A 48,926-nucleotide genomic window follows, 5' to 3' on the forward strand; every position below is an offset into this window, starting at 1 on the left:
GCCTGGGATGCCCGAAGGGCACGGCGAAGCCGCGAAGTCCCAGGGGTGGGCCTGCCGCAGGGCCTGCAGGCCACCCCCTGTCAAGGGGCGCGGGGCCCCACACACCACGGACGGCCCCCGCCGCTTGCCGCTGCGCGGAGCCACCCCCACCCCGCCCCTTCCCGAAACCGTGGGCGCTGCCCCCGGACCCCCCGCGCCTCAAACGCCGGCGAGGCTGGAAGGGGGGGGGACAGCCGGGCTCCGCCCCGAACCCCACACCGCCGCTCCGCGACGGTCGCCTCAAACGCCGGCGGGGCTGGTAAGGGGGACGGCGGGGCTCCGCCCCGAACCCCACACCGCCGCTGCCGCGACGGTCGCCTCAAACGCCGGCGAGGCTGGGTAAGGAAACAGCGGGGCTCCGCCCCGGACCCCGCGCCTCAAACTCCCCCAGCTACCGCTGGGAGGTGCCCCCAGCGGGGCTGGTACGGAGAACAGCAAGGCTGGTACGGGAGCGCCCAGGGGCCATGGCCCCCTCAGGCCTGGCCCGTTGCGAAGTGGCTGATCAGGCCGTCATCGGTGATCGTGAAGCGCCAGGCCGTGCGCATCTCGCCCCAGGTGTCGTTGCGGAAGCCGGCCACCAGGGCCCGGCCGCCGTCCGATTCGGTCTCGACCTCCATGTGGCCGCCGGCGTCGAAGATCTCGCGGTCGATCCACTCCTGGAGGTTCCGCTCCGAACCGTCGTCCGACATGGTCGCGTCGGGGGTGAGCAGGCCGGTGAAGGCCGCCCTGTCGTTGGCGTTGATCGCGGCGACGAGGCGGGCCACGGTCGGGTCGCTGAGCTGGCCGGGGGCGATGGTCATGCGGGGAGCTCCCTGGGAGGGTGCGCGGGCCGGGACGGGCGGCTGCACCGCCCGGTGACCCCAGGGAACACCGGCCCGGCCGCCGCCGGTCCGACCCTCACCCGACTGCCGGACGCGGGCGTGTTGGGCTCAGGCCGCCGGCCGGCCGCGGTGCCGGAACCAGTCCGGGGCCAGCACCGCCATGACCGTGGCGTCCACCCACTCGCCCTCCCAGCGCAGCGCGTCCCGCAGGACGCCCTCGGCGACGAAGCCGGCCTTCTCGTAGGCCCGGCGGGCCCGCGGGTTGAAGGCGTAGACCTCCAGGGAGATCCGGTGCAGTCCGATCCGCTCGAAGCCGTGGCCGACGATCAGCCGGGTGGCCTCGGTCCCCAGTCCCCGGCCGTACGTGCCGGGCACGAAGAGGATCCGGAAGCTGCAACTGGCGTTGTCCGGGTCCCATTCGTTGAGCACCGCCTCGCCGATGACCCGCCCGGTGGCCTTGTCCACCACGGCGAGGTCGAGCCGGTCGGGCCGGTCGCCGCGGCTGCCGTACCACTCGCGCAGCCGCGCCTCGTCGAAACCGTCGTCGTGGCTGCCGGTCAGCCGCAGCACCTCGGGATCGGCGAACGCCGGCAGCAGCGCGGGCACGTCGTCCGCGGTGACCGGGCGCAGCAGGACCCGCTCGCCGTCCAGGGTGGGCTTGTCCAGGAACCCGGCAGCCGGACCGGGCACCCCGCCCGCCCCCGCATCGGGCACGACGCCGGGCAAATCGTCGGTCATGGCATCGCGCGCGGCGTCGGGCGCGGCATCACACACAGCGCCGGGCACGGCATCCGGCATCGTGTCCGGGAGTCGATCATCAGGCATGGCCGCAGTCTCCCCCGGCCCCCGGCCGGGCGGCCAATGCTTTAGCCGCGTGCGCTAGTTCTTGACGGGGAAGCTGGTCGGGCGGCCCTTCTCCTTGAGCCAGGGCAGGATGTCGTTCAGGGCGGCGACGGTCTGGGCGCGGTTGCCGCCGCCGTCGTGGAACAGAATCGTTCCGCCCGAGGTGGGGAGTTCTCCCCGCACGGTGGCGAGGATCGCCCGGGTGCCGGGCCGCTTGTAGTCCTCGGAGTCGACGTTCCAGCCCAGCGGCCGCATCCCGGCCTCGGCGGCGATCCGGCGGCTGTCGGGGGTGAAGGCCCCGCCGGGCGCGCGGTAGTACTCGACCTTCGCGGTCCCGCCGGCGGCCTGCTCGATCAGCCGCTTGGCGTCCAGGATCTCCTTGCGCTGGTACGGCACCGGCTTCTTGTCCATCCCGGTGTCGTGGGACATGGTGTGGTCGCACAGCCGGTGCCCCTCGGCCACGACCTTGCGGACGAGGTCGGGGTGGGCGGCGGCCTGCGGGCCGATCATGCAGAAGACGGCCTTGACGCCGTTCTCCCGCAGCACGTCGAGCACCTTCGGGGTCCAGACCGGGTCCGGCCCGTCGTCGATGGTGACGTTGACCGCGTCGTCCCCGCTCTCGGGGGCGTGGGCGATCTCCTGCGAGACCGCGGCCACCGGCGCCCGGGGCGGGGCCGCGGCGGGCGGCTGGTCCTTGGGCCGGGCCACCGGCGCGGTGGGCTCGTGCCGTTCCGAGGCGACCAGTTCGGCCGCTCCCCACACCACTCCGCTCAGCGCGAGCGCCGATGCCACCACCACGGCCTGGGCCCCGTACTTCAGCTTCATCGGCAACTCCGCATCCTCATCGTCCTCATCGGTCCGCGCCTCCCGCTAGCCATGACGACGGCGCCGGGGCCGAGGTTGCGGGTCATCATCGAATTGTCATGACAATTGGCCGTAATCGCGGCCAATCCACTGGCCGCCGGGACCAAAGTCCTGCGTTCCGGAACCCGTCGGGGGCCGAAGGTCTCACGGGCGGCCGTACGCGGCGGCGCCCGGGCGGGGCAGCACCGCCCAGGTGCGGGTACCGCCGCCGGGCTCGCGGGCCGCCCCGGAGCCCCACCGCCCGCCGCACTCCCGGACCACCGCGTCCAGTACCCGCAGCAGGGACCGGCGGCGGGGGTCGCCCGGGGGGCCGCCGTCGCGCACCACCAGGTCCAGCTCCCCGTCCCGGCAGCGCAGCGCGAGGTGCACCTCCCGGCCGGGGCCCAGGTGGCAGGCGGCGGCGAGCAGTTCACCGGTGACCTGGACGGCCGCGGGGACGAGCGGGTCGAGCGCCTGCGCGCAGAGCGCGGCCCGTACGGCGGCGCGGGCCGGCCGGCCGCTGCGCGGCTCTCCCGGCAAGGTCACGCTGCAGGCCGCGCGCGGCTGCGGCGCGGGCGCCGGCCCGGTACGGGCGGGCGGCGGCCCGGCCCACCCGGCGACCCGGGGTGCGGGCAGGAAGGGGCTGAGCATCGCGGACTCCCTGTCGGTAGGGCATGGGCATACCCATCCGGTGCGCTTCGACTCCCGCGCACCGGCCCCCGCCCTTGCCCCGGAGGGTGATCCCGCGCCCCCCGCGGTGACCGGGGCCGCCGGCGGTCGTTGACCGGGCGTCACGACCGCCGGGCGTGCGGCGGCCGGACGAGGAACGGGCCCGGGCCCGTGCGAGGGGGAGGGCCGGCGGTGTCGCTCTGGCTGCTGAATCATTTCGGCACGTTCGTGCTGAGCGTGCTGATGGTCGGGGTGATCGTCGGTGCGGCCGTGGCGGGCAGCATCGCCGCACGGCGGCGGTACCCGCACCTCGCGCAGGGCGAGCACAACGAGATGGTCGGGGTGGTCCTCGGCATGTTCGGCGCGATCTACGGGATCATCCTGGCCTTCGTGGTCGTCACCCTGTGGACCCAGCTCGACCACACCCAGTCGGTGGTCGCGGCGGAGGCCACCGACCTGGCCGTGGTGGTCCGCAGCAGCCGGGCCTTCCCGCCGGCCGAACAGGCCGCGGTCGACCGGGCCGTGGGGACGTACGTCCACTCGGTGGTGGAGGTGCAGTGGCCGCTGATGCGGGACGGCTCCCCGGACTACTCGGCCACCAGCCGCAACGTCGAGGCGATCTACGACGCCCTGCAGTCCTACGAGCCGGTCACCGAACGCCAGCAGGCCTTCTACGAGGAGGCCGTCTCGCACCTCAACGACGCGGTGGGACAGCGCCGCGAGCGGATCAACCTGGCGACCACCCGGCTGCCCACCCTGCTCGAGCTGCTGGTCTTCGGCGGGGCGCTGGTCATCGTCGCGCTGACCTTCCTCTTCGGCCTGCGCAGCCTGCGGATGCAGTTGTTGTTCGTGGGCTCGGTGGCCACCCTGATCGGCTTCAGCCTCCTCCTGGTCCTGGTCCTGGACCGCCCCTTCGCGGGCGAACTGAGCGTCACCCCGGGGGTGTACAAGGAGGCGGCGCTGGCCAAGTTCTGGCCGGACGGGGACGGGGCCGTCGCGAACGGCCGCTGACGCCGGCCGGTTCGGGGCCCGGCGGTTCAGCGGTGCAGGGCGAGTTCCAGTATCCGGTCGGCCAGGCCGGCGTCGGGGCGGCAGACCAGGCCGCCGTCGTCGTGCCGGTCCGCCTGTCGTCCGAACTCGGCTTCCAGCACGCCGGTGGGCACCTCCGGCTGGCCGGCCCGGGCGGTGTAGCGGGCGAAGGTCTCCAGCCCCTGGAAGAAGGCGTCGGGGGACGGTGAGCGGTCCAGCAGGCCGGCCGCCTCCCGGCGCCAGAAGTCGGCGTCCCGGCTCTCCCCGGTGCTGACGTGGTGCAGGTGCAGGCAGTAGGCGGCGCCGCTGTGCCCGGCACCGGCGGCCAGCTGCCACCAGAAGCGTGCGCTCTCGGGGTGGTTGGCGAGGTAGAGGGCGCAGGCGAAGACGTTGACCCCGTCGATGTCCACGTCCAGCCAGCCCTCGAAGTGCCGCGGCGGCGCGTCCGGGCCGTCGTCCCCTATCAGACCGGCCAGGTCGGCGACGTGGGTGGCGGCCCCGGTCTGGGTGAGCGCCCAGCGGGCTATCTCGTAGAGCCGGTGCCGGGCCACTGCGACCTGCGGCTCCCCCGCGGCCGGCCGGACGTACCCGGCGTCCTGGGCGAGCCGTCTGAGGCCGGCCCCGACGTCGAAGGCGCGGCGCGGCGGGCAGCCGGCCGAGGCGGCCGCCGCCAGGTGTTCTATCCAGCTGCTGGTGCTCATTTGCTCTCCTCCGGCTTCTTCTTCTGCAGGGCGCGGCGGTGGGCCGGGGCCAGCCGCTCGCGGGCCTTGCGGCAGTGGTAGTCGACGGTGCTGGGGGTGATGCCCATGATCCAGGCGATGCGCCTGGTGTCGACCTTGGCGATGTACCGCAGGACGACCACGTCGAACTGGCGCTGCGGCAGCTTCCCGAGGGCCCGGTACAGCCCGCTCCCGCTGTCCATCCCGGCCAGTACGTCCCGGAAGTCCAGCAGCAGTTCGTCGATGACGGTGCGCCGCATGATCGCCCAGACGTGGTGGTGCAGGTTGCTCTCGAGGAGCAGGCTGTCCCAGTGCCGCAGGATCTCCAGGAAGCCGCGGTGCACGGCCGCCTCCGCGGCGTCGTCGGTGCGGAGCACGAACCGGGCGTACTCGTGGAACGCCTCCTGGTTGGCGAGGTACAGCGCCTCGAACTCCAGGGGCAGCGGGAGCGGGGCGTGGGCCACGGGACTGCGGCCGTCCTCACCCTGCGCTTTTTCGATCATGGATCCTCTTCACAGGGGGGTGAGCGGGTGCGGGCACCGGCTCGCGCCGGTGTGAGCCCACTCTCCCGGCGCGCGGACCCGAACACGCATGGCGTCCCTCGCGAATCTGATCGAACGTCACCGGGTGATCTACGGGGCGTCCCGGGCGAGCGCCCGGGGGTGGCGGCGACCTGGACATACGGCCCGGCGGCGGCCCGGACCCCCACTCGGGGAGTGGCGCACGTCACATCTACGCCCTGCGGCGGCGGGGGCGGATTCCGGCCACCAACGGACAGAATCCGCCAGGGGAGTTGCCGGAACGAGCCGGTTCCACCGGCGGCTCGGACAGGAGCGGGGCCGGGCCGGTCAGGTGCGGTCGGGCACGGGGGCGGGACGGCGCTACGGGCGCAGCTCACGGGGGGCCGCTCCGGTGCGGCGGCGCAGCAGGGTGCGCAGGGCGCCCGGGGTCTCGTACCCGACCCGGCGGGCCACGGTCGCGAACGGCAGGCCGGTGGTGCGCAGCAGGTGCTCGGCCTGCTCCACCCGCAGGTCCTGGACCAGCCGGATGGGCGGGCAGCCCAGGGTGCGGGCGACCGTGCGCTGGAGGGTGCGCTCGCTGACCCCGAGGTCCCGGGCCGCCTCGGCGATCGACAGCGGCTCCGCGATCCGGGCCCGTACCCACTCCTCGAAGGCGGCCACCAGCGGGTCGTGCCGGGCCAGTGCGCTGGGGATCGCGTACGCGGCCTGGGAGGCGCGGTCGTCCACCACCAGGTAGCGGCGCACCAGGTCGGCCAGGGCGGGGCTGCGCATCCGGACGACCGCCAGCGCCAGGTCGAGATGGCCGAAGGCGGCCCCGGCCGTGGTGACCCCGTCCGAGGTGGTGACCATCCGGGTCTCGTCCAGGGTCACCTCGCGGTACCGCTCCCGGAAGGCCGGCGCCAGCCACCAACTGGTGGTCGCCCGGCGGCCGTCCAGCACCCCGGACTCGGCCAGCAGGAAGGTGCCGGTGCAGGAGGACGCGAGCGGGGTGCCGCGCTCCCGGGCCTCGGCGAGCAGCCGGCGGGCCGGGCGGTGCGCGGCGTCGGCCACCGTCGCCAGCAGCGCCTCCGGGCGGCGCTCCGTCAGCGCGGGCACCACCAGCAGCTCCGCGTCCGCGGCGGTCGCGGCGGGCTCGGTGTCGATGCGGTGGCCGAGGCCGGTGCGGACGGTGCGGCGGATCCCGACCGTGTGGATGTCGAAGGCCGGCGGGCGGGCCCCGGGCAGCGCCTCGCGCAGGGCATTGGCGGTGTGCAGGACGTCCAGCACGGCCGAGACGCCGGAGTCGAAGACCCCGTCGAGGACGAGGACGGCGGTTTTCACCGGGCCACGGTAACGCGGGGCGGGCCGTTGCGGGCAGGGCGGGCGGCTGTCGGAATCGGCGCGGAAGGTGCCGGATCCGCCACTCCCCCGGGCGGGCCCGGCGGGCCTAGGGTCGGTGCCATGACCACGCACCAGAACGCGTACGACGCAGCCGCCGGCGACCGCTCCCGCACCCACACCTGGCACAGCCGCCCCGAACTCACCCCGGAGATCCTGGGGATGAGCGGGCTGGAGATCCTGCAGGCGTACCTGAAGGGCGCGCTGCCCGCGGCCTCGATGATGAGCACGCTGGGCTTCCGGCTGACCGAGGCCGAGGAGGGCCGGGTGGTCTTCGAGGGGGACCCCGGCGACCACCTGCTCAACCCGATGGGGACCGTGCACGGCGGCTTCCTGGCCACGCTGCTCGACTCGGCGCTGGGCTCGGCCGTGATGACCCGGCTGCCCGCCGGGACCTCGTACACGACCGTGCAGCTGGGCGTGAACATGATCCGCCCGGTGCTGGCCGGGACGCCGACGCTGCGCTGCGAGGGGATCGCGCTGCACGTGGGGCGGACCACCGCGACCGCCGAGGCGCGGGTGGTCGGCGCGGCGGACGGCAAGCTGTACGCGCACGGCACGACCACCTGCGTGGTGCTGCGGCCCTGACCCCTCGTGGGAGGGGTCAGAGCCGGCGGTCGGCCTCCTCGATGGGGACGTCGTTGATGCTGGCCTCGCGGCGGCGCATCAGGCCGTCGTCGGCGAACTCCCACTGTTCGTTGCCGTGGCTGCGGTACCACTGGCCGGCCGCGTCGTGCCACTCGTACTCGAAGCGGACCGAGATCCGGTTGCCGGTGAAGGCCCAGAGCTCCTTGCGGAGCCGGTAGTCCAGCTCGCGCCGCCACTTCTCGCGCAGGAAGGCGCGGATCTCGGCGCGGCCGGTCAGGAAGCGGTCGCGGTTGCGCCAGGCCGAGTCCTCCGAGTAGGCGAGGGCGACGCGCTCGGGGTCGCGGGAGTTCCAGGCGTCCTCGGCGGCCTGGACCTTGGCGCGGGCACTCTCTTCGGTGAACGGCGGGAGGATCGGCTGCGGGGCCATGGGCGCGGGTCTCCTCTTGGACGGTCCGGCGGGCGGTCCGGTGGACGGCTCACCGGGCGGTTCCGGCGATCGGGAGAACGGTCGTTCTCCCGCCTGCCCCCGACACTAGAGAACGCGCGTTCTCCGCGCAAGCGATACTGGGTGCATGGAACGGACGAGGACGACGGCCGGGCGGGCACCGGCATCCGGGGTGGCGGCCCCCAAGACGCCCGGGCGGGCCCCGGCCACGGACGCGGAGGTCCGGACGCTGCTGCTGGACGCCGCGGAGGAGCTTTTCTACGCCCACGGCGTGCAGGCCGTGGGCATGGACCGGATCCGGGAGCGCTCACAGGTCCCGCTGAAGCGGCTGTACCGGGTCTTCCCCGCGAAGGAGGCCCTGGTCGCGGCCTATCTGGAGCGGCGGGACGACCGCTGGATCGGGGAGCTGACGACCCGAGCGGCGGGCGGCGCGACGCCGCGGGAGCGGGTGCTCGCGGTCTTCGACTGGCTGGCCGACTGGTTCGGCGAGCCGGGCTTCCGCGGCTGCGCCTTCCTGAACGCCTTCGGGGAGCTGGGCGAGGCCGCCGAGCCGGTGGCCGCGGTGGTCCGGGCCCACAAGGCGCGGCTGCGCGCCCTCCTGGCCGGCCTGGCCCGGGACGCGACCGCCTCCCCCGCCGCGGCCGCCACCCTCACCGACCAGCTCCTCCTCCTGGTCGAAGGCGCCACCACCCTCGCCGCCCTCACCCCCTCCCCCACCCCCGCCCACCAGGCCCGCACGATGGCGGAGACCTTGCTGGACGGCGCGGCCACCAGCTGAGGCGGTACCGGCACCGGAGTGGTCACGGGGCCGGCCGGGCCTTCCGGGGGAGTTCCGGAAGGCCTGGTCAGGACCGGCTGCGGGTTGAGCGGACCGGGCGGTGGCCGTCGGGGTCTGCGACGACCACGCCGTACCGGTCCGGGGTGATCGGACGGGTCACTTGGCGGCGGCTTCGAGGGCGGCGCGCCAGACCGGGCTGTCGCAGTAGTGGTTGTCGTAGCGCTCGCCCGACTCGGCGATCTCCTTCGGGTCGGCCTCGCCGCGCATCACGCGGTTCAGCAGCCGGAGGTAGTCGAAGCGGCCCATGCCCGGGGTGAAGAGGAAGAGCACGTCCGCCTCGGCGCCGGGCGCGGCGGCGAAGGCGTGCGGGGTGTGCGGCGGGACGGCCAGGAAGTCGCCGGCCTCCAGGACCTTCACCTCCTCGCCCAGCAGCACCTGGAGGGAGCCGCTGATCACGTAGAAGATCTCGGTCGCCTTGGTGTGGAAGTGCGCCGGCGCCCCGACGGCCCCCGCGGCGAAGGTCGAGCGGTAGCTGGTGAAGCCGGCGGTGTCGGCGAGCAGCGTCATCACGCTGCTCGGGTCGGCGCAGACCTCGGCCTCGGCGGCCCGCGTCAGCACGGGGGCGAGGGCGGTGACGGTCTGGGCGGTGGTGGCGGTGGTGTTCTCGTTCGTCGCCATGATCATGATCCTATGAGCCAAATGGCCCGCGTTGCAGGTCATTTAGAGGGCAGTTCCATGGGTCAATTCGCCCCGCCGGCCTGCGGTCCGCCCGCCGCCGAAAGATCTTCGGAAAAAAGTTCGGCCGCCGTGTCACATCCGCGGCGGGGGATCCGTCAGTGAGGCAGAACCACAAAAACTGCTGAACCAGATGGAACCGACGGAGACTCCCGGAAACCCCTACGAGCCCGGGCAAGCCTTCCGAACGCTGACGAAACGGAGAAGACCATGACCACCACCGGACCCATCCTCGTCACCGGCGGCACGGGCCGGCTGGGCCGCCACGTCGTCCCCATGCTGCGCGCCGCCGGCCGCGAGGTCCGGATCCTGGCCCGCACGCAGCGGGAGTCCTCGGACGGGATCCAGTACTTCGCCGTCGACCTCTTCACCGGCGAGGGCATCGACCGCGCCTTCAAGGGCGTCGACACGGTCCTGCACCTGGCGGGCGCCAACAAGGGTGACGACAAGGTGGCCCGGACCCTGGTGGACGCGGCCAAGCGGGCCGGGGTCAAGCACATCGTCTACATCTCCGTCATCGGCACCGACACGATGCCGCTCGGCTGGTTCAAGACCCAGCTCGACGCCGAGAAGATCATCACCGGCTCCGGGATCCCCTGGTCGATGCTGCGCGCGGCCCAGTTCCACGACATCGTCCTGGACATGGCCGAGAAGATGGTCAAGATGCCGGTCGTGCCCTGCCCGGGCGGCCTGCAGTTCCAGCCGGTGGACTCCCGCGAGGTCGCGGCCCGCCTCGCGGAACTGACCCTGAGCGCCCCGGCGGGCAAGGTGAAGGACCTGGCGGGCCCGAAGGTCTACCCGATGCGGGACCTGCTCACCAGCTACATGGAGGCCCGCGGCAAGCGCCGGCCGCTGCTGCCGCTGCGGATGCCCGGAAAGGCCGGCAAGGCGTACCGGGCGGGCGACAACCTGGCCCTGAAGAACAACGACCAGGGGCGTCGGACCTGGGAGGACTTCCTGGTGGAGCGCGTCAGCCCCTGAGTCCGGCGGCGGACGCGGGACGGCCCCGGGGCCGCCGGGCGGAGTCGATCTCGTCGACTCCGCCCGGCGGGTCCGGGGCCGTTCGCGGTCCTTGGCGGTCGGCGGTCCTCGGCCGGGGCCGGTCGCGGGCCGGGCCCGCGGGTCCTACTGCCCGCTCTCGCCGCGCGGGAAGGTGATCTCGACGCGGCGGTTCTTGCGGCGGCCCTCCTCGGTGGCGTTGTCGGCGATCGGGTAGTCCTCGCTGTAGCCCCGGATGTCGAAGGAGATCCCCGGGTCCACGCTCTTGGCCAGCTCCCGCTGCACGGCGTCGGCCCGCTGCTTGGAGAGCACCTTGCCGTGGTCGTACGTACCGAGGTTGTCGGTGAAGCCGAAGACCCGGACCTTGGTGGCGTGCTGCTTGTTGATCTCGTCGGCGATGGCCCTGATGCGGTCGCTGGCCTGGGCGTTGAGGACCGCGCTGTTCTTGGGGAACAGCACCTCGGCCTGGAGCGCCATCATCACCGACTCGTTGGTGTCCTGCCGCCGCTGCTCGCCGCCGAGGTCCTCGACGACCTGGGCGATGTCCAGCACCTTGGCCGGCGCGAGGGTGGCGCCGGGGGGCAGCTTGAGCCCGGGCGAGTTCGAGTCGATCGCCACGGGAGCGGTCGAGTTGGCCTCGGTGCCCGGCGGCACGGACGGCTTGTCGTCGTCGGCCCGCGCGACCGTGGCCCCGAGGACGTTCGCCCCGGCGATCACGAGCACCGCGGCGACGGCCGTGACGGCAAGACGTGGGGGTGTCGTGGCCCGACTCGGACCGCGGCGGCTGGTCGTCATGAGGTCACCCGGAGATCTGGATGGTGGCGGTGGCGAAGGTGGGGAGGGAGAAGCCGACCTGCGTTGTGCTGTCGGGGGGTGCGGGGAACTGGGCGAAGGCAGGGACGACCTCCCCGGGCTTCAAGCTGTTCAAGCCCGTGGTGCACAGGCACCTGCCGTCCGTGTCCCGCAGGACGTAGTACCGCTTCTTGCCGACCGTGTCGACCAGAGTGGCGCCCGCAATTGACAGGCCACTCGCTGTGAGTTCGTTGCCTCGCCAACGGACGGTTCCGGTGTACGTCTTGCTGCCCGTGTTCTTGATCTGGCCGCTGATCGTGAGAAACCCCCCAGCGTCACGAGCCGCCTCGTTGATGGTGAAGACCACACCGTCTGCGCCTTGCAGGGTCGCGATCACTTTGTCCGGCTCCGCCGACGTCGCCTCTGATGGCTCTTGAGACGCCTTGGTGGTTTGCGACTTCGCGGAAGGAGCGGCAGTTTTCTGCTTTCCACCGTCATCGCTTCCACAGCCGGTCAACGAGAGGGCAAGAACCGTCACGGCAGCCGCTGCCAACCCTCTGTGGGCGTTCGCCGTGTACCGAATGCTCATGTGCGCAGCTTCCTTGTCGTGTCGTTCGCCATCAGTCGACCAGTCGTACGGTGAAGAGGGCTCTCGCGAGCCGCTTCCACGGATCGGGGTCCAGCGGATCGAAGACAACGGCACTCCCGTCGTCACACGTGATGTCGATCGGCTGGGGGTCGGCATCATCGCCACCACCGGGGGGCGGGTCATCCCCGGGGTCCAGGGGGTCCAGGTGACATCGCGGCTTGATCACAGCGGAAGCGTTGGCCGTCGCGTGCCGGTCAGAGGTCCCAGGCACTACCGACTCGCCGACCGTCCCGTTGGTCTGAACAGTCAGATCGAACGTCAGGAGAGCGCGCTCACAACTCTCCACATGAGACGCATTGCGCGCAGCGAACCGGTCGCCGGCGTCACAGGAGCCCTGGTCGTCGAACAGCTCGCCATCGAGCAGGCGCTCCCAGTCGGGCCGCTCAAGATGGATCAGGTCGACACCGGGCAGTAGGTGGTCTCTCATGTCACCGGCCGCGGCGAGGGCCGCCGCGTCCGCGGCACCTTGGGCTTTGCTGCGAGTCGCAGAGGCCAGCCCGAATGCGAAGAAGGCCAGGCCCGCGAGGAGCAGGATCCCCACCATGCCGATGTAGATGGGGAAAGCCTGCCCTCGATCTCGAGCGAGTCCGGCGGCTACTCGCCGGCCGTAACCGCCTGGACAGCGTCCGAGATCCGCTGCGTGATGTCCTGGCCGATACCCGTGCCCACGATCGCTCCGATGATCACCACGACCACCAGGATGATCCCCAGGTATTCGAACGCGGTTTGGCCTCGGTCGGTCGGGGTGTAGCGGCGGCGGAGGCGTGAGATGGCGGTGTTCGTCCAGCCCTGTACGCGGACCGTGGTCTTGAGCATCGGAATCCCCTCCCGGGCGGGTGGTGCTGTCGACCCGCGCACGATAGGGGCCGGGGCCGTCCGCCGGGGAGGGTCCAGGGGCCCAGAGGCGGGCCCAGCGGCTAGACATGGCCCACCCCCGGGCGGGCCGTGCCCAGCCAGAGGGCGATGGCCTCGCCGCGGCTGGCGGTGTGGAGTTTGGCGAAGATGCGGTTGATGTGGTTCTTCACCGTCTTCTCGCTGATGAAGCACGCGGCGGCGATCTGCTGGTTGCTCATTCCGGTCGTGATGAGTTGCATGATCTCCACCTCCCGTGAACTCAGCCCGTACGAGGGGAGGTTGCCCCCTCCGGTAGAAGACTGTGCCACAAGTCGTTGCGCTTGCGAAGACCCTTGGCGAGGAATTCCGGAGAGTGGGACGGGGCCCGGGAGGATCCGGCCCAGGCCGTCCGGGAGCGGGCCGGGGTCCGCGGGGTCCCGGCGGGCTTGCGCCAGCAATGCGTTGGCGGCGGTGGCGGTGAAGCGGGGCCGCCCCTCGGTGACGTCCCGTACCGCGCTCACCAGTTCCTCGACGGTGAACTCGCCGTGCACGAGGTAGCCGTCCGCGCCGAGCCGCAGCGCCGTGTGGACGACCTCGCTCTCCCGGCTGTACGTCAGCATCATCACCGGCGCGATCCGCACCAGGTGCGGGAGGGCCGCGATGCCGTCCAGCTCCGGCATCCGGACGTCCAACAGCACCACGTCCGGGCGGTGTTCGGCGGCCAGCCGGACCGCCTCCCGGCCGTCCGCGGCCTCGCCGACCACCTCGATGTCCGGCCGGCCGCCGAGCAGGTAGGCCAGCCCGGCCCGCACCACCGGGTTGTCGTCGGCCACCAGGACCCGCAGCGGCCGGAGCCCCTGGCCGGTCCGGGCCGGGGCGGTGGTCGGGCGCGTCTGGTCCGGGTCCGTGTCCGTGGCGTGGGTCATGGGCTCGGCCTCCTCTCGGGGGGTACGGGCAGCGGCAGGTCCAGGCGGATCTCGGTGCCGGGGGCGGTGCGGGGGCCGCCGATGTGCAGGCGGGCGCCGATGCCGGCGGCCCGTTCCACCATGCCGACCAGGCCGAACCGGCCCGCCCGGCGCAGGTCTTCCAGGCCGGCGCCGCCGGGCAGCCCCCGCCCGTCGTCCCGCACCGCGATGCGCAGCACGGCCTCCGCGCGGGCCCCGTCCGCCCCCAGCACTCCGTCCGCCCGCAGCACCCCGTCCGTTCCCAGCACCTCGTCCGCCGCCAGCACCTCGGCCGTGACCGCGACGTGGCGGGCGGCGGCGTGCCGGCGGGCGTTCTCCAGGGCCTCCGCGACCACCGCGCGGATCTGGCGGACGGCCGGGTACGGCAGGTCGGGCAGCGGCGCCCCGACGGCCGTGAAGGTGGCCGGGGTGCCGGTCTCGCGGACGAACTCCTCGACCTGGGCGCCCAGCCGGGAGGCCAGGTCCCACGGATCGGCCGCCCGGCCGACCGGTTCCGAGGCGCCCGGCTCCGGGCCCGCCCGCCCCGGCTCCGGGCCCGCCCGCCCCGCGTCCGGGCCCGCGTGGGCCGGGACGAGGTCCGCCTGGGCCGGGACGAGGTCCGCCTGCCCCGGGTCCAAGCCCGTCCGCCCCGGCTCCGAGCCCGCCCGCCCCGGGTCGAGGTCCGGCCCCACGCCCACCTCCGCCCCCGTCTCCCGCAACCCCGCCAGGAGTTCCCGGGATTCGGTGATCGCGCGGCGGGCCGAGCGGGCGACCAGGTCGGCGCCTTCGCGGACCGTCGCCGGGTCGGCGCGGCCGGCCTCGGCGGCCATCCGGTCGGCGGCCAGGGCCAGGCCGTGGAGGGTCTTGGCGACCGAGTCGTGCAGGTCCCGGGCGAGCCGGGCGCGTTCCTCGGCCACCGCCTCAGTGACGGCCAGCCGGGCCCGGGTCTCGGTCAGTGCCCGGCCCGCCGCGCCGAACCGGAACATCAGCTGCCGCAGGGACACCCCGGCCGCCCCCGCGAGCAGGCACAGCCCCGGCAGCAGGGCCACGGTCTGGGGGGCGTCGGCGAGCCGGTGCTCCGCGCCGTAGACGCCGGTCACAATGGCGGCCTGGAGGGCGGCGAAGACCGCCGAGCCGCGCCAGCCGTAGACCAGCCCGGCCAGCAGCGGGGTGCAGACGGAGACCAGCCCGAGCGGGGAGTCGGGGGTGGCGGTGACCAGCAGGAGGGTGCTCAGGGCCATGTCCACGGCGAGCAGCCAGCGGTGCCGCAGCAGCAGCGGGCCGAAGCGCTCCCAGTCCCGGAAGCAGACGTACGAGCCCATGAAGGTGGCCAGCACCGCGCCGCCGACCAGCCAGGCGGCGGCCCCGGGCGCGGTGTGCCCGAGGGCCAGCGGGGTGCCGAGCGCGATCATCGCCAGCCGGAAGCCGAAGACCTGCCGGCACAGCGCCTGGAGGGCGTTGGCCTGGAGCGACAGCTCGGACAGCGCCGGCGGCCCGCCGCCCCGGCCGCCACCCGCCGCCGAGCCGGTGCCGGCCCCGGTCGCGGTCGCGCCGACCGCCGCCGAGCCTGCCCCGGTCCCGGCCCCGTCGCCCGCTGCAGCCCCGACCCCGGCCCCGGCACGGCCCGCCGTCCGGCCCGCCCCGCCCGGCCGTCGTCGTGTCCCCGTCCGCCCGCCGCCGTACCCCACGATCGGGCCGTACCCCGTCGCCACCGCGCTCACCCGCCCCCGAAGAGGTCGCCGAAGTCGACGTTCGCCCCGTACACGAAGCCGCAGACCAGCAGGATCATCGTGCCGGGGAGCATGAACATCGTGACGGCGAAGGTGGCCTTGGGGACCGCGCGGGCGGCCCGGCGGCGGGCGTTCTGGGCGTCCGTGCGGCGCATGTCCTCGGCGATCTGGATCAGCGTCTCCACGATCGGGGAGCCCAGCTCCTCGCCTTGCTGGAGGGCGGTGACGAACTGCGCCACCGCCTCGGAGTCGTTGCGCCGCCGCAGCTCGTCGAAGGCCTGCCGGCGGCTGACGCCCATGTCCATCTGCTGGAGGGTGATGCGCAGTTCGTCCGACCAGGGGCCCTCGTACTTCTCCGCCACCCGGCCCAGCGCCTGGCGGAAGCCCAGGCCCGCGCTGACCACCACCGCGAGCACGTCGAGGAAGTCCGGCAGGGTGCGCTCGATGTGGTCCTTGCGGATCCGGATCGCGGACCACAGGCCCACCTCGATCCAGAAGAACCCGAAGGCCACCATCAGCAGCGCCGCCACCAGCTGGCCGTTGACCAGCATGGCGAAGGCGCCGGCCGCGCCCAGCGCCCCGTAGACCGCGCGCCGGGCGGCGTACCGGTCGATGGTCAGGCCGGCCGGGTTGCCGGCCATGTCGATCTGGCGGCGCTTGCGGCTGACCCGGGCCGGTCCCATCAGCCGCAGCACCGCCGGCGCCCAGCGGATGCCCATCCGGTCGACCACCGAGCCGACCGCGGTGGTGCGGGTGGCGCCGACCTCCAGGGCCAGGGCGAGGTCCGTGGGCAGTTTGACGTCCGCGCGGAACAGCCGCAGTCCGTGCAGGACGCCGAACACGCACAGGCCCATGGCCAGGGCGAGGAGCACTGCGATCATCTGCCGTCCCCCCTCAGACGTCGATCTTCGAGAGCCGGCGGATCAGCGCGAAGCCGACCACGAACATCCCCAGGGCCACCAGCACCGCCGCCTGCCCGACGAACGACCCGGTCATCCGGTCCAGCGCCCCGGGCATGACCTTGTCCACCAGCAGCAGCGAGCCCACCCCGATCACCGGGATCACGTACGCCGTCATGGTCACCTGGGAGAGTTGCGTGCGGACCTCGCGCCGGGTCTCCTTGCGCTGCTCCAGGGTGACCGTCAGGTTGCGCAGCGAGCCGACGATCGCGCCGCCCGCGCGGCTGGACAGCACCAGCGTGGTCACCAGCACGACCAGTTCCCGGGAGGGCAGCCGCTCGGCCATCTCGCCGAGGGCGTCGTCCAGCGAGTCGCCGACCGCGAGCCGGTGGGTGACCCGGGACAGCTCCTCGCCCGCGGGCGCCTCCAGTTCCTCCGCCGCCAGCCCTATGGCGGTACGCAGCGCCAGGCCCGCCTGGGTGGCGTTGGCGAGGATGCGGGCCAGCTCGGGGAGCTGGTTGATGAACTTCTCGGTGCGCTTGGCGCGTTGCCAGTTGAGGAAGGCGTTGGCCCCCCAGAGCCCGATCACGGCGGCCACCGGGCCGAAGAAGTCGGCGAGCAGGGAGGCGGCGATCAGCCAGAGGGCCGCCACCCCGCCGAGCATGGAGACGAAGAACTCGCCCGGGGTGAGGTCGAGTCCGGTGGTGGCCAGCTTCACCTCCAGGCGGCGGCCGAGGGCGGTCCCGCGCAGTCGGCGGTCCACACCGGAGAAGCGGCGCCGGCGGGCCAGCCCCTCGACCGGTCCGGTGGCCGAGAGCCGGTCGATCAAGGCCGCGCGCTGCGCCCTGCCGCTGGTGTAGGCGTGCACGCCCATGACCACGAGGACGCACCCCAGCAGGGTCGCGCCCAACGTGAGCAGTGCGATGTGGGACATGGCGGTGGTCGGCTTCCTCTTCGGCTCCGTGTACCCGGCTCCCGGCGTACCCGGCGGTGCGGCGGACGGGCGGTGCGGCGGACGGGGTTACGTGGCGGTGCGGGTGGTCAGCTGGGCGTCGGACAGGGCGACCCCGAAGGCCTGCGGGACCGGCTGGTTGTTCATGTAGAGCCGGTCGGCGATCCGGCGCGGCAGCGGGTAGTACTCGAACCGCCCGTGCACCAGCCCGTCCGCGGACATCGGCTGGGCCTGGAAGCGGCAGACGGTGCTGATCCGGAAGGACTCCCGGCCGTGCGACTCGAGGAAGGCGATCTCGGTGACCCGGCGGGAGCCGTCGGCGTGCCGGGTCAGCTGGACGATGACGTCCACGGCGCTGTTGATCTGGTCCTGGAGGGCGGCGAAGGGCACCTCGACCTCCGACATGGAGGCCAGGGTCTGCAGGCGCATCAGCGCGTCCTCGGCGCTGTTGGCGTGCACGGTGGCGAGCGAGCCGTCGTGGCCGGTGGACATGGCCTGGAGCATGTCCAGGGTCTCGCCGCCGCGGACCTCACCGACGATGATGCGGTCGGGGCGCATGCGCAGGGAGTTGCGGACCAGGTCGCGGATGCTGATGTGGCCCTTGCCCTCCACGTTCGCCGGCCGGGACTCCAGCCGGATCACATGGGCCTGCTGGAGCTGGAGTTCGGCCGAGTCCTCGATGGTGATGATCCGCTCGGCCTCCGGGATCAGCCCGGAGAGGGCGTTGAGCAGGGTGGTCTTGCCGGTGCCGGTGGCGCCGGAGACGATGACGTTGAGCCGGGCCTGCACCAGGCCGGCCAGCAGGAGCAGCATCTGCTCGTCGAGCGACCCGAGGCCGATCAGCTCACGCAGGGTGTAGGCGCGGGGGAAGCGGCGGATGGTGAGGGTGGCGCCGGTCAGCGAGAGCGGCGGGATGATGACGTTGACGCGCTCGCCACTGGGCAGCCGGGCGTCGACCATCGGATTGGCCTCGTCCACCCGGCGGTTGACGGTGGAGACGATCCGCTCGATGGTCTGCATCAGCTGCTCGTGGGAGGCGAAGCGGATCGGCAGCTGCTCGACCCGGCCGGAGCGCTCGACGTAGATGTGGTCGGGTCCGTTGACCATGATCTCGGAGATCGAGGCGTCCTGGAGGAGCGGTTCGAGGACGCCGAGCCCCAGGGCCTCGTCGACCACCCGGCGGATCAGCTGCGCGCGCTCGACGGTGGAGAGCACCGGGCCCTCGCGGCTGATGATGTGGCCCAGCACCCGCTCGAGCCGGCCCCGGCGCTCGGGGGCGGGCAGCGCGGACATCTCCGCGAGGTCGATCTCCTCGAGGAGCTTGGTGCGGTACGAGGCGACCAGGTGCCCGTCGTCACGGGCGTCGTGGTGGTCATCGGGGCGGGTGATACGGGCGCGCAGGCTCATGGTCCGCTCACCTCCGGGTCGTCGTTGGGCATGGTGGCGCTGCGGGTGGCGGGGTCCGGGGAGAACAGCGGGAGGATCACCGGGATGGTGATGGTGGCGGTGAAGCCCACCGCGTCCGAGCCCCCTCCCCCGCTCGGGGACAGCGTCAGCCGCCCCGACATGAAGTCGCTGACCGCCGCGTGGCCCGCCGCGTCCCCGCCGTGGCCGAGCCGGGCCTCGGTACGGGCCGCGGCCCGGGCGGCGGTGCCGGCCTGTTCGTACGCGTAGGCCACGTAGCCGAGTTGGATCCCCGCGAGGCCGACGAAGAGCAGGATGGGGACGAAGCCGATGTACTCGATGGCCACCTGGCCCCGGTCGCGTTTCCCGATCCTGCGCATGTCAGTCCTCCCGCTTCTCGACGGCGGCTCCGCCGGTGGCCCGCAGGTGCATGTCGAAATTGAGCAGGCCGGGGTAGAAGAGCGGCACCTTGACGTCGACGGTGGCCTTGTAGACGTCGCCCACGGCCCCGCACTCCACGCTCATGTCCCAGGCCCCGGAGATGTGCTTGCCGGCAGCGGCGGCGCAGGCGCCCGCGTCGGAGTCGTGGACCGCGCCGGCCCGGGCCGCCTCGTCCGCGGCGTTCCCGGCCAGCGAGATGCCGTAGCCGATCACCACGCACTCCCAGACGGCCATGATCAGCAGCAGGACGATCGGGAACATCCCGACGAACTCGACGGCGGTCTGGCCCCGGTCGCCGCGCGGCCGGCGGTCCGGCCCGCGCCGGGCCCCCGCGGCCGGCCCGCGCCGGGTCCCGATCCCTGCGGCCGGCCCGCGCCGGCCCCGCCTCCCACGGGAGAAGCCCACGCCTCAGCCCTCCCCCTCCGCGGTGCCGCCCGCGCCGCCGCGCCGCTTGAAGAGGCCGATCGCGCCCCGGTCCGCGCGCAGCGCCAGCTCCGCGCTCCGGGTGCCGCGGCCGCCGCCCTTGCCGCGGCCGGCCCGGGCGCCCCGGCCGGCCGGGACCGGCAGGTTGTCGGCGGCGGCCTCCTCCGGGCGGCGGGTCAGCCCCAGTTCGCCGGCCACGCCCCACAGGGCCTGCTTGACGGTGGAGCGGTTGTCCAGGTCCTGGAGGCGGCCGGCGTCGACCACCGGCTGGAGCTCCTTGAAGGCCGCCGGGACCGCGGTCCGGGCCACCTTCGTCCTGGTGATCTTCTCGATCAGGGCCGGCTGGATCTCGGTGTGCTTGGTGTACCGGTTGACGACCACGGTCGTCTCCTCCGCCTTGCGGACCTGGAGGCGGTCCCACATCCGTACCGTCCGCTTGGCCGCCCGGACCGCCACCACGTCCGGGGTGACCACCAGGACCGCGGTGTCGGCCATCTCGATCGCCGCGGCGCCGGCGCCGGTGAGCTGGCTGCCGCAGTCGACCACCACCAGCTCGTAGCGGTTGCGCAGGGCGCTGACCACCTGCCGGGCGGCCCGGTCGGTGACCTCCTCGCCGCGCTCGCCCTCGGCCGGGGCCAGCAGCAGGGCCAGCCCGGTGCGGTCGTCGTAGACCGCGTCCTGGAGGACCCGCGGGGAGATGTCCTGGATGCCGGCCAGGTCCACCACCGAGCGGCGGAACTGCACGTCCAGGTACGAGGCGACGTCCCCGGCCTGCAGGTCGAGGTCGAGCAGGGCGGTACGCCGGCCGGAGGCGGCCGCGGCCAGCGCCAGCTGGACGGCCGTCACGGTGGTGCCGACCCCGCCCTTGGCCCCGCTGACGGTCACCACCGTGCCGCCGGGGCCGGTGAAGACGTCCCCGCCGCGCCCCAGGTGCCGCCGGACGCCCACGGACCACTGGGCGGCGGCCTGCACGCGCGCGGCCAGCTCCTCGTACGACAGCGGCAGGCCGACCAGGCCCCGGGCGCCGGAGTCCATGGCCGCGGCGAACAGGCCCGGGCTGGTGTCGGCGGTCACCAGCACCACGCCGACCGCGGGGAAGCGCAGGGCCACCTCGCGGATCAGCTCCAGGGCCGGGACCGGGCCGATCCGCTCGTGGACCAGGACCACTTCGGGCAGCTCGTCCAGGGACTCGCCGGCCAGCCGGGCCAGCTGGTCGAGCAGCGAGGTGGAGTCGGCCACCGGCGGCAGCGGCTCGGCGCCGGCCAGCTGGCCGAGGACGGCGGTGACGGAGCGGGCGGCGTCCGGGTCACCGACCGCCGGGAGGATACGGGTGCTCATCCGGGCCTCACTTGTCCCCTTCGAGGGTGTACGTGCGGTCGCTCGGGGGCAGCTGCGTCTCAGTGCCCGGGGCCAGCAGGGTCAGGCGGACGTGCACGGCGAAGGACTCGGCGAAGGCGACCCGCTCGGCGTCCTTGATGCCCAGGGCGAAGGTGATGGGAACCCCGTCCCGGTCCCGCTGGCGGCTGTCGTCCTTGGGGTCGAGGGGGGTGAGCTTGCCGACGTTGAGCACCCGCGCGTTGGTGACCATCACCCGGGCGATGTCCGGGTCGGTCTGCCGCTTCGCCTTGTAGGTGCCGATGATGTTGACCTTGTCGCCGGGGCGGATCTTGCCGGCGACCCCGGTGGAGGCGTCGATCATGATGGCGATCTCCTGCTCCCCCGCCTTCAGCGCCGGCCGGTCCACGATCGCGTCGCGCTGGAGGAGGGAGCCGCCCTGGAGGGTGCTCAGCACGGTCTTGCCGCGCACCTCGGCGAGGTCGGTGACGGCGGTGTCCGGCAGCCAGCGCTTGGGGATCTTGACCCGCTGGAACTGGCCCGGTTCCAGCTCGGTGTAGGGCGCTATGTCACCGCGCACCCGGTAGGCCACCACCTCCGGGCCGACCTTGGAGTTGACGTCGCCGATCACGGTGAGGACCCCGGCGAAGGCGGCGAGCGCGCACAGGACGGAGAGCACGAGCAGGATGACACCGCGTCGCTGGCGTGAGTTCATGGGCCGGACTACCTCGTCGTCGTGGGTCGGTCGGTCGTCGTCGGTCGGTCGTCGGTCGGTCGTCGGTCTGTCGTCGGGGCGTGATCGGGGGCGGGTCGGTCGCGGTGGCGGCCGCGGGCGATGGTGGCGGGCGGTCGGGTCCGGCCGGGGCCGTGCGGCCGCCGCTACGGGACGGCGGCCACCGGTGGGGCCACCGGGGCGGCGCAGAATCCGCAGCGGTCGCCGATGAGTTCGAGCCCGCACCAGTGGCACCGGGCCCGGCGCACCGAGGCCACCAGCTGGTAGAGGACCGAGACGTCCGGGATGGCGGCGGCGAACTCCACCAGCCGGGAGGTGGCCCACCAGGCGGCCGAGTCGGCCGGCAGCGGGGCCTCCAGCACCCCCTGGACCTGCCAGGCGGGGGCCAGTTCGGCGGCCACCCACTCGGAGGTGAGCTGGCCGCGGGCGAAGGTGAGCTGGGTGGTGAACTCCGGCCCGGGCGGCATCCCGGCCCCGCCCGGCCCCAGCTTGGCGAGGTGGGGGCGCGGGTTGGCGAGGACGGCGAACTGCGTGCCGCGCAGGAAGGACCGGGCGTGCGCCTTGAGGCCGACCGGGATCCGGTCCAGCCGGGCGACCGAGCCGAGCAGGGCGCCCGCGTGGATGTAGTGGGTGAGCAGCCGGGCGGCGGCGGCGAGCACCCCCGGGCTGAAGTCGCAGACGGACAGCTGGCGCAGTTGACGGACCAGCAGGGCCAGTCCCAGCGGCGGGAGTTCGACCTCCAGTAGTGCGATCCGGTCGCTCTCCAGAATGGCGCGGACGGTGTGCAGCCGGCGGGTGACGGCGGCCGGCAGGGCGCTGGAGACGGCGACGACCACGTAGCCGTGCCGTTCGATCAGGCCCGTCATCTCGGCGAGCGAACCCTCCAGCGGGGTCTCCTCGGGGGACTGCAGCACCACGGCCGGCGGCGTGTGCCGGTCGGCGGCGGGCAGCACCAGATCCGGGCTGGTGACTGCGATGGCGGTCGGCATGTGAATCCCCCGTTCACCCCGGTCACCACGGGCGCGCGGGTATTGCGCGACCGCAAATGATCACTGCTCGGCCCTCCTGCCCCAGCACCATATCCGCGTCCTACCTGCCAAGGCAGTGCCTTGCCGTTTCCCGTGGCCGCCACCCCGGGGGCAGTTGACCGGAAACCGGGACAAGAAGGGGTGGAGCACCGCTCCACCGTCACCCCAACCGGGGCGGAAAGAAAGCCCACGGAACCGGAGACATTCGGTCACTGGCTGATTTACGTCCGCCAACGTTCGGCCACCGGACGGCCATTGGCTGATCAGCGACGGAGCAATGCCCGGCCAGGTCGCGATCGGAAAAGGACAGCGGAATTCGGGCCCCGGGCGCCGTGCGCGAGGGGTTGACACGGAGATTGGTCTGGACCAACTTGGGGGCGGGCGCCCCCACTTCAGCCCACGGCCCCACCGGACCTCACGGCACCGCCACGCCCCACGGCACCGCCACGCCCCACAGGCACCACCTCCCCAAGCCATCACTCCCCCCACGGAGTCTTCGTGAACCGCATACGCTCCCTTTCCCTGCTCGCCGCCGCCTCCCTCACCGCCGCCGGCCTGACCGCCTTCGCCGCCGGGCAGGCCCAGGCCGCCGACGTGAACGTCGCCCGCAACGCGGGCTTCGAGAGCGGGCTGGCCAACTGGACCTGTTCGGCGGGCAGCGGCGCCGCCGTCTCCTCCCCCGTCCACACCGGCGCCGGCGCCCTCAAGGCCACCCCCTCCGGCCAGGACAACGCCAAGTGCTCGCAGGTCGTGACGGTCAAGCCCAACTCGACCTACACGCTGAGCACCTGGGTGCAGGGCAGCTACGTCTACCTCGGCGCCACCGGCACCGGCACCTCGGACGCCTCCACCTGGACCCCGGGCGGCAGCGGCGCCTGGGAGAAGCTGTCCACCACCTTCACCACCGGCGCGAACACCACCCAGGTGACCGTCTACACGCACGGCTGGTACGGCCAGCCCGCCTACCTGGCCGACGACGTCAGCGTCTTCGGACCGGACGGCGGCGGGGGCACCGACCCCGGCCCGACCGTCCCGGGCGCCCCGGCCGGGCTCGCAGCGGGCGGCGCGACCGCCTCCTCCGTGAACCTGAGCTGGAACGCGGTGAGCGGCGCCGCGGGCTACTACGTCTACCAGGGCGGCACCCGCGTCCAGACGGTCACCGGCACCAGCGCCGCCGTCACCGGCCTGGCCGCCTCGACCACGTACTCCTTCAGCGTGAGCGCCTTCAACGCGGCCGGCGAGGGCCCGAAGTCCGCGCCGGTGAGCGCGACCACCACCACCGGCGGCACCGACCCGAACCCGAACCCGTCGGTGCCCAAGCACGCCCTGACGGGCTACTGGCAGAACTTCAACAACGGCGCCACCGTCCAGAAGCTCTCCGACGTGCAGGCGCAGTACGACATCATCGCGGTCGCCTTCGCCGACGCCACCACCACGCCCGGCGCCATCGCCTTCAACCTCGACTCGGCCGGGCTGGGCGGCTACACCGTGGCGCAGTTCAAGGCCGACATCGCCGCGAAGAAGGCGGCCGGCAAGTCGGTGGTGCTCTCCATCGGCGGCGAGAAGGGGACCATCTCGGTCAACGACTCCGCCTCCGCGAACAACCTCGCCAACTCGGCGTACGCGCTGATGCAGGAGTACGGCTTCAGCGGCATCGACATCGACCTGGAGAACGGCCTCAACGCCACCTACATGACCCAGGCGCTGCGCTCGCTGGCGCAGAAGGCCGGGTCCGGCTTCGTGCTCACCATGGCGCCGCAGACCATCGACATGCAGTCCCCGTCCAACGCCTATTTCAAGACGGCGCTGAACGTGAAGGACATCCTGACCGTGGTCAACATGCAGTACTACAACAGCGGCGCGATGAACGGCTGCGACGGCAAGGTCTACTCGCAGGGCTCGGTGGACTTCCTGACCGCCCTGGCCTGCATCCAGCTCGAGGGCGGTCTCGACCCCTCGCAGGTGGGCCTGGGCCTGCCGGCCTCCACCAGCGGTGCGGGCAGCGGCTACGTCTCCCCGTCCGTGGTGAACAACGCCCTGGACTGCCTGGCCCGCGGTACCGGCTGCGGCTCCTTCAAGCCCTCCAAGACGTACCCGGGGCTGCGCGGTGCGATGACCTGGTCGACGAACTGGGATGCGAAGGCCGGGAACGCCTGGTCCGGATCGGTGGGTCCGAAGGTCCACGGCCTGCCGTAACCCGGGGAAGGCGGGGTGGGGGTGTACGACTTGCGGACGGGCCCGGACGTGGCCGAACTCGGCCTCTTGACCGGTCCATGTCATAAGCGCACGCTGTGCGCGTCCGCACGGAGCCACCCCCACACCTCCGACCCCAGGAGATTTCATGCGGCTACGCCCACGGAAGGCCGCCACCCTCGCGGCCCTTCTCACGCTCGCCCTCGGCGCACCCGCCGTCGGCGTCAGCGCCAGCGCGTCCCCGTCCCCCGCCCCCTCCACGGCGACCCAGGACGAGGCGATCGTCCAGTACGAGATCCAGGGCGTCTCCACCCTGGCCGACCGGGCCAGGCTCACCGGGGTGGGCGTCTCCATCGACGAGGTGGACGCCCACCGCGTGGTGGTCAGCGCCGACACCATGCAGGCCAGGAAGCTCCGCGCCATGGGGCTCCGGCTCAAGGCCCTGCCCGGCCCGGGCACCCGGTCGCTGCCGGGGGTCGCGCCCACCCCCATGGACTTCCCGACCAGCGACTCCAAGTACCACAACTACGCCGAGATGAACGCGGAGATCGACTCCCGGCTGGCCGCGTACCCGTCCATCATGAGCAAGCGGGTGATCGGGAAGTCGTACCAGGGCCGGGACATCGTCGCCATCAAGATCAGCGACAACGTCGGCACCGACGAGAACGAGCCCGAGGTGCTGTTCACGCACCACCAGCACGCCCGTGAGCACCTGACCGTCGAGATGGCGCTCTACCTGATGCGGGAGTTCGGCGCCGGCTACGGCAGCGACCCGCGGATCACCAAGATGGTCAACGAGCGCGAGATCTGGATCGTCCCGGACCTCAACCCGGACGGCGGCGAGTACGACATCGCCACCGGCTCCTACCGCTCCTGGCGCAAGAACCGGCAGCCCAACTCCGGTTCCTCGTACGTCGGCACCGACCTGAACCGCAACTGGAACTACAAGTGGGGCTGCTGCGGCGGCTCCAGCAGCAGCAAGTCCTCGGAGACCTACCGCGGCTCCGCCCCCGAGTCGGCTCCCGAGGTCAAGGTGGTCGCGGACTTCGCCAAGAGCCGGGTGGTCGGCGGCAAGCAGCAGATCACGGCCGCCATCGACTTCCACACCTACAGCGAACTGGTGCTGTGGCCCTACGGCTGGACCACCGCGGACACCGCGGCCGGCCTGACCGCCGACGACCAGAAGGCCTTCTCCACCATCGGCAAGCGGATGGCGGCCAGCAACGGCTACACCCCCGAGCAGTCCAGCGACCTCTACATCACGGACGGGTCGATCGACGACTACCTCTGGGGCACCCAGAAGATCTTCGCCTACACCTTCGAGATGTACCCCACGGACTCCTGGGACGGCGGCTTCTACCCGCCCGACGAGGTGATCGAGCGGGAGACCGCCCGCAACCGGGACGCGGTGCTCCAGCTGCTGGAGAACGCCGACTGCATGTACCGGTCCATCGGCAAGGAGTCGACGTACTGCACCACCTAGACGTACTGCACCCCCTAGCCGCGGTGCGCCGGGCCCGGTGAGCTGAACCGGGCCGGTGCACCCACCGTGGTACCGGGAGGGGCGCCCCACCGCCAGGGGGGCGCCCCTTCGCCGCGTCCGCTACCGGTCCAGCACGGCCAGCGCGTCGATCTCGACCAGCAGCCCGGCGGGCAGCCCGACGTACACGGTGGTGCGGGCGGCCGGCGCCTCCTTGAGGCCCTGCTCGTCGAAGTAGGCGTTGTAGATCTCGTTCATCTCGGCGAAGTGCCCGGTGTCGGTGAGGTAGACCCGGATCATCATCGCGTCGTCCCAGCTCGCGCCGCCGGCCTCGAGCACGGAGCGGACGTTCTCCAGCGTCTGGAGGGTCTGCTCGCGCAGGGTCGGCCCGGCCGGGGTGGGCGGCTGCCCCGCCACCGCGGGCAGGAAGCCGACCTGACCGGCCACCTGGAGGATGTTGCCCTTGCGGACGCCGTGCGAGAAGCGGGCCGGCGGGGCCGTGTGGGTGGCGGGGGTGACGGCGGTCTTGCGGCTCAAGTCCTGCTCCTGGTGCGCGTGCTCGGTCACTAGCTGTCCGTTCCGGAGTAGTCGTGGCTGATGGCCCGGGCGGTGCGGCGCACCTCGGGCAGCAGGGCGAGCAGTCCCTCGGCGCCGACCACCACGTTGGGCGCGGAGAGCGACAGCGCGGCGACGACCCGCCCCTCGTGGTCGCGCACCGGCGCGGCCACGCAGTTGATGGACTCCTCGTGGCCGCCCAGGTCGGTGGCCCAGCCCTGGGCCCGCACGGTCGCCAGCTCGGCCAGGAAGGCGGCGGCGTCCGGGGTGGAACGGGACGTGTACGCCGGGTACTCCAGCCGCGCGGCCACCGCCGCGAGCCGGTCCGGCGGCAGGTCGGCCAGGAGCAGCTTGGCGACCGCGGCCACGGTGATGGCGACCGGCTTGCCGATGCGGCTGTACATCCGCACCGGGTACCGGCTGTCGATCTTGTCGATGTAGAGGACCTCGTCGTCCTGGTGGACGGCGAGGTGCACGGTGTGCCCGGTGAGCTCGCCGAGCGCGGCCAGGTGCGGGTGCGCGATCTCGCGCACGTCCAGGTTCTCCACGGCCTGCGCGGCCAGGGCGAAGAGCCGGCTGCCGAGCCGGTAGCGGCCGTCCTCCTGCCGGTAGACGAAGCGGTGCTCGTGCAGGGTCCGCAGCAGCCGCAGCGCGGTGGACTTGTGCACGTCCAGCTCGGCCGCCACCGTCCCGAGGTCCGCGGGGCCCTTGGCGAGCACCGGCAGGATCCGCAGCGCCCGGTCCACGGTCTGGCTCATGGGTGGTCCTCCGTCGTTGCCTTCCGGCGGCCGAGGCTACTGGCTCCCGGGCCGGGCAGGTCACCGGGGGCGGCGAGGGCCGCCGCGGCGAAGGCGTGCCCGCCGCGCAGCCGCTCCCGGGGCGGCAGCCCGCGCAGCAGCCCGTCCAGGTACCCGGCGGCGAAGCCGTCCCCCGCGCCGGTGGCGGCCACGATCCGGGCGGGCGGCGCGGGCTCGGCGAGGACCGCGTCCCGGGTGAAGAGGGTGGCGCCGGCCGGACCCTGCTTGACGACGAGCTGGGCCGGTTCCGGCAGCAGCGCGCGGACGTCCTCGGGGGTGGCGCACCCCCACAGGGCCGCGGCCTCGTCGAGGCCGGTGAAGACCAGCTCGGCCCGGCGGGCGAGGGCGAGCAGCAGGCCGGGGTCCTGGGCCAGCGCCGGGCGGTGGTTGACGTCGAAGGAGACCGGGGGCCGGTCCCCGTCCGCGAGCAGCCCGGTGACCAGCGCGGCGCAGGAGGGCGAGAGCCCGGCCGTGATGCCCGTCAGGTGCAGGATCCGGGCGCTGCGCAGGAGGGCGGGCGGGAAGCTCGCCGGGGACATCGCGGAGGCGGCCGAGCCGTGCCGGTAGTAGGCGGTCTCGGCCGGTCCCGCGGCGCGGTCGGCGGCGGTGCGGAAGTAGACGCCGGTGGGCCGGTCCGGGTCGCGCTGGACGTGCGCCACGTCCACGCCGTACCCGGCGACCGAGGAGAGGACGTACGAGCCGAAGGCGTCGGCGCCCAGCCGGCTGAGCCAGCGCACCCGGTGCCCGGCCGCCGCCAGCGCACAGGCGACATTGGACTCGGCGCCGCCGGCGCCGCGGGCGAAGAGCTCCGCCCCCGCCAGCCCGCCGGGGCCGGCCGGCCGCAGCACCGCCATCGACTCGCCGAGCGCGACCACGTCCATCCCGCCGCCCCTTAGGGTCGTTGACCACTCCTCCTCGCGGATGCTAGACAGCGAGGAGCGAGGCTTGCAACGAACGTTGCATCCTGTGCAACGGGATGCGGCAACCGGAAGGATGGGCATGGACACCGCGCGACGACTGGCCGAACTCGCAGAGGAAACCGTCGACCACCGCTTCAAGGGCCTGCCGCCCGCGGCGGCCGGCCTGACCGTCGGCGAACTGGCAGCGGAGCGCCGGGACCTGTACACCGGCGGCTTCACCACCCCCGTGCTGACGCTCTCCGCCGCCGCCCTCGAGCACAACCTCGCCGCCCTGGAGGAGTACGCCGAGCGGCACGGGCTCGCCTTCGCCCCGCACGGCAAGACCTGCATGGCCCCGCAGCTCTTCCGCCGCCAACTCGACCGCGGTGCCTGGGGCATCACCGCGGCCGTGCCCCACCAGGCCCGGGTCTACCGGGCGTTCGGCATCGAGCGGATCTTCCTCGCCAACGAGCTGGTCGACCCGGCCGCCCTCGCCTGGGTCGCCGCCGAGCTGGCCGCCGACCCGGAGTTCCGGTTCGTCTGCTACGTGGACTCGGTCCGCGGGGTCGAGCTGATGGCGGCGGCCCTGACCGATGCCGGCGCGGCCCGCCCGCTCGACGTGGTCGTCGAGCTCGGCGCCGGTGAAGGTGCCCGCACCGGCGCCCGTACCGAGGAGGAGTGCCGGGCGGTGGCCGACGCGGTCGCCGCCACCACCACGCTGCGGCTGGTCGGCGTGGCCGGCTACGAGGCCGAGGTGCCCGAGGCCGACGCCGCGAAGGTGCACGCCTGGCTGCGCCGGCTGACCGCGCTGGCCGCCGAGTTCGACAAGGCCGGCCGGTTCGCCGGCACCGGCCTCGAGGAGGTCGTGGTCAGCGCGGGCGGCAGCGCCTGGTTCGACGCGGTCGCCGACGTCTTCGCCGAGCTGCCCGAACTCTCGCTCCCCGTACTGAAGTTGCTCCGCTCCGGCGCGTACGTCTCGCACGACCACGGCTGGTACACCCGGCTCACCCCCTTCAACCGCGTCCCCGACGAGGGCGGCCTGCTGCCCGCCTTCCGGCTCTGGACCCAGGTGGTCTCCCGCCCCTCCCCCGACCAGGCCTTCGTCAACGCCGGCAAGCGGGACATCGCCTACGACCTCGGCCTGCCCGAGGCCGAGGCGGTGCGCGGGGCCGACGGGCGGGAGCGGCCGGCCACCGGCATCACCGTCACCAAGCTCTCCGACCAGCACGCCTGGCTGGCGACCGGGCCCGAGGCGCAACTGGAGGTCGGGGACTGGGTGGCGCTCGGCATGTCCCACCCGTGCACGATCTTCGAGAAGTGGCCGCTGATCCCGGTCACGGACGAGGACGGCACGGTCGTCGAGTTCGTCCGCACCTTCTTCTAGGCCCGGCCGTGGACCTGGTCATCCGCGGCGCGCTGGTCGTCGACGGCACCGGCGGGCCCTCGTACCGCGCCGACGTCGGGCTGCGCGGCGGCCGGATCGCCGCGATCGAGCCGGGCGGCCGGATACCCGGCGGCGGGCGGCTGACCCTCGACGCCGGAGGGCTGGCCCTGGCCCCCGGCTTCGTCGACATGCACGCCCACAGCGACCTGGCGCTGCTGCGGGACCCGGACCACAGCGCCAAGGCCGCCCAGGGCGTGACGCTGGAGGTGCTGGGCCAGGACGGGCTCTCGTACGCGCCGGTGGACGAGCGGACCCTGGGCGAGGTCCGGGCCGCCATCGCGGGCTGGAACGGCGACGGCTCGGACCTCGACCTGGACTGGCGGTCCGTCGGGGAGTACCTGGACCGGCTGGACCGGGCCTTCGCCGGCCGGGGCCTGGACGGCGAGGGCATCGCGGTCAACGCCGCGTACCTGGTGCCGCAGGGCACCGTCCGGGCCCTCGCGGTGGGCTGGTCGGACCGGCCGGCCGGCCCGGCCGAGCGGGCCCGGATGCGCGCGCTGGTCGCCCAGGGCCTGGCGGAGGGGGCGGTGGGCATGTCCTCGGGGCTGACCTACACGCCCGGGATGTACGCGGACGGCGCCGAGCTGACCGAGCTGTGCGAGGTGGTGGCCCGGTACGGCGGCTACTACTGCCCGCACCACCGCTCGTACGGGCGCGGCGCGCTGGCCGCGTACGAGGAGATGGTCGCGCTCGCCCGGCGGGCCGGCTGCGCCCTGCACCTGGCCCACGCCACCATGAACTTCGCCGAGAACGCCGGCCGGGCCGGGGAGCTGCTGGCGCTGCTGGACCGGGCGCTGGCCGAGGGCGTGGACATCACCCTGGACAGCTACCCGTACACCCCCGGCTGCACCACGCTGGCGGCGCTGCTGCCGAGCTGGGCCCACGAGGGCGGGCCGGCCGCGCTGCTGGCGCGGCTGCGCGACCCGGCCGCCGCCGAGCGGATCCGGTACGCGCTGGAGGTGACCGGGTCGGACGGCTGCCACGGGGTGCCGGTGGACTGGGCGTCGGTGGAGGTGTCGGGGGTGGTCGACGCCGGGCTCGCCCGGTACGTCGGGCACCGGCTGACCGGCTGGGCACAGGCCCGGGAGCTGCTGCTGGCCGACCGGCTGGGGCCGACCGTGCTCCAGCACGTCGGCCACGAGGAGAACGTCCGGACGATCATGCGCCACCGGGTGCACACCGGCGGCTCGGACGGCATCCTCCAGGGCGCGAAGCCGCACCCGCGGGCCTACGGGACCTTCCCGCACTACCTCGGCCGGTACGTGCGCGAACTCGGCGTGCTGTCCTTGGAGGAGTGCGTGGCCCACCTCGCCGGCCGCCCGGCCGCCCGCCTCCGCCTCCCCGACCGCGGCCTGGTCCGCGAGGGCTACCGCGCGGACCTGGTCCTCTTCGACCCGGCGACCGTCGCGGCCGGCTCGGACTTCCCCACCCCCCGCCGCCTCCCGACCGGCATCCCCCACGTCCTGATCGACGGCCGCTTCGTCATCCGCGACGGGCGGCGGACGCAGGTGATGGCGGGGAGGTCGGTACGACGGGAGCCGGCGGGGTAGGGCGGGCAAAGCCAGCCTCGCCGGCGATTGAGGCGCGGGGGTCCGGGGGCGGAGCCCACGGTTTCGGGAAGGGGCGGGGTGGGGAACGGCTCCGCGCAGCGGCCGGGCCCAGCCACCGGACCCGGCAAGGGCGCCCACGGCAGGTGGTCGTGGTGCGCGGGTCCCCGCCGCTTGCGGGGGCGCGGCCCGCAGGCCCTGCGGCAGGCCCACCCCGGGGACAAGCGGCTTCGCCGTGACCTGCGGTCATCCCCGGCCCGGGCCTGCCTCCGGACCAGCCTGCCACACCCCCGCAAGCACCTCCCCGCGCACCACGACCACCCGCGGCACACGTACATACGATGGCTCCGTGATCGCCTTCGTCCCCGCCGCCGTGCTGCTGGTCTGCTTCCTGCTGAGCGTCCGCGAGGACCGCCGCCGGTTCCGCAACGCCGTGCTGCTGGGCCTGACCTGCATCGCCCTGTCGCTGGCGCTGCTGGCGCAGCTGGCCAAGGCCCCCACCCTGGTGGCCGAGGTCATCCTGTTGGCGGTCTTCGCGGTCCCCGCCCTCGGCTCCGTCGCCCTCGGCTGCTTCCTGGTGGCCAACGGCATGACCATGGTCCGCAAGGAGGGCCGGAGCCCGGCGAACCTGCTGTCGCTGGTGGCGGGAGTGGCGATCCTGGCCCTGGTCGCCCTGCTGGCCGGGGTACGCGACGACGGCTCGCCCACCGTCGACGCACTGGTGGTGACCCTGGTGATGCTGGTCGCCTACGTCTCCTTCATCTTCCTGTGCTTCCTCGGGTACGCGTACCTCTACGGCCGCATCACGGTCCGCGGGAACGTCGACTACGTGGTCGTGCTCGGCTCCGGCCTGATCGGCGGCGACCGGGTGCCCCCGCTGCTCGCCTCCCGCCTGGAGAAGGGCCGCCGCATCTACGCCGCCCAGCTCGCGCGGGGCGGCCGGCCCCCGCTCCTGCTCACCTCCGGCGGCCAGGGGCAGGACGAGGCGCTGCCGGAGGGCCGGGCCATGGCCGACTGGCTGCTGGCCCGCGGGGTCCCGGCCGAGGACCTGCGCGTCGAGGACCGCTCCCGCTCCACCGACGAGAACCTGCGCTTCAGCCGGGCCCTGATGACCGCGGAGGACCCGGGCTACCGGTGCGTGGTGGTGACCAACGACTTCCACGCCTTCCGGGCCGCGATGACCGCCCGCCGGGCCGGGGTCAACGGCCAGGTGCTCGGCTCGCCCACCGCCCGGTACTTCTGGCCGAGCGCCACCATCCGGGAGTTCGCCGCCGTCTTCTGGGAGCACCGCGCGGTGAACCTCAGCATCTGCGGCCTGCTGCTGGCCTTCGGGGCCCTGGCCACGGCCCAGACCCTGTAGGGCAGAGCCGGTGAGGCGGACCCGGCAGGGCAGGCCAGGTAAGGCGCCCGCAGCAGCGTGACGAGCGCAACACGGTTCCACCGCAGCCGGCCCGCCGGCGGGCATTCCGCAGGCCCCGGGCCGTCGGCGGACCGGATTCCAAGGCATGGCGCCACCCGGCCCTTATGAAGGCTGAAAACGGACATTTCCCCGGAGCCGTCCGGGCGGCAAACCCCCTGCACGGCCCCCGCCGGGCCCCGTACAGTCCTGTCATGCAGGTGATCCAGTCGACGAAGCTCGCCAACGTCTGTTACGAGATCCGGGGCCCGGTCCTCGAGGAAGCGATGCGCCTGGAGGCAGCAGGCCACCGCATCCTCAAGCTGAACACCGGTAACCCGGCGGCATTCGGTTTCGAGTGCCCGCCCGAGATCCTCGAGGACATGCTCCGCAACCTGGGCAACGCCCACGGCTACGGGGACGCCAAGGGCCTGCTGGCGGCACGCCGCGCGGTCATGCAGCACTACCAGACCAAGGGCATCGAGCTGGACGTCGAGGACATCTACCTCGGCAACGGCGCCTCCGAGCTGATCCAGATGTCGATGCAGGCGCTGCTCGACGACGGCGACGAGGTCCTGGTCCCGGCCCCCGACTACCCGCTGTGGACCGCCTCGGTCTCGCTGGCCGGCGGCACCGCGGTGCACTACCGCTGCGACGAGCAGTCGGACTGGATGCCGGACCTCGCCGACATCGAGCGCAAGATCACCGACCGCACCCGCGCCCTGGTGATCATCAACCCGAACAACCCGACCGGCGCGGTCTACGACGACGAGATGCTGCGCGGGCTGACCGACATCGCCCGCCGGCACAACCTGGTCGTCTGCTCGGACGAGATCTACGACCGGATCCTCTACGACGGCACCACGCACACCAACACCGCCGCCATCGCGCCGGACCTGATGGTGCTGACCTTCAACGGCCTGTCGAAGAACTACCGGGTGGCCGGCTTCCGCAGCGGCTGGCTGGCGGTCTGCGGGCCCAAGAAGCACGCCGCCTCGTACATCGAGGGCCTGACCATCCTGGCCAACATGCGCCTGTGCGCGAACATGCCCTCGCAGCACGCGGTGGCCACCGCGCTGGGCGGCCGGCAGTCCATCGAGGACCTGGTCCTGCCCGGCGGCCGGATCCTGGAGCAGCGCGACGTCGCGTACGACCTGCTGACCCAGATCCCGGGCGTGACCTGCGTGAAGCCCAAGGGCGCGCTGTACGCCTTCCCGCGGCTGGACCCGTCCGTCTACAAGATCAAGGACGACCGGCAGATGGTCCTGGACCTGCTGCGGGCCGAGAAGATCATGGTCGTGCACGGCACCGGCTTCAACTGGCCCGAGCCCGACCACTTCCGCATCGTCACCCTGCCGAACGCCAAGGACCTGGCAGACGCGGTCACCCGGATCGGGAACTTCCTGGACGGCTACAGCCAGCGCTGACCCGCCCCCGGCCGGCTTCCGAACCCCCTCCGGGCCGCATCCGGGCCGCCGATAATTGGACACAGCTCTACTTTAGAACCGATCCAAGGTAGGATGGCCTCCTGACCACGCCAGGAGGCCTCCTCATGTACGAGCCGATCCGCACCAAGTCGGTCCACCGCATGACCGGCACCGGCCGCCCCGAGATCCCGCACCGCAGCCGGGGCGAGGAGCTGGACGTCCAGCTCGCCGGCCACCTCGGCGCGCTCCTGACCGTCACCGACGAGCTGGGCCTGGACCAGGCGGCCGAGCGCATCGCGGGCCAGATCGCCCGGCTGCGCGGCACCCCGCCGGCCCGGCACGCCGGCCGCAGCGAGCAGGACACCCGCGCCCTGCACGAGCGCGCCCACGACCTCGCCGCCCGGGCGCTGCTCGTCGCCGCCTCCCGGGCGGACACCACCGTCGCGATCCTCGCCGCCGAGCGGATGGACGCGCACGCCGCCGCGCTCGCCCCCGCCGCGGCCCGCTGACGGCCCCGGTCCGGGGCCGCGCAGGCGCCGGACCGGGAGCCACGTACCCGTCCCGGGGCGCCCCCGGGACCCCGGTGGCGGCGAGTTCCAGTTGGGACGGGTCCGTCACCTGACGTTCATTCGACTCTCCGTGGAATGTGGGTTTCCGCGAGCACGCTGCACCCGTGAGACGCATCCTCGGAATCGCCCTGGCGGTCCTGCTGATCGGCGGCGTGGTCTACGCCGTGGTCGCGGGGCGCGGAGGCCAGGGATCAAGCAGCACGGCAACGAAGACCGTGCACGGTGTGATCGGGTCGGAGAAGGCGGAGTTCTTTGACGATCCCGACGTGGTCAAGGCCCTCGCGGACCGCGGCTGGAAGGTGCAGACGGAGACCTCCGGGTCCTGGGCGATGGACGAACTCCCGCTCAAGGACTACGACTTCGCCTTCCCCTCCAGCCAGGCCCCGGCCGAGGAGATCCGGGCCAAGTCCCCGCTGAAGGTGACCCCCGTCCGGCCCTTCTACTCCCCGCTGGTGGTGGTCGCGCACCGCGCCGCCGCCACGGTCCTGGCGGACAACGGCCTGGTCAGGATGGCCGGTACCAAGTCCGGCACGCTCCTGATGGGCCCGTACCTCAAGGGCGTGGCCGCCGACCTCAACTGGTCGCGGCTCAAGGGCGCGCAGGCGCACCCGGACCTCAGCGGCTCGGTCTTCATCACCACCACCGACCCGGTCGCCTCCAACTCCGGCGCCCTCTACCTCGCCCTGACCTCGTACGTCGCCGAGCACGGCAAGGTCGTGTCCGACCAGGCCGGCATCGCCCGCACCGCGCCCCTGCTGCACGAGCTGATCTCGGCCCAGGGCGCCCAGCAGACCGGCACCGACGCGCCGTTCCGCGACTTCATCAGCAGCGTCGGCAACCCGCTGGTGCTGGTCTACGAGTCGCAGGTGGCCTCGCTGCTGCTGCAGAAGCAGGACGTGGGCGACCTGGTGGTGCTCTACCCGGACACCACGGTCTACAGCGACCACACCCTGGTGCCGCTGACCGCCGAGGGCGAGGCCCTGGGCAAGCTGCTCGGCACCGACAAGCGGCTGCGGGAGCTGGCCGTCCGGCACGGCTTCCGCCCGCAGGGCGCGCTGGCGGAGTTCACCGCGGCCACCAAGCCGTACACCGACTACCTGAACCAGACGCTGACCGGCATCGGCCAGGCGCGGGTGCCGACCGCGGCCATCCTGCGCACCATGGCGCAGCGGGCCCGGGGCTAGGGGGGACCACAGATGACCGACACGACGAACGGCACCGGGGGCGGGCTGCTGGAACCGCCCGGCCCGCTGGTGCTGACCGCCCCCGATCCGGTGGCCCCGGTCCGCCGGGAGCAGGCGGCCGGCCTGGTGCCGCTCCAGGACGGGGTGCGCGAGGAGATGTCCCGCCGGGCCGGCGAGTACGTCGGCACGCTGGCCGGACTCGACGCCCGCTCGCCCGAGTTCGCCGGCCGGATCGGCGAGATCGCCGGCCTGGGCGCCGAGGAGATCCGGGGCGCCGCCCAGCAGTCCAACCGGATGCTGGACCGGGCCGTCCGCTCGCTCGGCTCCGACGGCGGCGACGCGCAGGCCAAGGTGGCCGGCTCGCTGGTGGAGCTGCGCCGCACCGTCGAGGACCTGGACCCGCGCGAGGGCGCCGGCAAGGGCCTGGGCAAGCTCCTCTCCCGGCTGCCCGGCGGCAACAAGTTCCGCGACCACGTGGCGAAGTACGCCTCCTCGCAGGCCACCCTCAGCCGGATCGTCGGCGCACTGCGCGGCGGCCAGGACGAGCTGCGCCGGGACAACGCCGCACTGCACACCGAGCGCACCCGCCTGTGGGAGACCATGGGCAAGCTCCAGGAGTACGCGGTGCTCACCGAGGCCCTGGACGCGGCGGTGGAGCAGCGGATCGCCGAGGTCGGGGCGGCCGACCCGGACCAGGCCGACACGCTCCGCGCGGACGTGCTCTTCCCGGTCCGGCAGAAGCACCAGGACCTGCTCACCCAACTCGCCGTCTGCGCCCAGGGATACCTGGCGATGGACGTGGTGCGCCGCAACAACGACGAGCTGATCAAGGGCGTCGAGCGGGCCGCGACCACCACGGTCTCGGCGCTGCGGATCGCGGTGATGCTGGCCTCCGCGCTGGACAACCAGCGCAAGGTCGTCGAGCAGGTCAACGCGCTACGCGGGACCACCGAGGACCTGATCCGGGGCAACGCGGAGATGCTGGCCACCCAGACCGGTGAGATCCAGCGGATCGCCGCCGATCCGGCGGTGGGCGCGGAGACCCTGCGCACCGCCTTCGGGCAGATCTACCGGACCCTGGACGCGATCGACACCTACAAGGTGCGGGCGACCGAGTCGATGGCCGCCACCGTCGAGGCCCTGACCGGTGAACTCCAGCAGGCCTCCGCCTACTTGGCGCGCACCCGGACCACCGGCGCACTGGAAGGGGACGGACGGTGAGACGACCCGGTGCCGCGCTGGCGGCGGGGGCGCTGGCCCTGGGGCTGACCCTGGGCACGGCCGCCTGCGACTCCTCGAAGCCCGAGGCGCAGGACCAGAAGACGTACCGGCCGGGCACGCTGCGGGTGCTGGCCTCCTCCGAGCTGTCCGACATGCAGCCGGTCCTGGACCGGGCCCGGCAGCAGACCGGCGTGAGCGTGAAGTTCACCTTCAGCGGCACGCTGGACGCGGTCGAGCAGATCGCCTCCGGCGCGGCCGACAAGAAGTACGACGCGGTCTGGCTCTCCTCCAACCACTACCTGCGGCTGCGCCCCGAGGTCGCCTCGAAGATCACCAACGAGACGCCGGTGATGACCTCCGCGGTGGCCGTGGGCGTCAAGCGGGCCACCGCCGCGGTGCTCGGCTGGAAGGACGGGGAGGTCACCTGGTCCCAGCTCGAGCGGGCGGTCGGGGCCGGCCAGATCACCTACGGCATGACGGACCCGGTCCGCTCCAACTCCGGCTTCTCCGCCCTGGTCTCGGTGGCGTCCGGACTGTCGGGCGCGCAGGCCGCGCTGACCGACGCGGACGTCCGCAAGGTCACCCCGGACCTGAAGGAGTTCTTCAAGGGCCAGAAGCTGACCTCGGGCTCCTCGGGCTGGCTGGCCCAGGCCTACGCCCGCCACCAGTCGGTCTCGGCCCTGATCAACTACGAGTCCGTACTGCTGTCACTTCGGCAGGACCTGACGGTGATCCGCCCCAAGGACGGCGTGGTCACCGCGGACTACCCGCTGACCCTGCTGACCGCGGCCCCGCAGGGCGCCCGGGACTCGATGCGGGCCCTGACCTCGTACCTGCGCACGCCCGCGGTGCAGCAGGAGATCACCCGGCAGACGCTGCGCCGGCCGGTGACGCCCGGAGTGGCGCTGCCCGCCGCGCTCCCGGCGAGCCTGCGCCGCGAACTGCCCTTCCCCGGCAGCCGGTCGGTCGCCGACGGCCTGCTGAACTCCTACGAGAACGAACTGCGCCGGCCCTCCCGCACGGTCTACGTCCTGGACACCTCCGGCTCGATGGAGGACGACAACCGGATCGGCCGGCTGCGGGACGCCCTGACCCGGCTCACCGGCACCGGCGACTCGCCGGTGGGGCGGCGGTTCCGGGACCGGGAGGAGGTCACGCTGATGCCGTTCGCCTCGAAGGTCAAGAAGACCAGCACGCACGTGGTCGACCCGGCCCGCCCGGCCTCGGCCCTGGCCGGCATCCGGGAGGACGTGCACGCCCTCTCCCCCGACGGCGGCACGGCCATCTACAGCAGCCTGGAGGCGGCCTACGAGCACCTGGGCGAGGGCGGCGGGGACGCCTTCACCTCGATCGTCCTGATGACGGACGGGGAGAACGGCGAGGGCGCCAAGGCCCGGGACTTCGACTCCTTCTACGCGGCGCTGCCGGCGGCCCGGAAGACCACCCCGGTCTTCCCGATCCTGTTCGGCGACTCGGACCGCTCCGAACTCGACCACATCGCGAAGCTCACCGGCGGCCGGCTGTTCGACGCCACCGGCGGGGACGGCTCGCTCGACGGCGCCTTCGAGGAGATCCGTGGCTACCAATAGGGCCCTGGCGTACCTGGAGTCGAAGAAGAACCTGGCCGGCAGCGCCTGCGGGGTCGCGGGCGTGGCCCTCACCCTGACGGGCCTGGCGGGCACGTACTGGCCGGTGGTCGTCGCCGGCCTCTACGGCGCCGGCGCGCTGATCGCCCCGCCGGAGCGGGTGGCGGCCCCGTCCTTCCCCGACCCGAGGGAACAACTGGGCGCGCTGCGGCGTGACTTCGACACCCTGGCCGACTACATCAAGGAGGTCGACCCGGCCCCGGCCGCGGCCGGCAAGCTCACCGAGCTGATGGCCCTCTACGAGGCCCTGCTCGACCCCGGCTGGGTCGCCGACGTCCTCGCCACCGACCCGGAAGCCGTCCACCGCCTGGCCCGCGCCATCCGCCAGGACCTCCCCGAATCGGTCGACACCTACCACCGCACGAGGTGGTGGAACCGCCTGGCCCCCGGCCAGGAGTCCCCCGACCGCCACCTCGAACGCCAACTGGGCCTGTTGTACGACGAAGCCGACCGCCTGACGCGGGACCTAAGAGAATCCGAATCCCGCCGCCAACAGACCCACACGACCTACCTGGAGGACAGAGACCGCTCGTGACCGGTCCCGGCACCCCGGGGCGCCCTCACACCAGGTCCAGCAGTGGGTTGGTCAGGAAGCGTTCCAGGCGGGCCAGTTCGTGGAAGGCTATGGCGGCCAGGACGCGGGGGGTGGGGGTGGTGACGCGCCAGCCGGCGGGTTTGTCGGCGAGGACCGTGCCGGTGGCGTCGGTGATGCGGGTGCGGAAGCTGTTGCCGGTGATGGCGAAGCCGGCAGCGGGCTCGGCGGAGTCGAAGCGGATGGCGCGGCGGCAGGGGCGCAGGGCGCGGTGGCCGGTGACCCGGTAGGCCGTGCCGTCGAGGGTGGCGTCCAGGCCGGTGCGGACCTGCGCGTGGTGCCAGGGCGGGAAGAGCAGGCCCCGGAAGCGGGCCAGCGGGGCGCCGTCGAGGGCGAAGACCCAGTCCTCCGGCAGGCCGCCGCCGACGGCGTGGCTCGCCACCTTGGACCGTACGCGGCCCAGCGCCACGGTGCCGTACGGCGTCGCCACCCGGGCGCACTCCGCCCCGTCCGTCATCGGCCCCCGCCAGGCCCTCCCCGGTACCAGCAGCTGTGCCACGTACGCCCGGTCCCGCCCTCGGTAAGTCCCCATCCCCCCATCCTGTGCCGCGCCGGTCGGGCCCGGCCACAGCATTGAGGGACCCCAAAGGCGAGGGCCCGCCCCGCTGTTCGTGCAGCGGGACGGGCCATCGCGGTTCAGGGGACCTCAGGGGGCCTCAGCTCAGCCGAGGCGCTCCACCAGGGCGTGGTACTGGTCCCACAGCTCCTTCGGAGTGTGGTCGCCGTAGGTGTTCAGGTGCTCGGGGACCAGGGCGGCCTCCTCGCGCCAGACCTCCTTGTCGACCGTGAGGAGGAAGTCCAGGTCCTCGTCGGAGATGTCGAGGCCCTTCAGGTCCAGGGCGGCCTTGGTCGGCAGCACGCCGATGGGGGTCTCGACGCCCTCGGCGGTGCCGTCGAGGCGGCCGACGATCCACTTCAGGACGCGGCTGTTCTCGCCGAAGCCGGGCCAGACGAACTTGCCCGCGTCGTTCTTGCGGAACCAGTTCACGTAGTAGATCTTCGGGAGCTTCGCCTGGTCCTTGTCGGCGGCGACGTGCACCCAGTGGGCCATGTAGTCGCCCATGTTGTAGCCGCAGAACGGCAGCATGGCGAACGGGTCGCGGCGCAGCTCGCCGACCTTGCCCTCGGCGGCGGCGGTCTTCTCGGAGGCGATGTTCGAGCCGATGAAGACGCCGTGGTTCCAGTCGAAGGACTCGGTCACCAGCGGCACCGCGGAGGCGCGGCGGCCGCCGAAGAGGATCGCGGAGATCGGGACGCCCTTGGGGTCCTCCCACTCCGGGGCGATCGTCGGGCACTGCGCGGCCGGCACGGCGAAGCGGGCGTTGGGGTGCGCGGCCGGGGTCCCCGACTCGGGGGTCCAGGCGTTGCCCTTCCAGTCGATCAGCTCGGCCGGGGCCTCCTCGGTCATGCCCTCCCACCAGACGTCGGAGCCGTCCGGGGTGAGCGCGACGTTGGTGAAGACGGTGTTGGCGTACATCGTCTTCATGGCGTTGGCGTTGGTGTGCTCGCCGGTGCCGGGGGCGACGCCGAAGAAGCCGGCCTCCGGGTTGATGGCGTACAGCCGGCCGTCCGCGCCGAAGCGCATCCAGGCGATGTCGTCGCCGATGGTCTCGACCGTCCAGCCGGGGATCGTGGGCTCCAGCATGGCCAGGTTGGTCTTGCCGCAGGCGGACGGGAAGGCGGCGGCGACGTAGCGGGACTCACCCTGCGGCGGGGTGAGCTTGAGGATCAGCATGTGCTCGGCCAGCCAGCCCTCGTCACGCGCCATGACGGAGGCGATGCGCAGGGCGTAGCACTTCTTGCCGAGCAGGGCGTTGCCGCCGTAGCCGGAGCCGAAGGACCAGATCTCGCGGCTCTCGGGGAAGTGCGAGATGTACTTGGTGGTGTTGCACGGCCACGGCACGTCCTTCTCGCCCTCGGCGAGCGGCGCGCCGAGGGTGTGGACGGCCTTCACGAAGAAGCCGTCGGTGCCGAGCTCGTCCAGGACGGCCTGTCCCATGCGGGTCATGGTGCGCATCGCCACGGCGACGTAGGCGGAGTCGGTGATCTCGACGCCGATCGCGGAGAGCGGCGAGCCGACCGGGCCCATGCAGAAGGGCACGACGTACATCGTGCGGCCCTTCATGGAGCCGCGGAAGATGCCCTGCTCTCCCGCGAAGAGCTCCTTCATCTCCGCCGGGGCCTTCCAGTGGTTGGTCGGGCCGGCGTCCTCCTCCTTCTCGGAGCAGATGAAGGTGCGGTCCTCGACGCGCGCGACGTCGGAGGGGTCGGAGGCGGCGTAGTAGGAGTTGGGCCGCTTCGCGGGGTCGAGCTTCTTGAAGGTGCCGGCCGCGACGAGCTCCTCGCACAGGCGCTCGTACTCGGACTCGGAGCCGTCGCACCAGACGATCCGGTCGGGCTGGGTGAGGGCAGCGATCTCTGCCACCCAGGAGGTCAGCTCCTGGTGGTTCGTCGGGACAGACAGGGGAGCCGCGTTGTCGCGCGCCACGATTGCTCCTTGTAGAGGGGTTTTGAAGACGTATGCCCCGTGGGGGCTGCGACCCGGATGCTTCACGTGGGTGCTCATCCGGTGCCGACCGCACTCATCTGATCATCGGTGTCGTATGCGCATATGTCCAGGGGGCCTCTCACGTGAGCATCGCCACTCGTGTCAATCTTCGGCAAAGCGCGCGTTCCGAGCGACCCAAGGGCCCCTGACCAGTGACCCGGGCCACACCGGCCGATACTTACGGGCCCGTAGGTAGCATGGTCGCCATGACTTCTGATGCCTCCGGGGCCGTACCCGACACCTCCACCGGGGCCGTGCTCGAGGCCCCGGCCGAGGCCTTCGTGAAGCCCAAGATGCGCGGCTGGCTGCACGCCGGGATGTTCCCCGCCGTGGTGATCGCGGGCCTGGTGCTGATGGCCTTCACCGACTCGACGCGCGCGCGGGTGGCCTGCGGGGTCTACGTCCTCACGGCCTGCCTGCTCTTCGGCGTCAGCGGGCTCTACCACCGCGGCACCTGGGGCCCGCGGGGCGAGGCGGTGCTGCGTCGGCTCGACCACGCCAACATCTTCCTGATCATCGCAGGGACGTATACCCCGCTGACCGTCCTGCTCCTCCCGGACTCCACCGGACGGACGCTCCTGTGGGCGGTCTGGATCGCGGCCGCGGCCGGCATCGCCTTCCGCGTCTTCTGGGTCGGCGCCCCGCGCTGGCTCTACACGCCCTGCTACATCGCGATGGGCTGGGCGGCCGTCTTCTTCCTGCCCGAGTTCATGCGGACCGGCGGGATCGCGGTGCTGGTCCTGGTCGTGGTCGGCGGACTGCTCTACAGCGCGGGCGGGGTCATCTACGGCCTCAAGCGCCCCAACCCCTCCCCGCGGCTCTTCGGCTTCCACGAGGTCTTCCACTCGCTGACCCTGGCGGCCTTCATCACCCACTACGTGGGCATCTCGCTGGTGGCCTACTCCCACGCGTAGCCGCGCCCGGCGCACCGACGAGGAAGGGTCCCGGCCGCGGCCGGGACCCTTTCCGCATCCGGGCCGGTCGGGAGCGGACGGCCCCCGGCCTCCCGCGTCAGGACCGGACGGCCCCCAGCTCGCGGGCGAGCGCCCGGTCGTCCGTGGTCGGCGCGGCGCAGACGAAGTGCCGGCACACGTACGCCGCCGCCCGCCCCTCGACCAGCGGCCGGTCGGCCAGCAGCGGGAACTCCTCCCCGCCCGGCTCCCCCACGGCCACGACGGCCCCGGGAGCGGTACCGAGCAGCGCCGTCCGGTGCAGCCGCGCCAGCCCGGCGTCCGCCGGGTCCCCGACCACCGCCACCTCCCGGGGCCCGTCCAGCAGCGCCTCCGCCACCGCCAGTCCCCAGCCGATGAACCGCGGGGCGCGCGGCCCCAGGGCGTGCACCACGCCCAGCGCCCGTTCCGCCGCGGCCCGGTGCGCCGCCGAGCCGGTGTGCGCGGCGTACGTCAGCAGGGCCCCGGCCGCCGCGGTCCAGCCGGCCGGGGCGGCGCTGTCGGTCGGGTCCTGGGGGCGCCGGATCAGCTGCTCCGCGTCGTGCGCGGTGTCGTAGAGGGTGCCGTCCTCGGCGGTGAACCGGTCGATGATCAGGTCGGTGAGGAAGCCGGCGAACTCCAGCCAGACGCCCTCGCCGGTGACGGCCGCCAGCGCCAGGAAGCCCTCGGCCACGTCCCCGTAGTCCTCCAGGACGCCCGCGTTGTGGCCGGCCACCCCGTCCTTGCTGGTCCGGGACAGCCGGGCGCGGCCCGCGGTGGCGTCGAAGTGCACCCGCACCAGCAGGTCCGCGGCCTCGGTGGCCCGGTCGATCAGGTCCGGCCGGTCGAAGTACGCCCCGCACTCGGCCAGCGCCGCGACGGCCAGGCCGTTCCAGGCGGCCACGATCTTGTCGTCCCGGCCGGGCGCGGGCCGCTCGGCGCGCGCCGCCAGCAGCCGCTGCCGGATCCCGGCGATCCGGCCGGCCTCCACCACCGGCCCGTCCTTCGGCAACTGGAGGACGGAGCTGCCGTGTTCGAAGGTGCCCTCCTCGGTCACGCCGTAGTACGCGGCGGCCAACTCGCCGTCCTCCGCGCCGAGTACGTCCGCCAACTGCGCGGGGGTCCAGGCGTAGTAGGCCCCTTCGACGTGCTTGCCCGTCCCGTCGTCCGAATCGGCGTCCAGCGCGGAGGCGAACCCGCCCTCCTTCGTGCGCAGTTCGCGCACCATGAAGTCCGCCGTCTCCAGCGCCACCCGGCGGGCCAGGTCGGAGCCGGTGGCCCGCCACAGGTGCGCGTAGACCCGGCACAGCAGGGCGTTGTCGTAGAGCATCTTCTCGAAGTGCGGGACCACCCAGGCCCGGTCCACCGCGTACCGGGCGAAGCCGCCGCCGAGCTGGTCGTAGATGCCGCCCCGGGCCATCGCCTCGCAGGTGTCGGCGGCCATCTGGAGGGCGCCCTCGGCGCCGGTGCGGGCGTGGTGGCGCAGCAGGAACTCCACGACCATGGACGGCGGGAACTTGGGCGCCCCGCCGAAGCCGCCGTGCCGGTCGTCGTACTCGCGGGTCAGCCCGAGCAGGGCCTGCGCCAGCTCCTCCGGGCCGGGCACCCCGGCCTTGCCGTAGTCCAGCTGCCGCCCGGCCAGGTCCCGGACGATCTTCTGCGCCACCTCGGCCACCTCGCCCGGCCGTCCGGTCCAGGCGGCCTGTACGCCTTCCAGGACCTGCCGGAAGCCCGGCATGCCGTGCCGCGGCTCCGGCGGGAAGTAGGTGCCGAAGTAGAAGGGCGCGGCGTCCGGGGTCATGAAGACGGACATGGGCCAGCCGCCCTGGCCGGTGGCCGCCTGCACGGCCTCCATGTAGACGGCGTCGATGTCCGGCCGCTCCTCGCGGTCCACCTTCACGTTGACGAAGTGCTCGTTCAGGTAGGCGGCGGTCGCCTCGTCCTCGAAGCTCTCACTGGCCAGGACATGACACCAGTGGCAGGAGCTGTACCCGACGCTCAGGAAGACCGGCACGTTCCGCCGCCGGGCCTCCTCGAAGGCGGCGGGCTCCCACTCCCACCAGTCGACGGGGTTCTCCGCGTGCTGGAGCAGGTACGGGGACGTGGCGTGGGCGAGTCGATTGGCCATGCCCCCATCCTCGCGGACCCGGGCGGCCCAGCGGCACTCCCGGCGGGCCGGGGCGTGGCGCGGGGGCCGCACCGGCGGCGGGCGGGGCGTGGCCCGGCCGGACGGAAAGCTCTGAGTTTGCTCAACTCTGCCTGTTTTGTGCGACGTTCCCTCGCGCGAAAGGAGATCCGGCAGGAAACTGGAGCCTCCTTACGGCTGATGGCGGAGGGGGATGCGCATGCGGGACGGGCATCGGAGCGAGGCCGAGCAGATGGTGGCCAGGGCCGTCGAGGAGGAGGTCCGCCGCTCGGGCGGCCGGATCGCCCAGGCGACCCTGCTCAGCAGGGCCAAGGAGTCCCTGGACGCCATGGCCGCCACCGCCGCACCCGAGTACGCGGCCTACACGCGCGCCCTGGACGAGGCCGCCGCCGGCGCGAGCAGCTTCGGCCAGGCGCTCGGCGAGGGCGGCGCGGCGGCCGCGGCCCTGGCGACCGCGGTGGCCGCCCTGACCGCCGTCGGCGCCGACCTGGCCTTCGGACTGGCCGCCGGACCGGCCCTCGGCACCGGCGCGCTGGTCGCCGCGGCCGGCGCCGCCGCCACCGTCGCGAAGGCCACGGCCGCCCACTGGCCCGCCGCCCACCAGCGGGCCGGCGCCCTCTCCCAGCCCGGCGGCCCCGAACAACTGCGCCTGCAGTGGCTGTCCGCCCTCGAGGTGCGCGGGGTACGGCCCTTCCTCGAGCAGCAGCGGGCGGTGGCGGCGGCCGCCCGCCGGCCGGTGCCCCAGCAGGCCGGCGCCCCGCAGCTGCGCGGCACGGACCGCAGCGCCGCGGCCCGGCGGCGCAACGTCCTCGCCCAGTCCTTCGGTCAACTCCCGGCTCCGGCAGGCCCGTTCGTCGGACGCAAGGCGGAGGTGACCCGGATCGCCCAGTGGGTGCAGGCGGCCCGGGCCAGCACCGAGACCCGACCGGTGGTCGTGGTCCTGCACGGCGAGCCCGGCGCCGGCCGCAGCGCGCTGGCCTTCCGGGCCGCGCACCACCTGCGCGACCAGTTCCGCGGCGCGTGCGTGGTGGACCTGCGCGGCGGCGCGCTGACCGGCGAGACCCCGCTGCCCACCCGGGAGGCGCTGCTGCACCTGCTCAACCGGCTCGGCGCACCGCGCGAGCAGCTGCTCTTCCGGGAGCGGGCCTCCGCGGACCAGCAGGTGCGGCGGCTCTCCGAGCTGTACCACCAGCACCTCCAGGGCCTCCCGGTCGCCGTGGTGCTCGACGACGCCGGGGACCCGGAGCAGGTGCGCCGGCTGGTCCCGGAGCGGTCCGACTCGCTGGTGCTGGTGACCGCGCGGGAGCCGCTGGAGCTGCCCGCGGACACCCCGGCCTGGGTGCACCACCTGGAGGTGGCCCCGCTGAGCCCGCAGGACGGCGAGGAGGTGCTGCGCGCGGCCGTCTCGGAGTCCGGCACCGGGGTCTACGAGGAGGACGCGCTGGCCGCCATCCAGCGGTTCACCGGCGGGCTGCCGCTGGCGCTGCGGCTGACCGGACCGCTGCTCGGCACGCACACCGCCCGCCGCTTCGAGGTGCACCTGCGCGACCGGCTGGGCTCCCTGGACGTGACCGAGCGCGCGCTGGACCTCTCGTACGCGCACCTCGCCGAGCCGGCCCGGCGGCTGCTGCGCCGGCTGTCGCTGGCCGGCCGGGTCTCGCTGGGGGCCGCCGCCGCGGCGGCGCTCGCGGAGACCGAGGAGGCCGAGGCGGTGCGGCTGCTGGGGGTGCTGGCCCGGGCCGGCCTGATCGACCACGTCCGCGCCCAGCGCTACCGGCTGCACGACGCGGTCCGCTCGTACGCGGCGGTCAAGCTGGGCGAGGAGGAGGAGCGGGAGGAGATCACCGCCGCCCACGAGCGGCTGATCCGCAACTACGCCCTGCTCGCCGACACCGTGATCCGGATGGTCGACGGCAAGACCTCCACCCGCGCGGACACCTTCGTCAAGGGCGCCGTCGGCGGCCACGGCTTCGCCTCCCTGGAGGCGGCGCTGCAGTGGCTGGACGACGAGTCCAGCTTCATCACGGCCGCCCTGCGGCACACCGAGGGCGTGGACCGGCAGGCGGTCCTGGACCTGCTGGGCGCGCTCTGCGACTACTGCCTGCTGCGCGGCGACCTGTACCGGCTGGGCGAGATCAACGAACTGACCCAGAGCGTGGACCAGAGCCAGGTCCGGTCGGTGCAGTGGCGCACCGGCATCGCGGCCCGGCAGCTCGGCGAGCTGGACCGGGCCCGGACCACCCTGACCTCCGTGGTGGACTCGTACTTCGAGGCCCGCCACGAGTCGGGGGCGGCCCGGGCGCTGGTCTCCCTGGGCATCACCCTGCACCACCAGGGCCAGCTGACCGAGGCCGCGGCGAAGATCCGGGAGGCGCTGGCCCTGCAGAGCGCACCCGAGCTGGCGGGCGACCGGGCCTGGGCGCTGCACGCGCTGGCCTCGGTGGAGCGGGACGCGGCGCGGCTGCCCGAGGCGCTGGAGCTGCTGGCCCAGTCGCTGGCGCTGCACCGGGAGAGCGAGAGCCTGCACGGCCAGGCCTGGGCGCACTTCCAGCGCGGCCAGGTCTTCCTGCGGACCGGCGAGGTGCCGCGGGCCGAGGAGGAGCTGCGGCAGGCGCTGGAGCTGTACGGCCGCACCCACGACGAGCGCGGCGAGGCCTGGGCGCTGACCCAGCTGGCCCGGGCCCGGCTGGTGGACGGCGAGGCGCAGGCGGCGGTGGACGCGCTGCGGGAGGCGCTGGTGCGGCACCGGGACGCGGAGGACGCCCGGGGCGAGGCCTGGACGCAGTACTACCTGGGGCAGGCGCTGGAGGAGCGCGGCGACGCGGACCAGGCGGTGCGCGAGCTGGAGCGGGCCCGGACGATGTTCTCGCGGATGCGGGACGTGTACGGGCTGGCCTGCGCGCGCCACCACTCGGGGCGGGTGACCCGGGACATCCGGGCCGCGCAGACCGGCAACCTGCGCAACTCCGGCTTCGCCCGGCAGCTGCTGACGGACGCCCGGGCGGACTTCCGGCGGATCGGACTGGCCCACGGCGAGGGCTGGACCTGCCTGGAACTGGCGGTGGTGGACGCCGGCAACGGCCGGATCGCGCAGGCGTCGGCGCTGTGCGGCGAGGCGCGGGAGCTGTTCCGCTCGTACGGGGACCGGCGGGGCGAGGACTGGGCGGTCTTCCTGGCCTGCACGCTGCTGCCGTACGGGGACGGGGGCGGGGGGCTGGAGACGGCGCGGGGGTCGCTGGCCGCGCTGGCGGCTGCGGAGCATCCGTCCCGGGACCCGAAGCTCTCCGACTGCGTCGAGGCGTACGCCGTCGCCCTTGACCGCGGCGTCAACCCCGCCGAAGGCTGGCAGGCCCACCGCCTGGGCATGCTCCCCGACCGCACCGCCCGAGAAATCCTCCCCTTGACCCCCTAGGGCGCCCCCGCCCGGCGCGGCGCCCACCCTTTGCGCCCCGCGGGGGCGGGGACCCGCCCATCCCGCTCGCCGGGGAGTGGCACATCCAGCCCCGCCGGGGAGTGGCACATCCAGCCTCGCCGGGGAGTGGCACATCCAGCCTCGCCGGCGCTTGAGGCGCGGGGTCCGGGGCAGAGCCCCGAAAGCTGGGCCCGGCTCACCTTTTGCGTCCGCTGGGGCGGGGCCCGCCATTTCAGCCCCGCCGGCGATTGAGGCGCGGCTCCCGGGCCCGCGCCCGGCCGCTGCGCGGAGCCAGCCCCACCCCGCCCCTTCCCGAAACCGGTGGGCGGCCACCCCCGGATCCCCCGCGCCTCAAACGCCGGCGAGGCTGG

At 73.4% G+C, this 48,926-nt stretch carries 45 protein-coding genes and 1 pseudogene; 17 read left to right on the forward strand and 29 right to left on the reverse strand.

The window, feature by feature from the left end:
- Positions 1-512: 512 nt before the first annotated feature.
- The 4 genes from AB0O40_RS23320 to AB0O40_RS23335 form a co-directional block, all read right to left on the reverse strand.
- Positions 513-839, reverse strand: coding sequence for a nuclear transport factor 2 family protein (locus AB0O40_RS23320; RefSeq protein ID WP_365044917.1), 327 nt, complete (start codon positions 837-839; stop codon positions 513-515).
- Between the two features lie 129 nt (positions 840-968).
- Positions 969-1,526, reverse strand: coding sequence for a GNAT family protein (locus AB0O40_RS23325; protein ID WP_365045034.1), 558 nt, complete (start codon positions 1,524-1,526; stop codon positions 969-971).
- Between the two features lie 213 nt (positions 1,527-1,739).
- Positions 1,740-2,528 carry a polysaccharide deacetylase family protein gene (locus AB0O40_RS23330; protein WP_365044920.1) on the reverse strand — a complete coding sequence of 263 codons (789 nt, stop codon included), beginning with the start codon at positions 2,526-2,528 and terminating at the stop codon, positions 1,740-1,742.
- 183 nt (positions 2,529-2,711) lie between these two features.
- Positions 2,712-3,197, reverse strand: a complete 486-nt coding sequence (locus AB0O40_RS23335) for an ATP-binding protein (protein ID WP_365044923.1) — start codon at positions 3,195-3,197, stop codon at positions 2,712-2,714.
- A gap of 210 nt (positions 3,198-3,407) precedes the next feature.
- On the opposite strand from AB0O40_RS23335, the gene AB0O40_RS23340 reads away from it, so the two are divergent.
- Positions 3,408-4,226: a DUF4239 domain-containing protein gene (locus tag AB0O40_RS23340; RefSeq protein ID WP_365044926.1), complete on the forward strand. Its 819-nt coding sequence runs from the start codon at positions 3,408-3,410 to the stop codon at positions 4,224-4,226.
- A 26-nt stretch (positions 4,227-4,252) separates the two neighbouring features.
- Here the strand turns inward: AB0O40_RS23340 and AB0O40_RS23345 are convergent, their stop codons facing one another.
- The 3 genes from AB0O40_RS23345 to AB0O40_RS23355 all read right to left on the reverse strand — a co-directional run bounded on the left by AB0O40_RS23345 (position 4,253) and on the right by AB0O40_RS23355 (position 6,804).
- Complete coding sequence (locus AB0O40_RS23345; RefSeq protein WP_365044929.1) at positions 4,253-4,945, reverse strand: hypothetical protein; 693 nt, start codon at positions 4,943-4,945, stop codon at positions 4,253-4,255.
- Complete coding sequence (locus AB0O40_RS23350) at positions 4,942-5,466, reverse strand: sigma-70 family RNA polymerase sigma factor (RefSeq protein ID WP_365044932.1); 525 nt, start codon at positions 5,464-5,466, stop codon at positions 4,942-4,944. Before AB0O40_RS23350 ends, AB0O40_RS23345 begins: the two co-directional genes overlap by 4 nt.
- Positions 5,467-5,844: 378 nt before the next feature.
- Positions 5,845-6,804 (reverse strand): helix-turn-helix domain-containing protein, encoded by a 960-nt coding sequence (locus tag AB0O40_RS23355; RefSeq protein WP_365044935.1) that lies wholly within the window; start codon positions 6,802-6,804, stop codon positions 5,845-5,847.
- Positions 6,805-6,924: 120 nt separating this feature from the next.
- On the opposite strand from AB0O40_RS23355, the gene AB0O40_RS23360 reads away from it, so the two are divergent.
- Complete coding sequence (locus tag AB0O40_RS23360) at positions 6,925-7,449, forward strand: PaaI family thioesterase (RefSeq protein ID WP_365044938.1); 525 nt, start codon at positions 6,925-6,927, stop codon at positions 7,447-7,449.
- A 16-nt stretch (positions 7,450-7,465) separates the two neighbouring features.
- Here the strand turns inward: AB0O40_RS23360 and AB0O40_RS23365 are convergent, their stop codons facing one another.
- Positions 7,466-7,876, reverse strand: coding sequence for a nuclear transport factor 2 family protein (locus AB0O40_RS23365; RefSeq protein ID WP_365044941.1), 411 nt, complete (start codon positions 7,874-7,876; stop codon positions 7,466-7,468).
- 145 nt (positions 7,877-8,021) lie between these two features.
- On the opposite strand from AB0O40_RS23365, the gene AB0O40_RS23370 reads away from it, so the two are divergent.
- Positions 8,022-8,672, forward strand: a complete 651-nt coding sequence (locus AB0O40_RS23370) for a TetR/AcrR family transcriptional regulator (RefSeq protein WP_365044944.1) — start codon at positions 8,022-8,024, stop codon at positions 8,670-8,672.
- Between the two features lie 156 nt (positions 8,673-8,828).
- Here AB0O40_RS23370 and AB0O40_RS23375 read toward each other — a convergent pair whose 3' ends face one another.
- Complete coding sequence (locus AB0O40_RS23375; RefSeq protein ID WP_365044946.1) at positions 8,829-9,350, reverse strand: cupin domain-containing protein; 522 nt, start codon at positions 9,348-9,350, stop codon at positions 8,829-8,831.
- A gap of 267 nt (positions 9,351-9,617) precedes the next feature.
- On the opposite strand from AB0O40_RS23375, the gene AB0O40_RS23380 reads away from it, so the two are divergent.
- The gene (locus tag AB0O40_RS23380; protein WP_365044949.1) at positions 9,618-10,388 is read left to right on the forward strand and encodes an NAD(P)H-binding protein; all 771 of its coding nucleotides are present in this window, start codon (positions 9,618-9,620) and stop codon (positions 10,386-10,388) included.
- Between the two features lie 144 nt (positions 10,389-10,532).
- Here AB0O40_RS23380 and AB0O40_RS23385 read toward each other — a convergent pair whose 3' ends face one another.
- The 14 genes and pseudogenes from AB0O40_RS23385 to AB0O40_RS23450 all read right to left on the reverse strand — a co-directional run bounded on the left by AB0O40_RS23385 (position 10,533) and on the right by AB0O40_RS23450 (position 22,531).
- Positions 10,533-11,201: an OmpA family protein gene (locus AB0O40_RS23385; protein ID WP_365044951.1), complete on the reverse strand. Its 669-nt coding sequence runs from the start codon at positions 11,199-11,201 to the stop codon at positions 10,533-10,535.
- A gap of 4 nt (positions 11,202-11,205) precedes the next feature.
- Positions 11,206-11,787 (reverse strand): hypothetical protein, encoded by a 582-nt coding sequence (locus AB0O40_RS23390; RefSeq protein ID WP_365044954.1) that lies wholly within the window; start codon positions 11,785-11,787, stop codon positions 11,206-11,208.
- Positions 11,788-11,818: 31 nt separating this feature from the next.
- A pseudogene (locus tag AB0O40_RS23395) lies at positions 11,819-12,406 on the reverse strand (pilus assembly protein TadG-related protein); the annotation flags it as partial.
- A gap of 35 nt (positions 12,407-12,441) precedes the next feature.
- On the reverse strand, positions 12,442-12,663 hold the full coding sequence (locus AB0O40_RS23400) for a hypothetical protein (RefSeq protein WP_365044957.1): 222 nt from the start codon (positions 12,661-12,663) through the stop codon (positions 12,442-12,444).
- Positions 12,664-12,764: 101 nt separating this feature from the next.
- On the reverse strand, positions 12,765-13,607 hold the full coding sequence (locus AB0O40_RS23405) for a response regulator transcription factor (RefSeq protein ID WP_365044960.1): 843 nt from the start codon (positions 13,605-13,607) through the stop codon (positions 12,765-12,767).
- Positions 13,604-15,337: a histidine kinase gene (locus AB0O40_RS23410; protein WP_365044963.1), complete on the reverse strand. Its 1,734-nt coding sequence runs from the start codon at positions 15,335-15,337 to the stop codon at positions 13,604-13,606. The genes AB0O40_RS23405 and AB0O40_RS23410 overlap by 4 nt, the downstream gene beginning before the upstream one ends.
- 5 nt (positions 15,338-15,342) lie before the next feature.
- A complete protein-coding gene (locus AB0O40_RS23415) occupies positions 15,343-16,233 on the reverse strand; it encodes a DUF5936 domain-containing protein (RefSeq protein WP_365045037.1) in 891 nt (296 codons plus the stop codon).
- A gap of 16 nt (positions 16,234-16,249) precedes the next feature.
- Positions 16,250-17,188: a type II secretion system F family protein gene (locus AB0O40_RS23420; RefSeq protein ID WP_365044966.1), complete on the reverse strand. Its 939-nt coding sequence runs from the start codon at positions 17,186-17,188 to the stop codon at positions 16,250-16,252.
- Positions 17,189-17,275: 87 nt separating this feature from the next.
- Positions 17,276-18,613 carry a CpaF family protein gene (locus AB0O40_RS23425; RefSeq protein WP_365044969.1) on the reverse strand — a complete coding sequence of 446 codons (1,338 nt, stop codon included), beginning with the start codon at positions 18,611-18,613 and terminating at the stop codon, positions 17,276-17,278.
- Positions 18,610-18,990, reverse strand: a complete 381-nt coding sequence (locus AB0O40_RS23430; RefSeq protein WP_365044972.1) for a TadE/TadG family type IV pilus assembly protein — start codon at positions 18,988-18,990, stop codon at positions 18,610-18,612. The genes AB0O40_RS23425 and AB0O40_RS23430 overlap by 4 nt, the downstream gene beginning before the upstream one ends.
- A gap of 1 nt (position 18,991) precedes the next feature.
- Complete coding sequence (locus AB0O40_RS23435; RefSeq protein ID WP_365045040.1) at positions 18,992-19,408, reverse strand: TadE/TadG family type IV pilus assembly protein; 417 nt, start codon at positions 19,406-19,408, stop codon at positions 18,992-18,994.
- A 51-nt stretch (positions 19,409-19,459) separates the two neighbouring features.
- Positions 19,460-20,812 (reverse strand): AAA family ATPase, encoded by a 1,353-nt coding sequence (locus AB0O40_RS23440; protein ID WP_365044975.1) that lies wholly within the window; start codon positions 20,810-20,812, stop codon positions 19,460-19,462.
- A gap of 7 nt (positions 20,813-20,819) precedes the next feature.
- On the reverse strand, positions 20,820-21,524 hold the full coding sequence (cpaB, locus tag AB0O40_RS23445) for a Flp pilus assembly protein CpaB (protein ID WP_365044978.1): 705 nt from the start codon (positions 21,522-21,524) through the stop codon (positions 20,820-20,822).
- Between the two features lie 164 nt (positions 21,525-21,688).
- A complete protein-coding gene (locus tag AB0O40_RS23450) occupies positions 21,689-22,531 on the reverse strand; it encodes a hypothetical protein (protein ID WP_365044981.1) in 843 nt (280 codons plus the stop codon).
- A gap of 561 nt (positions 22,532-23,092) precedes the next feature.
- On the opposite strand from AB0O40_RS23450, the gene AB0O40_RS23455 reads away from it, so the two are divergent.
- Together AB0O40_RS23455 and AB0O40_RS23460 are read left to right on the forward strand one after the other, a co-directional pair.
- A complete protein-coding gene (locus AB0O40_RS23455) occupies positions 23,093-24,766 on the forward strand; it encodes a glycoside hydrolase family 18 protein (RefSeq protein ID WP_365045043.1) in 1,674 nt (557 codons plus the stop codon).
- 145 nt (positions 24,767-24,911) lie between these two features.
- Entirely contained in the window at positions 24,912-26,246 is a 1,335-nt protein-coding gene (locus AB0O40_RS23460; RefSeq protein WP_365044984.1) for a M14 family metallopeptidase, read from the forward strand.
- Positions 26,247-26,366: 120 nt separating this feature from the next.
- Here AB0O40_RS23460 and AB0O40_RS23465 read toward each other — a convergent pair whose 3' ends face one another.
- Genes AB0O40_RS23465 through AB0O40_RS23475 form a run of 3 tightly spaced genes read right to left on the reverse strand, consistent with a single transcriptional unit; the run spans position 26,367 to position 28,476 of the window.
- Positions 26,367-26,780 carry a RidA family protein gene (locus AB0O40_RS23465; RefSeq protein WP_365044987.1) on the reverse strand — a complete coding sequence of 138 codons (414 nt, stop codon included), beginning with the start codon at positions 26,778-26,780 and terminating at the stop codon, positions 26,367-26,369.
- Positions 26,781-26,809: 29 nt separating this feature from the next.
- Complete coding sequence (locus AB0O40_RS23470; RefSeq protein WP_365044990.1) at positions 26,810-27,556, reverse strand: IclR family transcriptional regulator; 747 nt, start codon at positions 27,554-27,556, stop codon at positions 26,810-26,812.
- On the reverse strand, positions 27,553-28,476 hold the full coding sequence (locus AB0O40_RS23475; protein ID WP_365044993.1) for a sugar kinase: 924 nt from the start codon (positions 28,474-28,476) through the stop codon (positions 27,553-27,555). The genes AB0O40_RS23470 and AB0O40_RS23475 overlap by 4 nt, the downstream gene beginning before the upstream one ends.
- 112 nt (positions 28,477-28,588) lie before the next feature.
- Here AB0O40_RS23475 and AB0O40_RS23480 point away from each other — a divergent pair, with 112 nt between their 5' ends.
- The 9 genes from AB0O40_RS23480 to AB0O40_RS23520 all read left to right on the forward strand — a co-directional run bounded on the left by AB0O40_RS23480 (position 28,589) and on the right by AB0O40_RS23520 (position 39,463).
- Positions 28,589-29,878: an alanine racemase gene (locus AB0O40_RS23480; RefSeq protein WP_365044996.1), complete on the forward strand. Its 1,290-nt coding sequence runs from the start codon at positions 28,589-28,591 to the stop codon at positions 29,876-29,878.
- 8 nt (positions 29,879-29,886) lie between these two features.
- Positions 29,887-31,488 (forward strand): D-aminoacylase, encoded by a 1,602-nt coding sequence (locus AB0O40_RS23485; RefSeq protein ID WP_365044999.1) that lies wholly within the window; start codon positions 29,887-29,889, stop codon positions 31,486-31,488.
- A gap of 346 nt (positions 31,489-31,834) precedes the next feature.
- Entirely contained in the window at positions 31,835-32,845 is a 1,011-nt protein-coding gene (locus AB0O40_RS23490) for a YdcF family protein (RefSeq protein ID WP_365045002.1), read from the forward strand.
- Positions 32,846-33,096: 251 nt separating this feature from the next.
- Positions 33,097-34,308 (forward strand): pyridoxal phosphate-dependent aminotransferase, encoded by a 1,212-nt coding sequence (locus tag AB0O40_RS23495; RefSeq protein WP_365045005.1) that lies wholly within the window; start codon positions 33,097-33,099, stop codon positions 34,306-34,308.
- Between the two features lie 125 nt (positions 34,309-34,433).
- Entirely contained in the window at positions 34,434-34,817 is a 384-nt protein-coding gene (locus AB0O40_RS23500) for a hypothetical protein (RefSeq protein WP_365045008.1), read from the forward strand.
- Between the two features lie 137 nt (positions 34,818-34,954).
- On the forward strand, positions 34,955-36,061 hold the full coding sequence (locus AB0O40_RS23505) for a hypothetical protein (RefSeq protein ID WP_365045011.1): 1,107 nt from the start codon (positions 34,955-34,957) through the stop codon (positions 36,059-36,061).
- A 12-nt stretch (positions 36,062-36,073) separates the two neighbouring features.
- Positions 36,074-37,282 (forward strand): toxic anion resistance protein, encoded by a 1,209-nt coding sequence (locus AB0O40_RS23510; protein ID WP_365045014.1) that lies wholly within the window; start codon positions 36,074-36,076, stop codon positions 37,280-37,282.
- A gap of 50 nt (positions 37,283-37,332) precedes the next feature.
- Positions 37,333-38,871, forward strand: a complete 1,539-nt coding sequence (locus AB0O40_RS23515) for a substrate-binding domain-containing protein (protein WP_365045046.1) — start codon at positions 37,333-37,335, stop codon at positions 38,869-38,871.
- Positions 38,858-39,463 (forward strand): hypothetical protein, encoded by a 606-nt coding sequence (locus tag AB0O40_RS23520; RefSeq protein WP_365045016.1) that lies wholly within the window; start codon positions 38,858-38,860, stop codon positions 39,461-39,463. Before AB0O40_RS23515 ends, AB0O40_RS23520 begins: the two co-directional genes overlap by 14 nt.
- A gap of 25 nt (positions 39,464-39,488) precedes the next feature.
- Here the strand turns inward: AB0O40_RS23520 and AB0O40_RS23525 are convergent, their stop codons facing one another.
- Positions 39,489-40,052, reverse strand: a complete 564-nt coding sequence (locus AB0O40_RS23525; RefSeq protein ID WP_365045019.1) for a hypothetical protein — start codon at positions 40,050-40,052, stop codon at positions 39,489-39,491.
- Positions 40,053-40,181: 129 nt separating this feature from the next.
- Entirely contained in the window at positions 40,182-42,008 is a 1,827-nt protein-coding gene (locus AB0O40_RS23530) for a phosphoenolpyruvate carboxykinase (GTP) (protein ID WP_365045022.1), read from the reverse strand.
- Between the two features lie 266 nt (positions 42,009-42,274).
- Here AB0O40_RS23530 and AB0O40_RS23535 point away from each other — a divergent pair, with 266 nt between their 5' ends.
- A complete protein-coding gene (locus AB0O40_RS23535; protein ID WP_365045025.1) occupies positions 42,275-42,982 on the forward strand; it encodes a hemolysin III family protein in 708 nt (235 codons plus the stop codon).
- 97 nt (positions 42,983-43,079) lie between these two features.
- Here AB0O40_RS23535 and AB0O40_RS23540 read toward each other — a convergent pair whose 3' ends face one another.
- Positions 43,080-45,125: a thioredoxin domain-containing protein gene (locus AB0O40_RS23540; protein ID WP_365045028.1), complete on the reverse strand. Its 2,046-nt coding sequence runs from the start codon at positions 45,123-45,125 to the stop codon at positions 43,080-43,082.
- Between the two features lie 217 nt (positions 45,126-45,342).
- On the opposite strand from AB0O40_RS23540, the gene AB0O40_RS23545 reads away from it, so the two are divergent.
- Positions 45,343-48,555 (forward strand): tetratricopeptide repeat protein, encoded by a 3,213-nt coding sequence (locus AB0O40_RS23545; protein WP_365045031.1) that lies wholly within the window; start codon positions 45,343-45,345, stop codon positions 48,553-48,555.
- Positions 48,556-48,926 lie beyond the last annotated feature (371 nt).

This window comes from Streptomyces sp. NPDC089919 (assembly GCF_040684615.1).
Lineage (GTDB): Bacteria > Actinomycetota > Actinomycetes > Streptomycetales > Streptomycetaceae > Streptomyces.

What these genes read in the sequence shown, in the direction of transcription:
- AB0O40_RS23470 (WP_365044990.1), bottom strand. Translation starts at nt 27,556, where the DNA reads ATGAGCCAGACCGTGGACCGGGCGCTGCGGATCCTGCCGGTGCTCGCC.
- cpaB (WP_365044978.1), bottom strand. Translation starts at nt 21,524, where the DNA reads ATGAACTCACGCCAGCGACGCGGTGTCATCCTGCTCGTGCTCTCCGTC.
- AB0O40_RS23330 (WP_365044920.1), bottom strand. Translation starts at nt 2,528, where the DNA reads ATGAAGCTGAAGTACGGGGCCCAGGCCGTGGTGGTGGCATCGGCGCTC.
- AB0O40_RS23430 (WP_365044972.1), bottom strand. Translation starts at nt 18,990, where the DNA reads ATGCGCAGGATCGGGAAACGCGACCGGGGCCAGGTGGCCATCGAGTAC.
- AB0O40_RS23525 (WP_365045019.1), bottom strand. Translation starts at nt 40,052, where the DNA reads ATGGGGACTTACCGAGGGCGGGACCGGGCGTACGTGGCACAGCTGCTG.
- AB0O40_RS23400 (WP_365044957.1), bottom strand. Translation starts at nt 12,663, where the DNA reads ATGCTCAAGACCACGGTCCGCGTACAGGGCTGGACGAACACCGCCATC.
- AB0O40_RS23365 (WP_365044941.1), bottom strand. Translation starts at nt 7,876, where the DNA reads ATGGCCCCGCAGCCGATCCTCCCGCCGTTCACCGAAGAGAGTGCCCGC.
- AB0O40_RS23390 (WP_365044954.1), bottom strand. Translation starts at nt 11,787, where the DNA reads ATGAGCATTCGGTACACGGCGAACGCCCACAGAGGGTTGGCAGCGGCT.
- AB0O40_RS23320 (WP_365044917.1), bottom strand. Translation starts at nt 839, where the DNA reads ATGACCATCGCCCCCGGCCAGCTCAGCGACCCGACCGTGGCCCGCCTC.
- AB0O40_RS23350 (WP_365044932.1), bottom strand. Translation starts at nt 5,466, where the DNA reads ATGATCGAAAAAGCGCAGGGTGAGGACGGCCGCAGTCCCGTGGCCCAC.
- AB0O40_RS23370 (WP_365044944.1), top strand. Translation starts at nt 8,022, where the DNA reads ATGGAACGGACGAGGACGACGGCCGGGCGGGCACCGGCATCCGGGGTG.
- AB0O40_RS23375 (WP_365044946.1), bottom strand. Translation starts at nt 9,350, where the DNA reads ATGGCGACGAACGAGAACACCACCGCCACCACCGCCCAGACCGTCACC.
- AB0O40_RS23380 (WP_365044949.1), top strand. Translation starts at nt 9,618, where the DNA reads ATGACCACCACCGGACCCATCCTCGTCACCGGCGGCACGGGCCGGCTG.
- AB0O40_RS23510 (WP_365045014.1), top strand. Translation starts at nt 36,074, where the DNA reads ATGACCGACACGACGAACGGCACCGGGGGCGGGCTGCTGGAACCGCCC.
- AB0O40_RS23405 (WP_365044960.1), bottom strand. Translation starts at nt 13,607, where the DNA reads ATGACCCACGCCACGGACACGGACCCGGACCAGACGCGCCCGACCACC.
- AB0O40_RS23345 (WP_365044929.1), bottom strand. Translation starts at nt 4,945, where the DNA reads ATGAGCACCAGCAGCTGGATAGAACACCTGGCGGCGGCCGCCTCGGCC.
- AB0O40_RS23475 (WP_365044993.1), bottom strand. Translation starts at nt 28,476, where the DNA reads ATGGACGTGGTCGCGCTCGGCGAGTCGATGGCGGTGCTGCGGCCGGCC.
- AB0O40_RS23540 (WP_365045028.1), bottom strand. Translation starts at nt 45,125, where the DNA reads ATGGCCAATCGACTCGCCCACGCCACGTCCCCGTACCTGCTCCAGCAC.
- AB0O40_RS23420 (WP_365044966.1), bottom strand. Translation starts at nt 17,188, where the DNA reads ATGTCCCACATCGCACTGCTCACGTTGGGCGCGACCCTGCTGGGGTGC.
- AB0O40_RS23425 (WP_365044969.1), bottom strand. Translation starts at nt 18,613, where the DNA reads ATGAGCCTGCGCGCCCGTATCACCCGCCCCGATGACCACCACGACGCC.
- AB0O40_RS23385 (WP_365044951.1), bottom strand. Translation starts at nt 11,201, where the DNA reads ATGACGACCAGCCGCCGCGGTCCGAGTCGGGCCACGACACCCCCACGT.
- AB0O40_RS23545 (WP_365045031.1), top strand. Translation starts at nt 45,343, where the DNA reads ATGCGGGACGGGCATCGGAGCGAGGCCGAGCAGATGGTGGCCAGGGCC.
- AB0O40_RS23360 (WP_365044938.1), top strand. Translation starts at nt 6,925, where the DNA reads ATGACCACGCACCAGAACGCGTACGACGCAGCCGCCGGCGACCGCTCC.
- AB0O40_RS23500 (WP_365045008.1), top strand. Translation starts at nt 34,434, where the DNA reads ATGTACGAGCCGATCCGCACCAAGTCGGTCCACCGCATGACCGGCACC.
- AB0O40_RS23335 (WP_365044923.1), bottom strand. Translation starts at nt 3,197, where the DNA reads ATGCTCAGCCCCTTCCTGCCCGCACCCCGGGTCGCCGGGTGGGCCGGG.
- AB0O40_RS23450 (WP_365044981.1), bottom strand. Translation starts at nt 22,531, where the DNA reads ATGCCGACCGCCATCGCAGTCACCAGCCCGGATCTGGTGCTGCCCGCC.
- AB0O40_RS23440 (WP_365044975.1), bottom strand. Translation starts at nt 20,812, where the DNA reads ATGAGCACCCGTATCCTCCCGGCGGTCGGTGACCCGGACGCCGCCCGC.
- AB0O40_RS23480 (WP_365044996.1), top strand. Translation starts at nt 28,589, where the DNA reads ATGGGCATGGACACCGCGCGACGACTGGCCGAACTCGCAGAGGAAACC.
- AB0O40_RS23535 (WP_365045025.1), top strand. Translation starts at nt 42,275, where the DNA reads ATGACTTCTGATGCCTCCGGGGCCGTACCCGACACCTCCACCGGGGCC.
- AB0O40_RS23460 (WP_365044984.1), top strand. Translation starts at nt 24,912, where the DNA reads ATGCGGCTACGCCCACGGAAGGCCGCCACCCTCGCGGCCCTTCTCACG.
- AB0O40_RS23495 (WP_365045005.1), top strand. Translation starts at nt 33,097, where the DNA reads ATGCAGGTGATCCAGTCGACGAAGCTCGCCAACGTCTGTTACGAGATC.